Source organism: Kitasatospora sp. NPDC091335 (assembly GCF_044757205.1).
Lineage (GTDB): Bacteria > Actinomycetota > Actinomycetes > Streptomycetales > Streptomycetaceae > Kitasatospora.
This window is the reverse complement of the sequence record NZ_JBIVUM010000004.1, coordinates 1-56,401: the sequence shown is the minus strand read 5'-3', so window position 1 is coordinate 56,401 and position 56,401 is coordinate 1. Positions and strand designations below refer to the sequence as shown.

The 56,401-nt window shown below is 72.5% G+C and carries 49 protein-coding genes, 1 tRNA gene and 1 pseudogene; 22 read left to right on the top strand and 29 right to left on the bottom strand.

Annotated features, from left to right (window positions below; translation table 11 throughout):
- Positions 1-215: 215 nt before the first annotated feature.
- The gene (locus tag ACIQOW_RS11725; RefSeq protein ID WP_401083041.1) at positions 216-1,811 is read left to right on the top strand and encodes a chitinase; all 1,596 of its coding nucleotides are present in this window, start codon (positions 216-218) and stop codon (positions 1,809-1,811) included.
- Positions 1,812-2,021: 210 nt separating this feature from the next.
- On the opposite strand, the gene ACIQOW_RS11720 is transcribed toward ACIQOW_RS11725, so the two are convergent.
- Complete coding sequence (locus ACIQOW_RS11720) at positions 2,022-2,738, bottom strand: prepilin peptidase (RefSeq protein WP_401083039.1); 717 nt, start codon at positions 2,736-2,738, stop codon at positions 2,022-2,024.
- 249 nt (positions 2,739-2,987) lie between these two features.
- Between ACIQOW_RS11720 and ACIQOW_RS11715 the strand changes: the two genes are divergently transcribed.
- Positions 2,988-4,202 (top strand): pyridoxal phosphate-dependent aminotransferase, encoded by a 1,215-nt coding sequence (locus tag ACIQOW_RS11715; RefSeq protein WP_401083036.1) that lies wholly within the window; start codon positions 2,988-2,990, stop codon positions 4,200-4,202.
- 177 nt (positions 4,203-4,379) lie between these two features.
- Here the strand turns inward: ACIQOW_RS11715 and ACIQOW_RS11710 are convergent, their stop codons facing one another.
- Positions 4,380-6,221, bottom strand: coding sequence for a phosphoenolpyruvate carboxykinase (GTP) (locus ACIQOW_RS11710; RefSeq protein WP_401083033.1), 1,842 nt, complete (start codon positions 6,219-6,221; stop codon positions 4,380-4,382).
- A 284-nt stretch (positions 6,222-6,505) separates the two neighbouring features.
- Here ACIQOW_RS11710 and ACIQOW_RS11705 point away from each other — a divergent pair, with 284 nt between their 5' ends.
- Positions 6,506-7,180 (top strand): hemolysin III family protein, encoded by a 675-nt coding sequence (locus ACIQOW_RS11705; RefSeq protein ID WP_401083031.1) that lies wholly within the window; start codon positions 6,506-6,508, stop codon positions 7,178-7,180.
- Here the strand turns inward: ACIQOW_RS11705 and ACIQOW_RS11700 are convergent.
- Positions 7,151-7,807 (bottom strand): hypothetical protein, encoded by a 657-nt coding sequence (locus tag ACIQOW_RS11700; protein WP_401083028.1) that lies wholly within the window; start codon positions 7,805-7,807, stop codon positions 7,151-7,153. The genes ACIQOW_RS11705 and ACIQOW_RS11700 overlap by 30 nt on opposite strands.
- Before the next feature lie 297 nt (positions 7,808-8,104).
- Here ACIQOW_RS11700 and ACIQOW_RS11695 point away from each other — a divergent pair, with 297 nt between their 5' ends.
- Positions 8,105-9,700: an MFS transporter gene (locus tag ACIQOW_RS11695; protein ID WP_401083026.1), complete on the top strand. Its 1,596-nt coding sequence runs from the start codon at positions 8,105-8,107 to the stop codon at positions 9,698-9,700.
- A gap of 7 nt (positions 9,701-9,707) precedes the next feature.
- The gene (locus ACIQOW_RS11690) at positions 9,708-10,364 is read left to right on the top strand and encodes a TetR family transcriptional regulator (RefSeq protein ID WP_401083023.1); all 657 of its coding nucleotides are present in this window, start codon (positions 9,708-9,710) and stop codon (positions 10,362-10,364) included.
- 140 nt (positions 10,365-10,504) lie between these two features.
- Here ACIQOW_RS11690 and ACIQOW_RS11685 read toward each other — a convergent pair whose 3' ends face one another.
- On the bottom strand, positions 10,505-11,437 hold the full coding sequence (locus ACIQOW_RS11685; RefSeq protein WP_401083020.1) for a hypothetical protein: 933 nt from the start codon (positions 11,435-11,437) through the stop codon (positions 10,505-10,507).
- Positions 11,438-11,445: 8 nt separating this feature from the next.
- Positions 11,446-12,114: a papain-like cysteine protease family protein gene (locus ACIQOW_RS11680; RefSeq protein ID WP_401083017.1), complete on the bottom strand. Its 669-nt coding sequence runs from the start codon at positions 12,112-12,114 to the stop codon at positions 11,446-11,448.
- A 295-nt stretch (positions 12,115-12,409) separates the two neighbouring features.
- On the opposite strand from ACIQOW_RS11680, the gene ACIQOW_RS11675 reads away from it, so the two are divergent.
- On the top strand, positions 12,410-13,342 hold the full coding sequence (locus tag ACIQOW_RS11675; RefSeq protein ID WP_401083723.1) for a hypothetical protein: 933 nt from the start codon (positions 12,410-12,412) through the stop codon (positions 13,340-13,342).
- Between the two features lie 58 nt (positions 13,343-13,400).
- Here ACIQOW_RS11675 and ACIQOW_RS11670 read toward each other — a convergent pair whose 3' ends face one another.
- From ACIQOW_RS11670 to ACIQOW_RS11655, 4 genes are all read right to left on the bottom strand, one after another.
- Positions 13,401-14,261: a GNAT family N-acetyltransferase gene (locus ACIQOW_RS11670; RefSeq protein ID WP_401083014.1), complete on the bottom strand. Its 861-nt coding sequence runs from the start codon at positions 14,259-14,261 to the stop codon at positions 13,401-13,403.
- Between the two features lie 116 nt (positions 14,262-14,377).
- Positions 14,378-16,417, bottom strand: a complete 2,040-nt coding sequence (locus tag ACIQOW_RS11665) for a thioredoxin domain-containing protein (protein WP_401083011.1) — start codon at positions 16,415-16,417, stop codon at positions 14,378-14,380.
- Between the two features lie 133 nt (positions 16,418-16,550).
- Entirely contained in the window at positions 16,551-17,846 is a 1,296-nt protein-coding gene (locus ACIQOW_RS11660) for an MFS transporter (protein ID WP_401083008.1), read from the bottom strand.
- A gap of 126 nt (positions 17,847-17,972) precedes the next feature.
- Positions 17,973-18,677, bottom strand: coding sequence for an SDR family oxidoreductase (locus tag ACIQOW_RS11655; protein ID WP_401083005.1), 705 nt, complete (start codon positions 18,675-18,677; stop codon positions 17,973-17,975).
- 79 nt (positions 18,678-18,756) lie between these two features.
- Between ACIQOW_RS11655 and ACIQOW_RS11650 the strand changes: the two genes are divergently transcribed.
- A complete protein-coding gene (locus tag ACIQOW_RS11650; RefSeq protein WP_401083002.1) occupies positions 18,757-19,116 on the top strand; it encodes a winged helix-turn-helix transcriptional regulator in 360 nt (119 codons plus the stop codon).
- 100 nt (positions 19,117-19,216) lie between these two features.
- Here ACIQOW_RS11650 and ACIQOW_RS11645 read toward each other — a convergent pair whose 3' ends face one another.
- The 6 genes from ACIQOW_RS11645 to ACIQOW_RS11620 form a co-directional block, all read right to left on the bottom strand.
- Complete coding sequence (locus tag ACIQOW_RS11645) at positions 19,217-20,119, bottom strand: PhzF family phenazine biosynthesis protein (RefSeq protein WP_401083000.1); 903 nt, start codon at positions 20,117-20,119, stop codon at positions 19,217-19,219.
- 7 nt (positions 20,120-20,126) lie between these two features.
- Complete coding sequence (locus ACIQOW_RS11640; protein WP_401082997.1) at positions 20,127-21,005, bottom strand: phytanoyl-CoA dioxygenase family protein; 879 nt, start codon at positions 21,003-21,005, stop codon at positions 20,127-20,129.
- A 332-nt stretch (positions 21,006-21,337) separates the two neighbouring features.
- Positions 21,338-22,087 (bottom strand): iron-containing redox enzyme family protein, encoded by a 750-nt coding sequence (locus ACIQOW_RS11635; RefSeq protein ID WP_401082995.1) that lies wholly within the window; start codon positions 22,085-22,087, stop codon positions 21,338-21,340.
- A gap of 66 nt (positions 22,088-22,153) precedes the next feature.
- Complete coding sequence (locus tag ACIQOW_RS11630) at positions 22,154-23,470, bottom strand: acetyl-CoA carboxylase biotin carboxylase subunit family protein (RefSeq protein WP_401082992.1); 1,317 nt, start codon at positions 23,468-23,470, stop codon at positions 22,154-22,156.
- A gap of 32 nt (positions 23,471-23,502) precedes the next feature.
- On the bottom strand, positions 23,503-24,609 hold the full coding sequence (locus ACIQOW_RS11625; protein WP_401082989.1) for a DUF1611 domain-containing protein: 1,107 nt from the start codon (positions 24,607-24,609) through the stop codon (positions 23,503-23,505).
- A gap of 45 nt (positions 24,610-24,654) precedes the next feature.
- Positions 24,655-25,896 (bottom strand): acetyl-CoA carboxylase biotin carboxylase subunit family protein, encoded by a 1,242-nt coding sequence (locus tag ACIQOW_RS11620; protein WP_401082986.1) that lies wholly within the window; start codon positions 25,894-25,896, stop codon positions 24,655-24,657.
- 549 nt (positions 25,897-26,445) lie between these two features.
- Here ACIQOW_RS11620 and ACIQOW_RS11615 point away from each other — a divergent pair.
- The 4 genes from ACIQOW_RS11615 (at position 26,446) to ACIQOW_RS11600 (ending at position 30,742) form a co-directional block, all read left to right on the top strand.
- Positions 26,446-26,949, top strand: a complete 504-nt coding sequence (locus tag ACIQOW_RS11615; protein WP_401082983.1) for a flavin reductase family protein — start codon at positions 26,446-26,448, stop codon at positions 26,947-26,949.
- 32 nt (positions 26,950-26,981) lie between these two features.
- Complete coding sequence (gene aroA, locus ACIQOW_RS11610; protein WP_401082980.1) at positions 26,982-28,574, top strand: 3-phosphoshikimate 1-carboxyvinyltransferase; 1,593 nt, start codon at positions 26,982-26,984, stop codon at positions 28,572-28,574.
- A 144-nt stretch (positions 28,575-28,718) separates the two neighbouring features.
- Positions 28,719-29,786: a histidinol-phosphate transaminase gene (gene hisC, locus ACIQOW_RS11605; RefSeq protein ID WP_401082977.1), complete on the top strand. Its 1,068-nt coding sequence runs from the start codon at positions 28,719-28,721 to the stop codon at positions 29,784-29,786.
- 149 nt (positions 29,787-29,935) lie between these two features.
- Positions 29,936-30,742 carry an alpha/beta fold hydrolase gene (locus tag ACIQOW_RS11600; RefSeq protein ID WP_401082974.1) on the top strand — a complete coding sequence of 269 codons (807 nt, stop codon included), beginning with the start codon at positions 29,936-29,938 and terminating at the stop codon, positions 30,740-30,742.
- Between the two features lie 196 nt (positions 30,743-30,938).
- Here ACIQOW_RS11600 and ACIQOW_RS11595 read toward each other — a convergent pair whose 3' ends face one another.
- From ACIQOW_RS11595 to mca, 4 genes are all read right to left on the bottom strand, one after another.
- A complete protein-coding gene (locus ACIQOW_RS11595) occupies positions 30,939-31,424 on the bottom strand; it encodes a response regulator transcription factor (protein WP_401082971.1) in 486 nt (161 codons plus the stop codon).
- A gap of 1,412 nt (positions 31,425-32,836) precedes the next feature.
- Entirely contained in the window at positions 32,837-33,934 is a 1,098-nt protein-coding gene (locus ACIQOW_RS11590) for an LLM class flavin-dependent oxidoreductase (protein ID WP_401082968.1), read from the bottom strand.
- A gap of 485 nt (positions 33,935-34,419) precedes the next feature.
- Positions 34,420-34,611 carry a hypothetical protein gene (locus ACIQOW_RS11585; RefSeq protein WP_188297641.1) on the bottom strand — a complete coding sequence of 64 codons (192 nt, stop codon included), beginning with the start codon at positions 34,609-34,611 and terminating at the stop codon, positions 34,420-34,422.
- Between the two features lie 49 nt (positions 34,612-34,660).
- Entirely contained in the window at positions 34,661-35,566 is a 906-nt protein-coding gene (mca, locus tag ACIQOW_RS11580; RefSeq protein WP_188297640.1) for a mycothiol conjugate amidase Mca, read from the bottom strand.
- A 244-nt stretch (positions 35,567-35,810) separates the two neighbouring features.
- On the opposite strand from mca, the gene ACIQOW_RS11575 reads away from it, so the two are divergent.
- Complete coding sequence (locus ACIQOW_RS11575) at positions 35,811-36,224, top strand: DUF4307 domain-containing protein (RefSeq protein ID WP_401082963.1); 414 nt, start codon at positions 35,811-35,813, stop codon at positions 36,222-36,224.
- Positions 36,225-36,590: 366 nt separating this feature from the next.
- Positions 36,591-37,091: a transcription elongation factor GreA gene (gene greA, locus ACIQOW_RS11570; protein WP_401082961.1), complete on the top strand. Its 501-nt coding sequence runs from the start codon at positions 36,591-36,593 to the stop codon at positions 37,089-37,091.
- Between the two features lie 78 nt (positions 37,092-37,169).
- Here the strand turns inward: greA and ACIQOW_RS11565 are convergent, their stop codons facing one another.
- The 3 genes from ACIQOW_RS11565 to ilvA all read right to left on the bottom strand — a co-directional run bounded on the left by ACIQOW_RS11565 (position 37,170) and on the right by ilvA (position 40,454).
- Positions 37,170-38,027, bottom strand: coding sequence for an ABC transporter permease (locus tag ACIQOW_RS11565; RefSeq protein WP_401082958.1), 858 nt, complete (start codon positions 38,025-38,027; stop codon positions 37,170-37,172).
- Between the two features lies 1 nt (position 38,028).
- The gene (locus ACIQOW_RS11560) at positions 38,029-39,090 is read right to left on the bottom strand and encodes an ATP-binding cassette domain-containing protein (protein ID WP_401082955.1); all 1,062 of its coding nucleotides are present in this window, start codon (positions 39,088-39,090) and stop codon (positions 38,029-38,031) included.
- 152 nt (positions 39,091-39,242) lie between these two features.
- The gene (gene ilvA / locus ACIQOW_RS11555; RefSeq protein ID WP_188297635.1) at positions 39,243-40,454 is read right to left on the bottom strand and encodes a threonine ammonia-lyase; all 1,212 of its coding nucleotides are present in this window, start codon (positions 40,452-40,454) and stop codon (positions 39,243-39,245) included.
- Positions 40,455-40,576: 122 nt separating this feature from the next.
- Here ilvA and ACIQOW_RS11550 point away from each other — a divergent pair, with 122 nt between their 5' ends.
- Positions 40,577-41,059, top strand: a complete 483-nt coding sequence (locus tag ACIQOW_RS11550) for a MarR family winged helix-turn-helix transcriptional regulator (protein WP_401082951.1) — start codon at positions 40,577-40,579, stop codon at positions 41,057-41,059.
- 24 nt (positions 41,060-41,083) lie between these two features.
- On the opposite strand, the gene ACIQOW_RS11545 is transcribed toward ACIQOW_RS11550, so the two are convergent.
- On the bottom strand, positions 41,084-42,238 hold the full coding sequence (locus ACIQOW_RS11545; protein ID WP_188297633.1) for a cystathionine gamma-synthase: 1,155 nt from the start codon (positions 42,236-42,238) through the stop codon (positions 41,084-41,086).
- Between the two features lie 232 nt (positions 42,239-42,470).
- On the opposite strand from ACIQOW_RS11545, the gene ACIQOW_RS11540 reads away from it, so the two are divergent.
- From ACIQOW_RS11540 to ACIQOW_RS11525, 4 genes are all read left to right on the top strand, one after another.
- Positions 42,471-44,099: a M48 family metalloprotease gene (locus ACIQOW_RS11540; protein ID WP_401082947.1), complete on the top strand. Its 1,629-nt coding sequence runs from the start codon at positions 42,471-42,473 to the stop codon at positions 44,097-44,099.
- Between the two features lie 62 nt (positions 44,100-44,161).
- Entirely contained in the window at positions 44,162-45,286 is a 1,125-nt protein-coding gene (locus tag ACIQOW_RS11535) for a hypothetical protein (protein ID WP_401082944.1), read from the top strand.
- A gap of 98 nt (positions 45,287-45,384) precedes the next feature.
- Positions 45,385-46,050, top strand: a complete 666-nt coding sequence (gene msrA, locus ACIQOW_RS11530; protein WP_401082942.1) for a peptide-methionine (S)-S-oxide reductase MsrA — start codon at positions 45,385-45,387, stop codon at positions 46,048-46,050.
- A gap of 148 nt (positions 46,051-46,198) precedes the next feature.
- Positions 46,199-46,561, top strand: coding sequence for a cupin domain-containing protein (locus ACIQOW_RS11525; RefSeq protein ID WP_401082939.1), 363 nt, complete (start codon positions 46,199-46,201; stop codon positions 46,559-46,561).
- Positions 46,562-46,639: 78 nt separating this feature from the next.
- Here the strand turns inward: ACIQOW_RS11525 and ACIQOW_RS11520 are convergent, their stop codons facing one another.
- The 3 genes from ACIQOW_RS11520 to ACIQOW_RS11510 all read right to left on the bottom strand — a co-directional run bounded on the left by ACIQOW_RS11520 (position 46,640) and on the right by ACIQOW_RS11510 (position 50,410).
- Positions 46,640-47,929 carry an Ig-like domain-containing protein gene (locus ACIQOW_RS11520; RefSeq protein WP_401082936.1) on the bottom strand — a complete coding sequence of 430 codons (1,290 nt, stop codon included), beginning with the start codon at positions 47,927-47,929 and terminating at the stop codon, positions 46,640-46,642.
- Positions 47,930-48,129: 200 nt separating this feature from the next.
- Positions 48,130-48,468: a hypothetical protein gene (locus ACIQOW_RS11515; RefSeq protein ID WP_188297628.1), complete on the bottom strand. Its 339-nt coding sequence runs from the start codon at positions 48,466-48,468 to the stop codon at positions 48,130-48,132.
- A gap of 541 nt (positions 48,469-49,009) precedes the next feature.
- Positions 49,010-50,410, bottom strand: a complete 1,401-nt coding sequence (locus ACIQOW_RS11510; protein ID WP_188297627.1) for a cystathionine beta-synthase — start codon at positions 50,408-50,410, stop codon at positions 49,010-49,012.
- A gap of 214 nt (positions 50,411-50,624) precedes the next feature.
- Here ACIQOW_RS11510 and ACIQOW_RS11505 point away from each other — a divergent pair, with 214 nt between their 5' ends.
- The 3 genes from ACIQOW_RS11505 to ACIQOW_RS11495 all read left to right on the top strand — a co-directional run bounded on the left by ACIQOW_RS11505 (position 50,625) and on the right by ACIQOW_RS11495 (position 54,227).
- The gene (locus ACIQOW_RS11505) at positions 50,625-51,695 is read left to right on the top strand and encodes an SGNH/GDSL hydrolase family protein (protein ID WP_401082931.1); all 1,071 of its coding nucleotides are present in this window, start codon (positions 50,625-50,627) and stop codon (positions 51,693-51,695) included.
- A gap of 64 nt (positions 51,696-51,759) precedes the next feature.
- Positions 51,760-52,980, top strand: coding sequence for an acetyl-CoA C-acetyltransferase (locus ACIQOW_RS11500; protein ID WP_401082928.1), 1,221 nt, complete (start codon positions 51,760-51,762; stop codon positions 52,978-52,980).
- 290 nt (positions 52,981-53,270) lie between these two features.
- On the top strand, positions 53,271-54,227 hold the full coding sequence (locus tag ACIQOW_RS11495) for a hypothetical protein (protein ID WP_401082925.1): 957 nt from the start codon (positions 53,271-53,273) through the stop codon (positions 54,225-54,227).
- Positions 54,228-54,402: 175 nt separating this feature from the next.
- Here ACIQOW_RS11495 and ACIQOW_RS11490 read toward each other — a convergent pair whose 3' ends face one another.
- The 3 genes from ACIQOW_RS11490 to ACIQOW_RS11480 form a co-directional block, all read right to left on the bottom strand.
- Complete coding sequence (locus ACIQOW_RS11490; RefSeq protein ID WP_401082922.1) at positions 54,403-54,771, bottom strand: hypothetical protein; 369 nt, start codon at positions 54,769-54,771, stop codon at positions 54,403-54,405.
- 87 nt (positions 54,772-54,858) lie between these two features.
- A complete protein-coding gene (locus ACIQOW_RS11485) occupies positions 54,859-55,731 on the bottom strand; it encodes a Bax inhibitor-1/YccA family protein (RefSeq protein ID WP_401082920.1) in 873 nt (290 codons plus the stop codon).
- Between the two features lie 140 nt (positions 55,732-55,871).
- A tRNA-Leu gene (locus ACIQOW_RS11480) sits at positions 55,872-55,953 on the bottom strand.
- Between the two features lie 254 nt (positions 55,954-56,207).
- On the opposite strand from ACIQOW_RS11480, the pseudogene ACIQOW_RS11475 reads away from it, so the two are divergent.
- A pseudogene (locus ACIQOW_RS11475) lies at positions 56,208-56,401 on the top strand (ABC transporter ATP-binding protein); the annotation flags it as partial.

Below are 56,401 nucleotides of genomic sequence, written 5' to 3'. Positions count from 1 at the left end.
GCGCGGACACGGAACGGTCTCCGAATCCTTAACGGAACCGTAAGCCGTTCGTCCGATGCTTGACGACCAGCAATGGTCTAGTCCAGCTTTTGATCCGGGACGGAACGATCCTCCACTCCTCCGCCCCACAGGCTCACTTCGGACCTCCCCTCCCCCACACGCGGCCGCCGCGCCCCCCACCGCGGCGGCCGCTCCTCCCCCAGGAGCGTCACCCCATGGCCCGTACGCTGAACCAGCCTTCGCACAAGCGTCGGCGCAGCCCCCTCCCGGTCGTCGCGGCCGGTGCCACCGCCCTCGCCCTGGCCGGCAGCGGCCTCGCCCTCTTCGCCGGCGGCGCCAGCGCCGCGGTCGGCAACCTGGTCACCAACGGCGGCTTCGACGGCGGGCTCGGGGGCTGGGTCTGCGCCGGCGCCGCGACCACGGTCTCCTCCCCGGTCCACTCCGGCACCGGCGCGCTCCAGGCCACCCCGGGCGCCGGCGACACCGCCGAGTGCACCCAGACCATCAGCGTGCTGCCCAACACCAGCTACACGCTGAGCGCGTGGGTCCAGGGCCCGTACACCTACCTCGGCGCCCGCGGCACCGGCGGCACCGACCCGTCCGTCTGGTCGAACCAGAACAGCTGGAACCAGCTGTCCACCACCTTCACCACCGGGGCGAACGCCACCAGCGTCACCGTCTACCTGCACGGCTGGTACGGCCAGAGCGCCTACCTGGCCGACGACGTCGCGCTGATCGGCCCCGGCGGCACCGGCACCCCCTCGCCGACCGCCACTCCCACCCAGACCCCCACGGCCACCGCCTCCCCGACGGCCACCGCGACGCCCACCCAGACCGCGACCCCGACGCCCACCCAGACCGCGACGGCGACCCCCACCGCCACGCCGACCAGCACCAACCCGCCGGTCACCGGTCTGCCCGCCCACGTGGTCACCGGCTACTGGCAGAACTTCGACAACAACTCGACCGTGCAGCGGCTGAGCGACGTCCAGAGCGCGTACGACATCATCGCGGTGTCCTTCGCCGACTCCGTGCCGACCAAGACCGGCGCGATCAGCTTCACCCTGGACCCGGGCCTGTCCAAGGCGCTCGGCGGCTACACCGACGCCCAGTTCCGCGCCGACGTCAAGGCCAAGCAGGCGGCCGGCAAGAAGGTCATCCTCTCCATCGGCGGCCAGAACGGCGCGATCACCGTCGGGGACGCCACGGCCGGCGCCAACTTCGTCAACAGCGCCTACGCGATCATCAAGGACTACGGCTTCGACGGCATCGACGTCGACCTGGAGAACGGCGTCCAGGCCGGTCCGCTCGGCGACGCGCTGCACGCCCTGCAGGCCAAGGTCGGCCCCGGCTTCGTCCTGACCATGGCGCCCGAGACCATCGGGATGTACAGCACCTCCGGCGCCTACTTCCAGCTGGCGCTGAAGACCAAGGACATCCTCACCGTCGTCAACACCCAGTTCTACAACTCGGGCGGCATGAACGGCTGCGACGGCAAGGTCTACACCCAGGGCACCATCGACTTCATCACCTCCCAGGTCTGCACCCAGATCCAGGGCGGCCTGCGGCCGGACCAGGTGGGCATCGGCGTCCCGGCCTCCACCAGGGCGGCGGGCGGCGGCTACGTCTCGCCGACCGTGGTGAACAACGCGCTGGACTGCCTGGCCACCGGCAACAACTGCGGCAGCTTCGTGCCGCCGGCCAAGTGGCCCACCATCCGCGGCGCGATGACCTGGTCGACCAACTGGGACGTCAACAACGGCAACGCGTTCTCCAACGCGGTCGGCCCGTTCGTCCACAAGATGCCGTAACGGCACGAGGCCGAGGCCTCCAAGAGCTCAACTCCCCCGGCGCGCCGCTCCTTGAGGGTGGGGCCTGCGCGTCGGCGGCGGGGCCCGTCGTACCGAACCGGTACGACGGGCTCTTCCGTTCCCGCTGTCCCCTCTATTAGGGACGGCTCTTCGGGGCGGTCCCGCGGGACGGTCCCGCGGGGAACGGCTCCACTCGTGCCGGGCTCGCGCTCACCGCGCCAGGACCGCGGTGAGCGCGCCGAGCAGCAGGAACGGGCCGACCGGGAGGTCGAGCCCGCGCACCGGCCGGCGGCGGGCCAGCGCGGCGGCGGCCCGCAGGGTGGCCCAGAGCCCGGCGAGCACCATCGCGGCGAACAGCCCGCCGAGCGCCACCGACCAGCCGTACCAGCCGAGCAGCCCGCCCAGCGCGAGGCCGAGCGGGGAGTCGCCGGGGCCCAACGCGCCCAGCCAGACGGCCAGTTCGAGCACACCTCCGACCGTGAGCGCGACCAGCAGGCAGCGCAGCGGCACCCCTGGGCCCGCGGTCGGCGCCGCCGCCAGCAGCATCGCGGCCACCCCGCCGAGCAGCGGCAGGGTCAGCCGGTACGGCAGCCGGCGCACCCGCGCGTCGACGAAGCCGAGGGCCACGCCGAGCGCCGCCGCCCAGCCCAGCGCCACGGTCACCACCACCGGCCGGTCCGCCGCGTACCCCACCGCGACGGCGACCGCCGCCGCGACCGCCTCCACCGTCCAGGGGCCGGCGCCCAGCCGCTCCCGGCAGCCGGGGCAGCGCCCGGTCGGCGGCAGCAGGCGCGCCGGGCGCCCGCAGGACGGGCAGTCCTCGCACCAGGGTTCGCCCTCCGGCACCGCGAACCGGGCGACCAGTCCGCGCAACAGCGGAGCCACCAGGAGACCGACCAGCACCGCCGCGACCACGACCGGACCCACCCGCGCACCCCCTCCTCGATCGACGCACCGGCCACATCCTCCCGCGCCGGGCGGTGTGCCGTCCGTCTCCTTCCGCGTCACCGCGCGACGGCGCTCCTCGCGTACAGGAGCATTCCGGACATCCGACCGCCGGTTCGGAAGGCCGCCCGCCACCCCCGCCTGCCGATCCAAGGGGGCCGTTCGAGCCCCCGGAAGCACCCCTCCGGAGACCCGCCGCACGGCCCCTCCGTACCCCTAAAGTAGGCGGACATGCAGGTCATCCAGTCCAGCAAGCTCGCCAACGTCTGCTACGACATCCGCGGCCCGGTGCTCGACGAGGCGATGCGGCTGGAGGAACAGGGCCACCGCATCCTCAAGCTCAACACCGGCAACCCCGCCACCTTCGGATTCGAGGCGCCCCCGGAGATCCTCCAGGACATCCTGCGCAACCTCGCCAACGCGCACGGCTACGGCGACTCCAAGGGCCTGCTCTCCGCCCGCCGCGCGGTGGTCATGCACTACGAGGACCGCGGGCTGCACGGCCTCTCCGTCGACGACGTCTTCCTCGGCAACGGCGTCTCCGAACTGATCCAGCTGGCCATGACCGCGCTGCTGGACGACGGCGACGAAGTACTCGTCCCCGCACCTGACTACCCGCTGTGGACCGCCTCGGTCTCCCTGGCCGGCGGCACCGCGGTGCACTACCGCTGCGACGAGCAGTCCGAGTGGTACCCGGACCTCGCCGACATGGAGGCCAGGGTCACCGACCGGACCAGGGCCGTCGTGGTGATCAACCCCAACAACCCGACCGGCGCGGTCTACCCGCGCGAGGTGCTGGAGGGCATCGTCGAGATCGCCCGCCGGCACCGGCTGGTGGTCTACGCGGACGAGATCTACGACAAGATCCTCTACGACGACGCCGAGCACGTCCCGCTGGCCACCCTGGCCCCGGACCTGTTCTGCGTCACCTTCAACGGGCTGTCCAAGGCGTACCGGGTGGCCGGCTTCCGCTCCGGCTGGATGGTGCTCTCCGGCGAGCGGCAGCGGGCCCGCAGTTACATCGAGGGCCTGACCGTGCTCGCCTCGATGCGGCTGTGCGCCAACATGCCGGCGCAGCACGCGGTGGCCGCCGCGCTCGGCGGGCGGCAGTCGATCCGCGACCTGGTGCTGCCCGGAGGCCGGCTGCACGCCTCGCGCGACGCCGCGTACGAGTTGCTGAACCGCATCCCCGGGGTCAGCTGCGTCAAGCCCAAGGGCGCGCTGTACGCCTTCCCCCGGCTGGACCCCAAGGTCCACAAGATCAAGGACGACGCCCGGATGGTGCTCGACCTGCTGCGCTCCGAGCGCATCCTGCTGGTCCAGGGCACCGGCTTCAACTGGCCGGAGCCCGACCACTTCCGGCTGGTCACGCTGCCCCGGGCGGAGGAGATCACCGACGCGGTGACCAGGATCGGCGACTTCCTCGACGGCTACGTCCAGCCGTAGGGCGGGCCGCCGGGGGCGGAAAGCACCACGGCCCGGAAGACACTACGGCCGGAGTCCCGGCCCGGGCGATCTCCTTGGTCGGGGAAAGATCGCCCGGCGGAACTCCGGCCGTCCTGTCGCTCGGCGGGCGCGCGGTTCGTGCCGCGCGCCCGCCTCTCTCGCGGCTGAGGCTCAGGCTCAGCCGAGGCGCGCGACGAGGTTCCGGTACTCGTCCCACAGCTCCTTCGGGGTGTGGTCGCCGAAGGTCTCCAGGTGGGCCGGCACGAGGGCGGCCTCCTGGCGCCAGATGTCGGCGTCCACGGTGAAGAGCAGGTCGAGGTCCTCCTTGGACAGGTCCAGGTCGCCGAGGTCGAAGCCCTCGACGGTCGGCAGCACGCCGATCGGGGTCTCGACGCCCTCGCCGGTGCCGTCCAGGCGCTCGACGATCCACTTGAGCACGCGGCTGTTCTCGCCGTAGCCGGGCCAGACGAACTTGCCTTCGGCGTTCTTGCGGAACCAGTTGACGTAGTAGATCTTCGGCAGCTTGGTGGCGTCGGCCCGGGCGCCGACCTTCAGCCAGTGGGCGAAGTAGTCGCCCATGTTGTAGCCGCAGAACGGCAGCATCGCGAACGGGTCGCGGCGCAGCTCACCGACGGTGCCCTCGGCGGCGGCGGTCTTCTCGGAGGCGATGTTGGCGCCGAGGAAGACGCCGTGCTGCCAGTCGAAGGACTCGGTGACCAGCGGGACGGCGGTGGCGCGGCGGCCGCCGAACAGGATCGCCGAGATCGGCACGCCCGCCGGGTCCTCCCACTCCGGGGCGATGGTCGGGCACTGCGCGGCCGGGACGGCGAAGCGGGCGTTCGGGTGGGCGGCCGGGGTGCCGGACTCGGGGGTCCAGTCGTTGCCGCGCCAGTCGGTCAGGTGCGCCGGGGGCTCCTCGGTGAGGCCCTCCCACCACACGTCACCGTCGTCGGTGAGGGCGACGTTGGTGAAGACGGTGTTGCCCCAGAGGGTGTCGATGGCGTTGGCGTTGGTGTCCACGCCGGTGCCGGGGGCGACGCCGAAGAAGCCGGCCTCGGGGTTGATGGCGTACAGGCGGCCGTCGGCGCCGAAGCGCATCCAGGCGATGTCGTCGCCGATCGTCTCGACCTTCCAGCCCGGGACGGTCGGCTGGAGCATGGCCAGGTTGGTCTTGCCGCAGGCCGAGGGGAAGGCGGCCGCGACGTACTTGGCCTCCGGCTCGCCCGTGGCACCGGCCGGCGGGGTGAGCTTCAGGATGAGCATGTGCTCGGCCAGCCAGCCCTCGTCGCGGGCCATGGTCGAGGCGATGCGCAGCGCGTAGCACTTCTTGCCGAGCAGGGCGTTGCCGCCGTAGCCCGAGCCGTAGGACCAGATCTCCCTGGTCTCCGGGAAGTGCGAGATGTACTTGGTGCTGTTGCACGGCCACGCCACGTCCGCCTCGCCCTCGGCGAGCGGGGCGCCGACGGTGTGCGCGGCCTTGACGAAGTCGCCGTCCTCGCCGAGCTGGTCCAGCACGGCCTGGCCCATGCGGGTCATCACGCGCATGGAGACGGCGACGTAGGCGGAGTCGGTGATCTCGACGCCGTACGCGGCCAGCGGGGAGCCGACCGGGCCCATCGAGAAGGGCACGACGTACATCGTGCGGCCCTTCATCGCGCCGCGGAAGAGGCCCTGCTCGCCCTTGAAGACCTCGCGCATCTCGGCGGGGGCCTTCCAGTTGTTGGTCGGGCCGGCGTCCTTCTCCTGCTCGGAGCAGATGTAGGTGCGGTCCTCCACGCGTGCCACGTCCGTGGGGTCCGAGGCGGCGTAGTAGGAGTTGGGGCGCTTCTCCTCGTCGAGCTTCTTGAAGGTGCCCTGAGCCACCAGCAGGTCCGCGAGGCGCTGGTACTCCTCGGCGGAACCGTCGCACCACTCGATGCGGTCCGGCTGGGTGAGCTCGGCGATCTCGCTCACCCAAGCGAGCAGCTGCTTGTGGCGGGTGGGCGCGGATGCGCTGAGAGCAGAGATCTCGTACGACACGATCGCTCCGTTTCACGCCATCTCGGCGAGGAGACGGCGTCGCGGGGGTCTGAGGGTGCTTGCAGCGTAGCTCCGGAATTGGGGCCGGAACGCGGCGAAGCGTCGAAATTGACGCACCCTTTACTACTGCAAGTATGATTACTCATGAGTAACAAACCGCGGTCTCCCCCGACGGAGTGCGCGGCGCCACACTTCAAATACTCCAAAACGTCCAAGAGTGACGATCGCCACTTCCTACGCGTGAGTAACCTACGGATCCGTAGGTAGCGGGTAGCATGCAGCGCATGACTGCTGCTGCACTCGGGGAGAGTGCACTCATGGAGAGCAAGCCGAAGTGGCGCGGCTGGCTGCACGCCGGGATGTTCCCCGCCACGGTGGCCGCCGGGATCGTGCTGATCTGCCTGGCGGACTCCACGCCCGCCAAGATCGCCTGCGCGATCTACTCGGTCAGCGCGTGGCTGCTGTTCGGGGTCAGCGCGGTGTACCACCGCTTCGACTGGGGGCCCCGTGGGGACGCCGTGCTGCGCCGGCTGGACCACGCGAACATCTTCCTGATCATCGCGGGCACCTACACGCCGTTCACGATGCTGCTGCTCGAGGGCGCCGACCAGCAGCTGCTGCTCTGGGCGGTCTGGGGCGGCGCGCTGGCCGGCATCGCGTTCCGGGTGTTCTGGGTCGGCGCGCCGCGCTGGCTGTACACGCCGGTGTACCTCGCGCTGGGCTGGGCCGCCGCCTTCTTCCTGCCCGACTTCCTGCGCACCGGCGGAGTCGCCGTCCTGGTGCTGATGATCGTCGGCGGGGTGCTCTACAGCATCGGCGGCGTGGTGTACGGGCTCAAGCGGCCCAACCCCTCACCGCGCTGGTTCGGGTTCCACGAGGTGTTCCACGCCTTCACCCTGGGGGCGTTCATCGTCCAGTACGTCGGCGTCTCACTGGTGGCGTACAGCACGGCCGGCTGATCCCGGCGCACCCCGACGGGCGGTCGAACGGTCCACGGACCGGGCGACCGCCCGTTCCGCCGTCCAGGGCCGCTCGTACGGGGCCCGGATCTGCGGGCGGCGCGAATACGGCGGGTGATCGGCGGCGCCCGGCTCCGGCTGCGGCTCCTGGCCGTGGAGCGGCCCGGGCCCGTGCTGGTGCCCGGCGTACGCGTCGTGGTGTCCGCCGCGCAGGTGGTACTCACCGTGCGCGTGGTGCTGCTCGCCGCGCGACTCCCGGTACGGCTCCCACGACGCCCCGGCCGGCGCCCGGAACCCCGGGGACTCCGGCGTCCACGCCGCACCGGCCGCGCGGGCGCGCGCCTGCCGGGCGTCCAGCGCCTCGCGGGCCCGGCGGCAGCGCTCGCAGTGCGCGGCGTCCGGGATGCCCCGGCGCGGGCGGTGCCGGACCGGGGCGGGCCCGCCGCGCAGCGCACGCCAGCGGCGGGCGACGTAGAGCATGAGCAGCAGGGTCTCGATCCCGGCGACCCCCAGTACCAGCGGGGCGCCGTTGATCAGATAGGCCGCGACCACGGCGAGCGCGGAGCCCACCACCGTCACCGAACCCCACATCTGGGTGCTCGTCTGCCTGTCGTCCGCGTCGGCCACTTCGGTCCCCTTTCCCGGTGCCGGGCTCGTGGTCGGCTCCCGCCGCCCCACCCCTTCTCCGCTCTCGGCACGCGTCGGCCAGCACTGACCGATTGCCACATCGTATCTACCGACAGTCATGGCCGACTGCCCAGGGGCGGCGAACGACAGATCAACGTTGCGTCAATTCCTTGTGCGGAAGAAGCACTTCCAGGACACATCACGGAGCGTAACCACGGGGTCGTGTTGACGGTCGACACTTTTTGAGAGTTACTCTCATTTGAGAGAGACTTTCAATTAAGGGACCCGGAGGACACCGTGCCCGCAGCCCCGCCCGTGCCCGCGGCCACCGCCGCACCCGTCACCGCCGATCCGCGCCGGTGGCTCGCCCTGGTCGCCGTCACCCTGAGCGTCCTGGTGATCAGCTTCGACATGACCGTGCTCAACGTCGCCCTGCCCACGCTCGCCGAACAGCTGGGCGCCACCACCGGGCAGCAGCAGTGGATCGTCGACGCCTACACCGTGGTCTTCGCCGCCGCGATGCTCCCGGCCGGCCTGCTCGGGGACCGGTTCGGCCGCCGCCGCACGCTCACCACCGGCCTCGCCCTGTTCGGCCTCGCCTCCGCCGCCGGCATGCTCACCGGCTCGCCCGCCACCCTGATCGCCGCCCGCGCCGGGATGGGCCTGGCCGCCGCACTCGTGATGCCGATGTCGATGGCGGTGATCCCCGGCCTCTTCCCAGCCGCCGAGCGGCGCCGGGCCACCGCGATCCTGGCCGCCGCCATATCCCTCGGCGCCCCGCTCGGGCCGCTGGTCGGCGGCTTCCTGCTCCGGCACTTCTGGTGGGGCTCGGTCTTCGCGATCAACGTCCCGCTCACCGCGCTCGGCATCGCCGCCTGCGTCCTGCTGCTGCCGGAGACCCGCAACCCGGCCGCGCCCCGGATCGACCTGCTCGCCACCGTCCTCGCCGCCGGCGGCCTGGCCGGACTCACCTACGGCATCATCGAGGGCGCCGAACGCGGCTGGACCGACCCGCTGGTGCTCGGCACGCTGGCCGGCTCGCTGCTCGCCCTCACCGCGCTGGTGCTGCGCAGCCGCCGGCAGCGCGACCCGATGCTCGACCTCGGCCTGCTCGCCGACCGCACCTTCCGCTGGTCCGCCGTCGCGGCCACGCTGATCTCGCTCGTCCTGTTCGGCGCCTTCTTCGTCCTGCCGCTCTACTTCCAGAGCGTGCTCGGCACGGACGCCCTGGGCAGCGGGCTGCGGCTGATGCCGATGATGCTCGGACTGATGGTCGCCGCCAAGGCCACCGACCGCCTGGTCGGCCGGCTCGGCGTCCGAGCGGTGATCACCCTCGGCCTGGCCCTGCTCGCCGCCGCGCTGCTGTTCGGCAGCCGGACCGGCCCCGGCGACGGCTACGCGCGGGCCGCGATCTGGCTCAGCGTGCTCGGCGTGGGCATGGGCCTGTCGCTGATCACCGCGCAGTCCTCCGCGCTGGTCACCCTGCCGCCGGCCAGGGCCGGCGTGGGCTCGGGGCTGCTCCAGACGCTGCGGCAGGTCGGCGGCGCGATCGGGATCGCCGCCTTCGGCAGCCTGCTGTCCGGGGCGTACCGCGGCGCGCTGGACACCGGCGGGCTGCCGGCCGAGGCCGCGCACCGGGCCGGGGAGTCGGTGGTCGCCGCCGACGCCGTCGCCCGGGGGGCGGGCGCGGGCGGGCAGGCGCTCAGTGCCTCCGCGCACACGGCGTACGTGCACGGGATGGGGGTGGTGCTGCTGGTCTCCGGGCTGGTCGCGGTGCTCTCGGCGGTGCTGGTCGCGGCCCGGATGCCGGCGGACACCCCGGCGGACGCCCCTTCGGGTACCCGGGCGGACGCCCCTTCGGGCACCCGCGCCGGCGCGGGAGATCACGGATAATCGGGGCATGACTCCCCAGCAGCCGACCGCGGCCCCTCCGGACGCCCCGACCAACCCGGTCCAGGCGATACTGGAGGCGCCGCTGTCGCTGCGCGAACGCAAGAAGCTGAAGACCCGCCAGACCATCCGCCGCGAGGCGTACCGGATGTTCGCCGGGCAGGGCTACGAGAACACCACGGTGGAGCAGATCGCCGCCGCCGCCGAGGTCTCCCCGTCCACCTTCTTCCGGTACTTCGCCACCAAGGAGGACCTGGTCCACTCCGACGAGTACGACCCGGCGATGATCTCCGCCCTGCTGGCCCGCCCCGCCGACGAGCCCTTCCTCACCTCCTGCCGGGAGGCCATCGTCGGGCTGATCCGCGCGCTGCTCCAGCACGAGCGCCAGGAACTGCTCACCCGGATGCGGCTGATCACCGAGGTCCCCGCGCTGCGCGCCGGACTGCACAGCGGCGGCAACAGCCCGCAGGAGCTCTACCTCTCGGTGCTGACCCGGCGGGCGGGCGTCGAGGAGCCCAGCTACGAGATGCGGGTGACCGCGGCCGCCATCGGCGCCGCCAGCACCGAGGCGGTGCTGCACTGGGCCGCGGGCGACGGACAGGAGGACATCGCGACGCTGGTCGACCGCACCTTCGCGCTGCTGGAGAGCGGGTTCGCCGGGGTGTGAGACCCCCTCGCCGGCTGCGCGGGCAGCTCGGTGACGGGTGCGAGCCGCTCGGTGACGGGTGCGGGGCGTGTGCGCGGTGCCCGACGAACGACGCGTGCGGACCGCGGGGCCCGGCCCGACCGACCGGGCCCCGCCTGCCGTCAGCCGCGGCGGACGCCCGTCGTCCTCCGCCGCAGCACGGCACCCGCGCCCACCAGCGCGGTGGCACCCAGGGCGGCCGCCGCCGTCACGGCCGGCAGCGCCGAACCGCCGCCCGCGGCTTCCGCCACGGCCGCCGGTTGCGGTCCGCCCCCGGGTTGCGGGGCCGCCTCGGCCTGCGGGGCGGCGTCCGCCTGGTAGCCGCCGCCCCTGCCCTCCCGGTCGTACGCCGAGCCGGGCAGCTTGTCCCCGTACCGCTGGTGCACCAGCTGCTGGTACGCGGCCAGCGTGACCCCGCCCGCGCCCACCGAGCGCCCGGCCTCGTCGTCCAGCGGCAGCACCCGGCCGTCGCGCAGCACGTACCAGGCGTTGACCTGCGGCTCGCGGAAGACGGTGCCTCCTCCGCTGCCCGCCGCCTTCGCCGCGTAGTCGCTCTCGTCACCGCCCGAGGCGATGTTGACCACCTTCCAGGCCCCGTCCTGCCGGACGGTCCAGACCGAGGCGGTCTGCCCGTCCGCCGCGACCACCTTGCTGGCGGTGAACTCGGCCTTCGCCACCGGCGCGCCCGGGCTGCCGGCCACGAAGCCCCGGTCCAGGACGTACACCGGCACGGTGTCGCCGGCCAGCCGTGGTGCGGCCGCGCTCGCCGCCCGGGCCTCCTCGGCGGCGCCGATGGTCAGCTGCTGTGTCGGCGGGACGCCCTTGCGGGCGAAGAAGTGGCCGACCTGGTCGAGGACGGCCGGGTCCTGGACCGCGCCGCGGGCCTGCGCCAGTTCGGCGGCCGGCACCGGGGACGGGACGGCGGCGGCCTGGGCGGCCGGTTCCGCGGCGTGCGCGGCCGGGGCGAGCGCCAGCGCGAGGCCGGCGGTGAGCAGGGCGGCGGCGACGGTGCCGGTGGCGGTGGTGGTCCGGCGGCGGCTCTTGGTCTCGGTCATGGTCGCCCTCACGCGCCGATCCGGTACAGGGAGTGGGTCCACGAGAACGTGCTGTTGTTCACGTAGTACCGGTAATCCGCCCAGTTGTAGCGGTAGTTGGAGGGCCATGGGTCGCCCCAGTAGACCCAGTTGTTCGCGGTGTCGTAGCCGTACAGGACGTGCATGTGTCCGCCGCCCGAGCTCCACTGGATGCGCGTCTCGACCGGGCGGTCGGCGTTCACCTCGGACTGCACGGTGCCGTAGTTCAGGTACCCGTTGACGTAGGAACCCGGGGTGATGCCGACCCGGCTCAGCCCGTTCTGCACATCGCCCAGCGTGGCCTGGCTGTTGGGGCAGCCGGAGTCGGCGGAGCGGCCGAACGAGACGTTGCAGAACTGGTTCTGGCTGTAGTTGTAGCCGTACCAGGTGGCGATGGTGTTCCCGCTCGCCGCCCAGCACCAGTTGGTCTGCTGTTGCTGCTGCATGGTGATGTTGAGCTTCTTGTACGTGCCGGCCAGGTCGGCCGTGCTGCCGGGCGCGGCGGCCCGGCGGACCTGGTGCACGGCCCGGTCCTGGGCCTGACCCTGGGCGGGAGCGGCGATCGCGGGCGCCGCCACCGCGGCGGTGAGCGCCGGGCCCAGCACGCCGAGGGCGAGCAGTGAGACCGCGCGGCGCAGCCGTATCCGTGGAACTGGCATGGGGGGATGCCTCCTTGCACGAGTGGAGCGAGGTGCTGTGTGGGGGCGCGGTCCGGATCGCGCCCCGAGCATCGCGCCTCGTCAGGGGCGGGTCAACGGCCCTCGGTGGGGCCGGGACCGAGGTGTGAACGGGCGGACCCGGATGTGAACGGTGCCCGGGAAACCTCCGCGTGGCAGGCCGGAACCGGTGACAAACCGCCACACCGATGTGAATATTCACGGTCAAACACCGGTGCGTCCGGGCGGTCCGTCCGAGCGGTCCGGGCGCCGGACCGCCCGCCCCCAGGAGGCCGCCATCCACCGGAGCGACCCAGCCGACCTCGCCGCCGCCCTGCGCACCGGCCCGTTCCACCTCGCCCTGCGCACCGCGATCTCCGCCCGGGGCCTCGCCCTGCACCGCATCCGCCGCCACCTCGCCCTGCGCGGCGTCACCGTCGGCCTCACCAGCCTCAGTTACTGGCAGCAGGGCCGCCGCCGCCCCGAACGCGCCGAGTCACTGCGCGCCGTCGCCGCCCTCGAAGAGGTCCTCGACCTCCCCGAGCACTCCCTCACCCGGCTGCTCGGCCCCCGCCGCGCCGCCGAGCCCGCCCCGGCCGGCCCGCCCGTGCTCCCGTACCGCGACCTCATCTCCCCGGCCGTCGCCGTCGACGGCCTGCTCGCCACCCTGGCCGGCCCGCGCGACACCGGGCTGCACACCATCACCCACATCGAACGCGTCCGGATCGGCCCCGACCGCCGGCTCACCCGCCGCGACTCCCAGCACGCACTGCGCGCCCACCGCGACGGCATCGACCGCTACCTCGCCCTCTACCAGGGCGACCCGGGCAGCGACATCACCCGCGTCGGCGTCCGCGCCGAGGAGAACTGCCGCCCCGGCCGCATCCGCCGCGACCAGGCCCACCACCTGCTCGCCGCCGAACTCCTCCTCGACCGCCGGCTACGCGCAGGCGACACCCACCTGCTCGGCTACGGCTTCGACGACGCCCCCTCCCCCGGCCCCAGCTGCGAGTACGTCCGCGGCCTCAACTCCGGCGCCGGCCAGTACGTCCTCCAGATCGCCTTCCACCCCGCCGCCCTCCCCGTCCGGTGCCACCGTTTCGCGCTCCACTCCCCCGGCGAGCTCCCGTACGAGACCGAGGAACTCACCCTCGACGGCCACCACTGCGTCCACCTGGTCGCCACGGCACTGCGGCCGTGCCTCCTGGGCATCCGGTGGGACTGGGAGTGACGGCCGGCCGGGCCCGCGGCGGCCGTCGGCCGGTGCGGGCCCGGCCGCCGCGGCGCCTCTAGGCCGGCCCGAAGTCCACGGTCAGGGCGTCCTCCACCGGCAGGTAGCCGATCTGCCGGTAGATGGAGTTGCTGGTCGGATTGGCGAGGTCCGTGTAGAGCAGGACCTCGGTGGCGCCGCGGGCGAGGAGGTGGGCCGAGGTGGCGGCAGTGACGGCGGTGCCGTAGCCGCGGCCGCGGCTCTCGGCGGGGGTGTAGACCGGGCCGACGCGGGACATGCCGACGAGGATCGGGCTGCTGCCGGCCAGGGCGACCGGGCGGCCTTCGTCCTCCCACAGGTGCAGGCAGCCGGCCGCGGTCCGCTCGTCCACCGCCCGTGGCACGTCGGGGAGTTCGACCCCGGCCTCGACCAGGAACTCCTCGTACCAGCGGATCGCCAGCTCGCGGTCGGCCGGTTCGGCCAGCCGGTGGCGGCCCGCGGGCGGGCGCGGCGGGTCGGCCAACTCGCCTAGCCGGTAGAGCCGTTCGTCGAAACGGACGGACTGCCCGGCGCCGGTGGCCGCCGTCCAGGCCCCGGCGAAGGCGCGAACCGCCTCGGCGCCCCCGCCGACCCCGGTGACCGTGGTGAACTCCGGCCCGGCTGCGGCCAGTTCGACCGCCAGCTCGGCGGCCGCGGCCGGTGGCATGAAGGAGAGCCGGGGGGCGAACGGCGGCGTCTGGAGGAAGGCGCCGCCGACCGGACCGTCCTCCTCGGCCCGCCACCAGCCGAAGACCGGCCGGTCACCGAACACGGTCAGTCCGGACTCGGCCAGCCGGTGCGCGATGGTGAGCAGAACGGTGTTCTCGGCGGGGCGGGCGGCCAGGAAGGCGCCCGCCTCCTCGCGGAACTCGTCGAGGGAGGTGGTGAAAGTCCAGGTCATGACCCATGATGACGCCGGCCCGGGTTCGCTCGCAAACGATATTTCGACCGATCTCGAAGTACCGCGAACGTCCGCCGGTCCGTCGAGCCGCCGCCGGGCCGCCGGCCGGGCCGCCGCTACTCGACCGCCGCGCCCAGCTTCTCCGCCAGCACCGCCGGATCGGTGGTCGGGGCGTCGCAGGCGAAGTGCCGGCAGACGTACGCCGCGGGCGCCCCGCCGACCAGCGGCCGGTCGGCCAGCAGTGGCACCTCGGCCTCCCCCGGCGCGCCGACCGCGACGACCGTCCCCGGCGCCGTCCCGAGCAGCGCGGCCCGCCGCAGCGCCGCGGTGGCCGGGTCGCCGTCCGGGCCGACCACCGCGACCTCGCGCGGCCCGTCGACCAGCGCCTCCGCGACGGCGAGGCCCCAGCCGATGAACCGCGGGGCCCGTCCGGCGAGCGCGCCGACCACGCCGAGGGCGCGCTCGGCGGCCGTGCGGTGCCGGTCGGAGCCGGTGTACGCGGCGTACGTGAGCAGGGCCCCGGCGGCCGCCGTCCAGCCGGACGGAGTGGCGTTGTCCGTCGGGTCCTGCGGGCGGCGGATCAGCTCCTCGGCGTCGTCGGCGGTGTCGTAGAGCGCACCGGAGGCCTCGTCGGTGAAGTGCTTGAGCACGGTGTCGAGCAGACCGCCCGCGAGCTGGAGCCAGGAGGCGTCGCCGGTGACGGCGTACAGCGCGAGGAAGCCCTCGGCGGTGTCCGCGTAGTCCTCCAGCACACCGGCGTTGGCGCCGGCCCGGCCGTCCCTGGAGGTGCGCAGCAGCCGGCCGTCCGGGGTGAGGTGGACGGCGAGCAGCAGGTCGGCGGCGCGTTCGGCGGCCTCGACCAGGTCGGAGCGCTCCAGCAGCGCGCCGGTCTCCGCGAGCGCGGCGACGGCCAGGCCGTTCCAGGCGGCGACCACCTTGTCGTCCCTGGCCGGGCCGGGCCGGGCCGTCCGGGCCTCGGCCAGCCGCGCCCGGATCGCCTCGTACTCGGCGAAGTCCTCGGGTTCGGCGAGGAGTTGGAGTACCGAGGTGCCGTGCTCGAAGGTGCCCTCGGCGGTGACGGTGAACAGCCGGGCGGCGGTGGCCGCGTCGGCGGGGCCGAGCAGGTCGACGAGCTGGCCGGGCTCCCACACGTAGTAGGCGCCCTCGGCGGACTTCCCGGTCTCCTCGTCCAGGCTGTCGGCGTCCAGCGCGGAGGCGAACGCGCCCTCGGGCGTGCGGAGTTCGCGCAGCAGGAAGTCTGCCGTGGAGAGCGCGACCCGGCGGGCCAGCGGATCGCCGGTCGCCCGCCACAGGTGCAGGTAGGCGCGCAGCAGCAGGGCGTTGTCGTAGAGCATCTTCTCGAAGTGCGGCACCACCCAGCCGGCGTCCACCGCGTACCGGGCGAAGCCGCCGGCGAGCTGGTCGTGGATGCCGCCGCGCGCCATCGCCCCGCCGGTGCGGACGGCCATCTCCAGCGCCGCCTCCGAGCCGGTCCTGGCGTGGTGGCGCAGCAGGAACTCCAGCACCATGGCCGGCGGGAACTTGGGCGCGCCGCCGAAGCCGCCGCGGTTCTGGTCGAAGTCGCGGCTGAGGGTCACCAGCGCCTGGTGCAGGTCGGCCTCGCCGGGCGGGTGGTGGGCGCCGGCCGAGTAGACGGCGGCCCGCTCGGCCAGGTCGGCGCGGATCCTCCCGGCGACCTCGCCGACCTCCTGCCGCCGGTCCCGCCAGGCCGCGTCGACGCCCTCCAGCACCTGCCGGAAGGACGGCATCCCGTGCCGGGGCTGCGGCGGGAAGTAGGTGCCGAAGTAGAACGGCTCCTTCCCCGGGGTGAGGAACACCGTCATCGGCCACCCGCCCTGCCCGGTCGCGGCCTGCACCGCCTCCATGTACACGGCGTCGACGTCCGGCCGCTCCTCCCGGTCCACCTTGACCGCGACGAACCGCTCGTTGAGGTACCCGGCGAGCCCGGCGTCCTCGAAGCTCTCATGCGCCATCACGTGACACCAGTGGCAGGCGGCGTAGCCGACGCTCAGCAGCACCGGCACGCCGCGCCGCTCCGCCTCGGCGAACGCCTCCGGCCCCCAGGGCCACCAGTCGACCGGGTTGTCGGCGTGTTGCAGCAGATACGGCGAGGTCGCGTCGGCGAGACGATTCACCCTGCCACCCTCTCACGCCGCCGCCCGTCCGTGCCGGACCCGCAGCCGGGTGGCCGGCCCCGAAGCGACCGGCCGGGACACGGGGACCTGCTCGTGCCGCCCGGGACATCACCGGCGGGCGGAGGCGGGCGGTCTAACCCGGGCTGTGTGTGCGCGTGCGGTCGGACCACCTCACGACGAGCGGTACGACCTGCCCGGCGACGAGGAAGAGCGCTCCCATGGCGAGCCAGCCCGGCGCGCCCCAGCCGATGCAGACCAGGCCGAGCACCGGCGGGCCGATCGCGTTGGACAGGCCCTGGCCGATGGCGAACAGGCCCGAGTACTGGCCCTGCGCGTGCTCGGGGGCGAGGCCGAAGGACAGCTCGAACGAGGCGGCGGTGTACCACAGTTCGCCCACGGTGAGGGCGACCACGCCGAGCACGACGACGACCACGGCGACCCAGCCGGGCGCGCCGCCCGCCGCCGCGATGAGGGCGGTGGAGAAGAGGAACGCGACCCCCGCGCGGCGCGCCGTGCGGCCGGCCGACGCGTTGTCGTCGACGCCGCGGCTGACCCGCACCTGGAGGCAGACCACGAGGGCGGTGTTGACAGCCACGCTCGCGCCGACGAACCACCGGGGCGCGTCGGTGCGCCCGATGATCCACAGCGGCAGGGCGAAGATCAGCACCTGGTTCTGGATGGACATGATGCCGTCCAGGACGGTGAGCACCACGTACGGCTTGTCCTTCAGGGCCGGCCAGCGGCTGCCTCCCGCCGGGACCTCCACCGGTGGCACGGACGGGACGCGGAAGGAGACGGCCGCGGAGACCAGGAACATGACGGCGGTGCCGAGGATGAGGCACACGTACGCGGTCCTGGTGTCCAGCTGGACGGCGACGCCGGCCGCGAGGGCTCCGCAGCCGACGGCGATGTTGTTGAGGGCACGGAGGTAGGAGCGGTAGCGGGTGGGGTTCGGGGCGCCCAGGGCGCGGGTCAGCGGGCCGCGGGCGGCCGTGCCGGCCGAGACGGCGAGCTCGGCCACGCACAGGCACGCGATCAGCGCCGGGAAGGAGCGCACGAACACCAGTCCCGCCACGGCGACGGCCTGCACCAGGAGCGTGAGCCGGAAGACCTCGCGCGGTCCGTACCGGTCGGCCAGGTGGCCCACGGGGATGCCGGCGGCGAGTCCGATCAGGGCGGCGGCGCCCAGGGCGAATCCGACCTGGGCGACCGGGAGGCCCACGGAGCGGGTGAAGAACAGCGCGGCCCCGGCGATGAAGAGGCCCTTGCCGATCTGGTTGACGAAGGTCGTGCCGGCGAAGGCCCGTTTGGGGCCCGTCTCGGGTATGAGGCCGCGGGCCACCAGCCAGGCCGACAACCCTCGCCCGGCGTCCTTCCCGGCCGGCGGCTCGATCCGTTCGCCGGGCTGGCGCTGACTGGTGGTGTCCAACTGACTGTCCCTCCGACTCCGTGATGGCTGTGCCCGGGCGCCCTCATGTGCCGGGTCCGCCGGGTCCGCCGGGTCCGCCGGGTCCGCCGGGCCCGATGGGCCCGGAGGACGAGGACGGTCCGCGCGTCAGGCGGTCTTGTGGCGGGCGCCGCCCTCGATGTGGATCGTCTCGCCGGAGACGAAGCCCGCCCGGAGGAGCCACATCACCGTGTCGACGACGTCGTCGGTCTCGCCGTGCCGCCCGACGAGGGTCCCGGCCGCGCTCTTGTCCAGCAGGGCGGCCTTCTTGTCGCCGAGGCGGTCCCACGAGCCCGAGTCCACGACGCCGGGCGAGACGGCGTTGACCCGGACCGGCGCCAGATCCGCCGCCAGGTGGCGCGCGGCGTACTCGAGCGCACCGTTCGTGACTCCCTTGACCAGCGAGCCAGGCCCGGGGCGCCAGCCGACCACGCCGGAGAACAGCACCAACGACCCGGTCGGCCGGAGCACCGGCGCGAAGTGCTTGGCGACCAGCATCGGGCCGACCACCTTCGCCGTGAACGCGGCCACCAGCTTGTCGCGGTCCAGCTCGGTCGCGCGGACGTCGTGCGGCGCCGAACCGGTCGTCACGATGTGGTCGACGCCGTCCTTCAGCCGGTCCGCCGCGGCCGCGATCGTCGACTCGTCCTGTAGATCGATCCGCACCGCCGTGGCGCCGATCTCGCTCGCCAGCGCCTCGGCCGCGGCCAGGTCGCGGGCACCGACGACGACGTCGTACCCGTCCTTCTTCGCCCGCCTCGCGACGGCCGCGCCGAGCGCCCGTGCACCGCCGATGACCAGGATCCGCTCCATGGTTCGCACTCCCTCTCGTAGGATCGGGTGCAACGGTATGGATTTGATACCGGTATCTTCAACGAAACCGGAGGCAGTGATGGGCAAGGCGTACAACGTGATGGCGGCGACCTGCCCGAGCCGCATGGTGCTGCACCGCATCGGCGCCCGGTGGACCGTGTTCGTCGTCAACGCCCTGGAGGGCGGACCGCGCCGCTTCGGCGAGTTGAAGGGGCACATCCGGGACATCACCCCGAAGGTCCTGACCGAGACGCTGCGCTCCCTGGAGGCCGACGGTCTGGTCAGCCGGCACGAGTACGACGAGAATCCGCCCCGCGTCGAGTACGCGCTCACCCCGCTGGGCCGCTCCCTGCTCGTCCCGCTCCGTGCCGTACGGCGCTGGGCCGAGGAACACGTCCCGGACATCGAGGCGGCCCGGGCCCGCCGGCCGGGTCTCTGACCCAGGGGTCGACGGCCCGGGCGCGAGAGTCGGCCGGGCGGGTAGTCACCGTACGGACACGCCGAACTGACGAGACGTCAGTCAGTGGCCCCGGCTGCCCTCAGGAGTCCTGGACTCCCGGTCCCTCGGTCAGGACCCGTGCGGCGCCACCGACTTCGACGCTCAGGTCCGGTCCCGACGTGGCGGTGACGGTGGCCGGGCTGCCGAGGGAATCGCCCATGTCGACGGCGATCCGGTGGGTGCCCCGGCCGGCCAGGTGCGCGGCGAGACAGGCCGTGCTGTTGGCGTTGGCGAGGTCCTCGGGAACGCCGATCGAGGGGGCGAACATCCGGGCCGCCAGCCCGCCGTCGGGCGAGGGTTCCGAGTGGACGTACGCGCCGAGCAGGCCGAGCCGGTCGCAGACCGCCCTGAGGCGGTCGAGGTCGGGGCGCAGCCCGGCGACCACGGCCCGGGTGGGGACCGGTACCAGGATGCGTTCGCGGCCCACGCCGGCGATCCGGAGGTTGGGCCCGGTCTCGTGCGGTGCGAGGCCGAGGGCCGGCAGCACGAGGGCGCGTTCCTCCTCGGTGGGTTCGCGCAGATCGACGGGGCCCGGGTCGAAGGCGGCGGTGATCAGCTCGCCGGACCGCTCGGCCCGCCCGGCGAAGACCCGGCCCCCGGCCCGGAGGGTGGCGCGGTAGGGCCCGGCGCCGCCGTGCCGTGCGGCGAGGAGGGCGAGGGCGGCGATCGTGCCGTGCCCGCAGGCGGGCAGTTCCTCCTCCGCGGTGAAGAAGCGCAGCTCGGTCGTGTCGCCGGCCCGACGTACGTACACGGCGTGCGAGACGCCGTGGGCCACCGCGGTCCGGCGCCGCTCGTCGTCGCCCGGCCGCGCGCCGTCCGTGCCCCCCACGTCGGCCGCCCCGTCCGCGTCGTCCGCGTCGTCCTCCAGGACGACGGCCGTGGGGCTGCCGCCCGCGCCGCCCCGCAGGCAGGCGCGGACGACCGTCACGTTCGGCGTGCTCACGGGGCTGTCACTTCGCCTCGTCCAGTGTGGCGTACCCGGTGGCCGCCGCGGCCGCGCCCTGGTTGGCGCCCTCCTGGAGCTGGAAGAGCGAGCCGAAGGGGCGCTCCGCGAGCGGGAGGCGCCACGTCCCGGCCTCCACCCGCGCCGTGTCCGACACCTTGCCGCGCAGCAGCTTCACGCCCGCCTCGTTGTGGCCGGCGTGCGCGCCGAAGTGGATCGGGTAGGCGTCGGCCGCCCGGTAGGCCGGGAGGAAGGCACGGCGGTACCGGTCGGAGCGGTTCGGGGAGGAGTAGTGCAGGAGCAGGGGGTGGATGAAGACCACGCTGCCCGCGGGTGCCTCGATGGCCACGGCCTGCGCCGGGTCGGGGGCGTCGGCGCCCACGACCTTGCCGCGGAAGAAGCCGTCGACGTAGTGGTCGGCGAGGCGGTGGTGGGAGCCGGGGACGGCCTGGAGTGCGGAGTTCTCGGTGGTGGTGTCGTCGAGGTAGACGAGGGCTGTCACCAGGTCGGTGTTGGTGTGCGGGTAGTAGGCGAAGTCCTGGTGCCAGTCCACGACGCTGCCCACCTGCGGGGCCTTGAGGTGGAGCTTGCTGTAGTGGAACAGGATGTCGGGGCCGATGAGCGCCTCGACGCGGTCGAGCAGCAGGGGGTGGGCGGCGGCCCGCTCGAACGCGGAGTGCTGCTTGGTGGGCGACCAGATCCGGCGCGCCATGCCGTTGTCGCCGGGCTCCACTTCGGCGACGGCGCCGATGTCGGAGACGTTCAGGATCTCCGTGATGGCGCTGTTGAGCTCGGCGACCTCACTCGGATCGAAGAGGCGTTCGGCGACCACGAAGCCGTTCTCGCGGTACTCCTTGACGAACGCGGCTGTGTCGGGTACGGACATGGCGGAGTTCCTCTCTCCTGCGTGGCGGCGGTGCGATGAGGGTGCGGCTGTCGCGGGTCCGCCGGGCGACGACCGCCCGGCGGACCCGCGACAGCTGGAGGGCGCCGTCGACCGGTAACCCCGCACGGGCCGGGGCGGGCGGCCGCGAGTGCCCCGGCCCGGGCACCGGAGGACCGCCCGCCGTGCCTCCGGTCCGGTGCGTCCGGTGCGTCCGGTGCGTCCGGTGCGGGGCCGCGTACGGTCCCCGTGGTTCCCCCGACCGGTTCACCCCGCAGGCGCCCGAGGTCCCCGCACGCCGGCCCGGTCGTCGGCGCGGGCCCTGGACGTACGGGTCAGACGGTGGCCCGCGCGTGCTTGGCGACGGTGTCCTCGTAGATCTCCCGGAAGAACAGCGCGAGGATCTCCTGGACGTCGTCGATGTACTTGAACACCTTCTGGAAGTCCTCCTCGCTGAAGATCAGCTGGTGGAGGATGTCCCACATCTCCTGGGAGTGGTCCTCGGTGGTGTCGACGTGGAGGTGGGCGGCCTGCCCCTTGACGTTCTCCTTGCCGAGCCGGTCCTGGAGGTTCTCGACGATGGCCGGCTGGAGCTTCACCTGGGTGTACTCCACCAGGTAGTTGGAGACGACCGGCGCGAGGACCGACTCGTGCTCCAGGGCGTAGTAGAAGAAGCCCTCCAGAAGACGGGTGGAGAGGTAGGGCTCGGTGGCGAGGATCTCCTCCTCGGTGACACCGGCGGCCTCGGCGTCGCTGACGTACAGCTTGTCGTGCAGCATCTCGTCGGCCTGGTACTGCGCGTAGTCGCGGGCGGCCCTCGGCGCGATCTGGGCGATCTTGTAGATGGCCTTGGACTGGCTGACCCGGGAGAGGCGGATCCGCCACACGTGCTCGATGAGGGTGCGGCGGTAGTACGCCTGGTGGAGCTCGGGCTCGGTCAGGTGGGACGCGAAGGGGACGGTGGCCTTCCACTCCGCCATCTTCTTGTCCATGTAGCGGTCGAGCTCGGCCTTCTTCAGACGGCTCTGCTCCTCGTTGTAGAACGGCTTCGGGTAGGTGATCCCGGAGTTCTGCACGCGGTTCATCGCGTTCTCCTTCACAAGAGGGTTCGCGTGGGACGTTCACGGAAGGGTCGGAGTGTGGTGCCGTGGTCAGCGGTAGCGGACGTGGAAGTGCTCCGTCGCGTGCCGGTCGAGGAAGGCGGTCTCGGCCTCCAGGTCGTCCGCCGCCACGTCCCACAGGGCGTCCATCAGGCAGATTCCCCGGTCGGACGCCTCGAGTTCGGTTCCCTCCGCCACGTGGACGCGCAGGATCCGGGGCGGACGGGTGGGCGGCTCGAAGCGGATCGCGTCGACGGTCCGCCCCTTCTCGCCGTACTTGCTGAGGAACACGGTCGCCCGGGTGGGCGCGCCGGTGCGCAGGGCCTCCAGCTGGGAGGCGCGGGTGAGCCGGTCGTGGAAGGCGTCCTGCTCGGCGTCGGGCAGCAGCAGGGACTCGGTCCACAGGTCCAGGAGGGAGTGGCCGGTGACGGTCCGGACGCTGGCGTTGATGAGGCTGCCGCCCATCCGGGGGTTGATCTCGATGATCTCCCAGCGCTTCCTCGACTCCCAGTACTTGACCTCGATGTGGAAGACGCCGGCGATCATCCCGTGCTCCGCCAGCGCGGCGAGGCAGCGGGTGACGTGGTCGGCCCCCTCCAGGACGAGTTCACGGTCGAGGCTCACCGGCGGGCTGACCGACATCCCCTCCAGGGTGGTCCGCTCCAGGCGTTCCACGCGGGCCTTCTCGTGGACGCACAGGTGGTGGACCCGGCCGTCGAGGACGAAGGTCTCGAAGCTGAACTCCGGGCCCTCGACGTACTCCTCGACGAGGAAGTCGTACCGGTCCATGAAGATCGCCTTCATCCGCCGGTCGGCGCGCATCTGCTCCTGGAGCGCGGGCAGGTCGGCCAGGTCGTCGACGTCGTCCAGGAGGAAGGTCGCGAAGGACGAGGCGCCGCGCACCGGCTTGACGAACCACCGTGTGGAGGGGTCGAGTTCGGGCTTCGCGCCGGGGGCGAGCCGGTGGAGCCTGACCTCGCTCAGCCCCGCGGCGAAGAGGTGCCGGCGCAGTTCGTACTTGTCGAGGCAGAGGCGCAGCACGGCCGCGGCGGAGTCGTGCGCGCCGAGCCGCTCGTTGAGCTCCGCCATCAGCAGCCGGTAGCCCTCGAAGCTGGCGATGGCGGCCTCGACCCGGTAGCCCCGGTCGGCGAGTTCACGGACGGCCTTGTCGAGGTCGCCGGAGCACAGTTCGGGTTCCTCGGTGACCACGCTGTCCGCCAGGTGGCGGCGGCTCGCCTCCAGGACCTCCGGCGCCTCCGGCCTGGAGCTGAGGGCGACCAGGGCCAGATCAAGCCCGGCGGTGGCCGCGGCGATCTCCTCGGTGTACGACTTGCCCTGGTGCATGAGGAGCAGGATCGCTCTCTTCATCGGTGCATCTCCTCGGAGTTCCGGGGCCGCTCTCAGCGCCGGCGGCCGGACAGCCGGTCCGCGGTCTCGCGCTGGTGGGCGCGCAGGATCTCCACGAGCCGGGCGGCGCCGCCCTCGCGGACCGGGTCGACGACGGGCAGTCCGGTGTCGGCCTCCAGCTTCTCGGCCTCGCGGCGGTAGTCCTCCTCGGAGAAGCCGAAGCTGTTGACGCTGACGGCGGCGACCTTGGCGGGCCGTTCGAAGACGGAGAGCTCCTCGTTCATACGGATGAGCTCGGGGATGGGGATGATGGGCGTGTCCCAGACCTTGGTGCGCTCGGCGCCGAGGCGGTGACAGAAGACCAGGGCGTGCGGCAGGGCGCCGTGCAGGATCGCGAGGGCGACACCGCTGAACCCGATGTGGTTGAGCGAACCCTGGCCCTCGACGACGACCCACTCGTTGCCGGCCGCGGCCTCCATGACGACCTGCTCGACGGCGCCGGCCATGAAGTCGCCGGGCACGCCGTCGACCGCGAAGCCGTGGCCGGAGATCAGCATGCCGCTCTGGCCGGTGGCGGCGAAGCCGGTGCTGATGCCGATGCGGTTGGCCTCGTGCCAGATCTGCAGGGCGGCGGTCTTCTTGCCGATGTTGGAGTCGCTGCCGCAGGTGTGGACGACCCAGGTGTCCAGGTCCAGGACCCGGGCCCTGTTGAGCCGCACCGGCGGGGTGTCCTTGGTCTCCCAGACGGTGACGCCCTTCTCCCGGAGGGCACCGGCGATGTCCGGGTCGCCGGCGAGGCGGTAGTGGATCGAGTTGATCAGGTGCAGGCCGTTCCGGACGGCGGCGAGGATGTGCGGCTTCCAGTTCGGGGGCAGGTCCGCGGAGTGCAGGCCCTTGCCGATGATCATGACCTCGGGGCCCAGGTGCAGAGCGTCCTCGACCCGGCTGACGATCGGGATCGCGCCGCCGTAGCCGAGGACGTCCTGCACGGTCCGGCCGGCCTGGAGGCTGTCGATCACGGCGACGCAGCGGTCCCCGTTGTAGCGGACCAGTGAGGCGGCGATCTTGCTCGTGAAGAGTCCGAAGCATTCTTCGGCGAACAGTACGAACTTCTTCTCAACCAGCTCCGCATGGCTCAACTGGCCCACGTCTTCCTCCATGGACTCGACGGTTCTACGGCCGGGGCACGCGATGGTTCGGGCGGTCTACGGGACGGGCTCGGCCGTCAGGCGGTACTGCGCACTCGCCTGGCGCACGGCCTCCTCGATCTGCTCCTGGGTGCCGCCCCGGAACAGGAAACGGCCGCCCTGGAGCGTGGCGTACGAGCCGGGCCTGGAGATCAGGACCTCACCCGGCCTTGGCACCAACTCGCGGTACACATACGGGATGTGACCCAGGAGCGAGGTGGCGGCGGTGACCTTCTGGGGCAGCGGCTTGGGCCCCTGGATGATCAGCCAGCCGCCGCTCAGCTCCGGGTCGGGGACCGGCAGGTCCACCGGACGGCCGAGCAGCACGTCGACCCACAGCCGCCACAGGTTCACGCCGTGGACGTCGTCGATGACATAGGACACGTCGGCACCCGGCACCCGCGCCCCGACCTCCAGGAACACCAACTCGTCGCCGGTGTCGAAGAGTTCCAGATGGAAGGCGGAGCTGCGCAGACCGAGCGCGACCAGGCAGCGCACGGCGAAGTCCTCGCAGCGGCCGCGCACCGCGGGGTCGGTCTGGAAGACCGAGCCGAGCGGCGCGCCCAGCACCTCGAAGTCCAGGCAGGTGGAGATGTAGCGCGAGGTGCACAGGAACAGCGGCTTGCCCTCGGCGTCCAGGACACCGTCGACGTGCAGGATCTCGCCCTGCACGAACTCCTCGATCTCCAGGTCGTCCAGGCTCCGTTCGGCGCACAGGGCCCGCAGTTCCTCGGCCGAGGCGATCTCGCGCACGCCCTGGCTGGACGCCCCTCGCACCGGCTTGACGATCACGGGGTAGCCGAACTCCTCGGCGGCCGCGAGGATCTGCTCCTCGGTGCGGCAGGACGCCCAGCGCGGCACGCGGAGGCCGGCCCGCGACACCCGCTCCTTCATGACGGTCTTGTCGCGGAACCGGGCGGTCTCCTCGATGCCGGAGCCCGGGATGCCGTACCGCTCGCGCAGGGTCGCCGCGAGGTCGAGCAGCATCTCGGAGAAGCCGATGACGTGGTCGAACGGGCCCTCGTCGCGGACGACCGCGTCGACGAGCCTCAGCACACCGTCCACGTCGCCGAAGTCCGGTACGACGTGCACCCGTTCGGCGTCGGCGGGCACTCCGCTGCGACCGCCCTCGTCGCAGAGGTACGTGACGCGGTCGGTCTCCGGGTCGAAGACCAGGTCGGGAGCGGCGAGGCGGTTCTCCCAGCGTCGCTCGTCCTCGTACAAGGGCCAGCGGGTCAAGAACAGGATTGCGCTGGACATGGATCGCCTCACGGTTCACAGGAAGCATGGATGCGCCCGGCCACAGGCCGGTTTGACAGCGGCGAACGGCGGGCCTTTCGGGCCCGAAGGACGAACCCGGACCTGAATCCCGGGAACAGCCCTCGACGTGTTGATCGCGCTGCCACAGCCTCGCACGGGACCGGCCTGGTCAGAATAGGACCTAGGTCCCGCCCCCCGGGGCCCGGTGATACCGCTGAGCACCGGCGACGGCGTCTTCCCTCGGCGACGAAGGACCCCGACCGCCCGGCACCGGAAACGCCATGGGCAGATGGACCTATTGCCGCACCCGCCGCACGGGACGCAGAATTCCCATCGTGCCCTCCACCTTCGGCGGAGGGCCGCCCTGCGCGCCGGGAGGGTTCCACGAACTTCCGCCCCGGCACCGAAGCGCCCGATCGAAGCGCCCGACGGTGGAACGACACGCTCCCGCGCCGCGGACAACGCCGATGCCGCACCCAGCGGGGACACGGCCCCGCAGCCGGGCTTCACATCCGGACTCAAATTCGCGGGACAGGTGGTGATGCTGTCGTGACGGAGCGAACGGAGACCGTACGGCGGGCGAGCTCCGAGGAATTCCGGTCGGCGATGGCCCGGTTCGCGGCCGGGGTCGTGGTGGTGACGACCCTGGACGACGGCGGACTGCCGCGCGGCTTCACGGCGAGTTCGTTCTGCTCGGTGTCGCTGGACCCGCCGCTGGTCCTGGTCTGTCTGGCGAACTCGGCCGACTCCTTCGCGGCGTTCGACTCGTGCGGGCACTTCGCGGTGAGCGTGCTTGGCCCCGAACACCGGCCGCTGGCAGAGCAGTTCGCGACCAAGGGTGCCGACAAGTTCGCCTCGGGCGGTCTGTCCCTGACGCCCGGCGGACTGCCGGCCGTCGCGGGCGCGCTCGTCGAGCTGGACTGCGAGATGTACGCCAGACACCCGGCCGGGGACCACACGATCCTGATCGGCCGGGTGTCGGGCGCGCGCCTGGAAGAAGGCACGGGAACGCCCATGATCTATTACGAGAAGTCCTTCCGGGTCCTGGCCTGAGAAGGCGGGGCTGCCCGGCGGCCGGAAACGCCATGGGTAGATGGACCTATTGCCGCCCCCGCTCCACGGGACACAGAATTCCCATCGCGCCCTCCACGCCGGCGGAGGGCTGCCACGCGCGCCAGGAGGGTTCTCCGAACTCCCGCCCCGACATCGAAGCGCCGAGCGGTGGGATGACCTGTTCTCGCTCCGCGGACAATGCCGGCCCCGGACGTCAAAGCGACATCGCCTGCAAGAAACCAGACGGCGAACGATGCGAAACGGGAGACATGAGGATGCTGCTGAAGGTTGATCCGATCGATTCCTTCTCCGGAACTTTTCGCGTCCCTTCTTCGAAACCGGAGACGCAACGGGCAATTCTGACCGGCACACTGGCCGAGGGAACGTCACGCGTCTACAACGACCTCCGTTGCGACGAGACGGAGACGATGAAGAACGCGTGCCGTGCCTTCGGCGCCGAGATCACCGAGCACGACGGGTTCCTGGAGATCCAGGGCATCGGAGGGGCTCTCCCGGACATCCGGCGGGTCATCCAGTCCCGCGGCTCGGGTCTGGTGTTCCGCGTCGTGACGGCGCTGGCCTCCGCGCTGCCGTCGCCGGTCGTGGTGACGGCCGACGCGACCCTGCGCAGGCGCGTGATGGAGCCCCTGCTGGAGGCGCTGCGCGAACTGGGCGCGGACATCGAGTCGATCGTCGACGAGAACAAGGCCCCGGTCGTCAACTGGGGAGGCGGCCTGAAGGGCGGCACCTGCCGGCTGCCGGGCGACATCAGCTCGCAGTTCATCACCGCCATCCTGTTCGCCGCGCCGCTGGCCGAAGGCCCGGTGGAGATCGAGGTGACGGGCGAGGTCTACTCCCAGTCGTACATCCGGCAGACGCTGGCGAGCCTGACCGACGCCGGCATCAAGGTGTCCGCGTCGGAGGACATGCGTCACTACCAGGTGGAGCCCTCCTCCTACCAGGCCCAGGACGTCACCACGCACGAGGACTACACCTCCGCCTCGTACCTGCTGGCCGCCGCCGCGCTCTTCCCCGGCCGGACCGTCCTGACCAACGTGTACGGCGACAGCATGCAGGGCGAGTTCGCGATCGTCCCGATCCTGGAGCAGCTCGGGGTGAGCGTCACCTTCGACCGGGACACCCTGTCGCTGACCGTCGACAACCCGCCGGGCAGCCTGTGCGGCGACTTCGCGGTGGATGTGCGGGACTGCCCCAACATCGTGCCCACGCTCGCCGCCCTCGGGGCGTACGTGCAGGGCAGCCTGCGGGTGACCGGCGGGCGCCTCACCCGGTTCCACAAGGCGTCGCGCATCGAGGCCATGGCCGCCGAACTGACCCGCGCGGGCGTGGACATCGAGGTCCTGTACGACGACGGGGTCTGCGACGGCTTCGAGGTCCGCGGCGCGCGGACGTACCCCGGCGGAGTGACGCTGTCCAGCTGGGGCGACCACCGCATCTTCATGTCGCTGTTCGTGGCCGGCCTGCGGATGCAGTCCGCCAACCGGTTCTCGGGCTACGAGGACGTCCGGCTGTCCTTCCCCAGCTTCATGGAGGAGTTCGCCAGGGCGGGGGTCCTGACCACGGCCGTCGAGGAGGAGGACGCGCCCGCCGGGGCCGCCGGCTGATCCCAGGGGTGTCGGCGCGCGGGCCGGATCTCCCGCCCGCGCGCCTCGTCGCGGCGCACGGCTCCCCGGGTCCGGGGCGCCCGGACTCCCGGATGAACGACGCCCCCGCACCACCGTCCGCTCCCCCGTTCAGGAAGTTCCCCCATGCCCTCTGCACCTGTCCCCCGGCTGCGCGCCGATGTCTCCGGGCTGCCGCGCTACGTCCCGGGCCGGGCCGCGCCCAGCGACCTGGTGGACAAGTTGTCGTCGAACGAGAACCCCTACCCCCCGCTGCCGTCGGTCGTCGCCGCGGTGCGCGAGGAGCTGGGACGCGTCAACCGCTACCCCGACGCGAAGAGCGGTGAACTGGTCGCGGAGCTGTCCGCGGCCCTCGCGGTGCCCCCGGAGCACCTCGTGCCCGGCACCGGATCGCTCGGCGTCACCAAGGACCTGTTGTGCGCCGCGGCCGGTGACGGGGACGAAGTGCTGTTCGCCTGGCGCTCGTTCGAGGCGTACCCGATGCTCGTCTGGGCCACCGGGGCCACCCCCGTGCAGATTCCGCTGCGTGACGAGCGGCACGATCTGGAGGCCATGGCCGACGCGGTGACGGAACGCACCCGCATGGTCGTCGTGTGCAACCCCAACAACCCGACCGGCACGGCCGTGCACCGCGGCGAACTCGAGCGCTTCCTCGACCGGGTGCCCGGCGACGTGCTGGTGGTGCTCGACGAGGCGTACCGCGAGTTCGTCGACGACGCCGACGTACCCGACGGCATCGAGCTCTACCGCGACCGTCCCAACGTCGCCGTCCTGCGCACCTTCTCCAAGGCGTACGGGCTGGCACGGCTGCGCGTCGGCTACGCGGTCGCGCATCCGCCGGTCGCGGCCGCGCTGCGCGCCTGCACCGTGCCGTTCGGCGTCAGCGGCCTCGCCCAGGCCGCCGCGCGTGCCTCGCTGGCGGCGGAACCCGAACTGCTGGAGCGGGTCCGGACCCTGGTGGCCGAGCGCACCCGGGTCACCCGCGCCCTGCGGGCCGCGGGCTGGAGCGTTCCCGACAGCCAGGCCAACTTCGTCTGGCTGCGCCTCGGTTCGCACTCGCCGGCGTTCGCCGACGCGTGCGAGGCGGCGGGAGTCATGGTGCGCCCCTTCGGCGACGAGGGGGTGCGGATCACCATCGGCACTCCCGAGCAGAACGACCGGCTGCTGAAGATCGCGGGCGACTGGCGGATCTGAGAGGGACCCGCCGCGGATCCCGCGCAGCGGCCCCCGTTCGGCAGAACCTCGATAGCGCTCCTGCCGCGTGCTTCTTCGGGCTACCGTGAGGAGGACCCATGACACCACGCGCCGCCCCCGTGCCCCGTGTGCCCGTTCGAAGGACGTCGATGACCGAACCCGGCCGGCCGGCCCCGACCTTCGCCCGCGCCCAGGACGGCACCGCCTTGGCCTACCAGCACCGCGGGGAGGGGCCGCCGCTGGTACTGCTCCCCGGGCAGGCCAACGACCACCACTGGTGGGACGGCGTGCGCGAGGACTTCCACACCGTGCGCTCCACCGTCACCCTGGACCCGCGCGGCACGGGCGCCAGCGACAAGCCCGAAGGGCCGTACTCCGTCCGGCAGTTCGCGGACGACGTCGTCGCGGTCCTGGACGCGCTCGGCATCACGCGCGCCGACGTGTACGGCACCTCGATGGGCGGCCGGGTCGCGCAGTGGCTCGCGATCCGCCACCCGGAGCGGGTCCGCCGGCTGGTCCTGGGTTGCACCTCCCCGGGCGGTCCGCACGCCGTGGAGCGCGACGCGTCGGTACGGCGGTCCCTCGCGCGGCCGGATCCGGAGGCCGTCCGCCGCGAGCTGACCGACCTGATGTACTCCCCCGCCTGGCAGGCCGCGCATCCCGGCCCCTACCGCACCCTCGGCGACCCCCACATGCCCTCCCACGCGCGCCGCGCCCACCTCGTCGCCAGCAACGGGCACGACGCGTGGAGCGAACTGCCGGGCATCGGGGCCCCCACCCTGGTCCTCCACGGCGGCCAGGACCGGCTCACCCCGCCGGACAACCTCCGGCTGCTCGCCTCGCGCATCCCCGGTGCCCGGACGCACCTCTTCCCGGGCGCCCGGCACGCCTACTTCGAGGAGTGCCGGGACGAGGCGGGCCGGCTGGTGCGGAGGTTCCTCGTCGAGGAGGGATGACGGTGAGCGGCAGCGCCCTGCCGTCGACCGGCCGGTACGGCGAGACCCGGGCCGTGGTCCCGGCGTCGGCGTCGGCGGTGCGACGGCCCCGGGTCAGCGGACCGGCTCGCGACACCGACCCGACGCGACCGCGGAGGAACGAGCGCACCGAGCGGCAGCGGAGATCCCCCGGGGAGGAGGTCCGGCTGCGAGCCGCTCAGGAAGCGAGGCCGACGCACTGGGCGTAGAGCGCGGCCTGGGTGCGGTGAGCGGCGCCGATCTTCAGGTAGATGCTGCTGAGGTGGTTCTTCACGGTCTTCTCGGAGATGTCAAGTCTTCGGGCGATGACCCGATTGCTCAACCCCCGTGCCAGCAACCGGAGTACGCCCCGCTCGCGCGCGGTGAGGGCCGGGCCGGTCGGCGGCGAGCCCTCCTCGGGGACGGGATCGGACGCCGGAGCGGAGGCCGGGGCGGACGGAGTCGCTTTCCCCGGATCGGGCAGGCCGACGTGTCGGGCGTAGAGCGCGGCCTGCGTGCGGTCGGTGGCGCCGATCTTCAGGTAGATGCTGCTGAGGTGGTTCTTCACGGTCTTCTCGGAGATGTCCAGCCTTCGGGCGATGAGCCGGTTGCTCAGCCCCCCGGCCAGCAGTCCGAGCACATCTAACTCCCGGCAGGTGAGTTTTGTGGCCAGCGCTTCTTCCACGTCCTGTCTCCTCTTTCCTTCTCTCGAAGAGCATGAGAAAAAACGTCCAGGGGCTTCAATCACACGGCACCCCCGGCGCTGAGCGGTGAGCGGTGAGCGGTGAGTGCCGGCAGGTCACCCGGCGGCGGCGGTCACGGCAGGCGGCCCGACATCCGGCCCGGCCCCGACGTGCGGGCCGGCAGGACGTCGGAAGGGGCGGAGGGGGGCGGAGGGGGCCTCGATCCGGGCAAGGGGGCGGAGATTCCGGAGGGTGGCGTCCACGACGGTCTTCCGCCACTCGTCACCGGGGGGCACCGGCCGGGGCGGCGACCTCGCTTCCGGCCTCTCCCGGCCGGGCCGGGCCCTGACATCGGCACCGGCACCGGCACCGGCATTGGCACCGGCACCGGCACCGGCCAAGCCGTAATCCTGCCGGGTGGATAGAATTTCGCTGCCGGATCGACGGCTCCCGGATGGGGAGTACCGCCCTGAATACAGAAGCCCGGCGAATCGATGGGAAGTGCACATAGGCAGGACGTCAATGCAATCTCCCCCTGTGTGAGCGCACCAATTGTTCGCAGACGAAAATGGCAACGCTGTGAAGAATCGGTGGCTCGACCACGAAGCAGCGCTTCACGGTCAGGCGAAGGTGTCCCCCTTGATGCTCGCTCAAGACGCAGACTGAAACTGCTCAAACACATTCCAGGCTACACGCTGGTCCAATCGGTCGGCCAGTGTTCGCTGTCAAAATCCGGCGCCCACCCAAAGCCACCGGCACCCCGTCATGGGGCGAGGGGCGGTGGAACGGCGGATTCCACATCGGGCCGGCCTGGCGGGCCCATTCGCAGCCGACCGGGCTCCGGTGTCGGGCAGCCGTGGGATTGCCCGGAAGCCGGCGATCCGGTTTCGGCCGCCGGCCGGGCCCCGGTGCGGGTGGCGAATGTGCGCCGGCGGACGCATGCGACCTCGGGAAAACCGAGAAAAGCCCAGCTGACGGCATTGTCGAAGGAGAAATCCGTCGCGGCCCGGCCGCTGGCGTCACCGCCGAGGCAAGGCGCCCGCGTCGTCACCGGAGGTGGCCCTCGCGCGGGGCCGTGCTCCCGGCTCGCGTCCCGGAGGCGGCCTCGGCGGCTGCGATGGCGGCGGGTGCGCCGGCGGCAGGGGTCCGCCGGGCGCTCGGGGCGCCGGAAACAGGGCCCGCACCGTGGTCGAGGCGGCGGAACACGGCAGCGGTCGGAGCGGGTGGCCTCCGGAAGCGGTTCGTCCTGGCGAGGCGGGCGAAACGTTCGGAACCGCCGGGACGCACCCACACCCGGCAACCCGCCGGCACCCGGCACCTCAGGGCATCTCGACACCCGGGAAGGCACCGGCGCCGCCCACGCCCGCGCGCAGCGTGACCGACTCACGCTGCGCGGCGCTGGGGGCGCCGGCCCTCACACCACCTGCCCGGCGCGTTCGTGCCGGCGCAACAGCGGCAGCACCCGGGTGTAGAAGATCCGCATCTCCTCCTGCGTCGGCCAGCCCGAGAAGATGAACTCGCTGACCCCGGCCGCCTTGTACTCGTAGAGGTACGCCGCGACCTCCTCGTAGCTGCCCACCACGCAGAGAGCCGGCCCGCCGCGATACGCGACGGCACCGGAGAACAGCATGGGAGAAATCCAGTCGGATTCCGCGGTGTCGGCCAGCTGGAAGGACGTCTTCACCGCCACGGAATCGGAGGAGGCCACCGCGGCTGCGATCCGCTTCCGGTGCTCCTCGTCGGGATTGCCCATCAGCTCGGCGAGATCCGCCAGCGCTTCCTCGCGGCTCTCCCTCGCCAGCACGTGCATGCGGGTTCCCACCCGGCCGCCCTGCGTCAGCACGGACTTCGCCGCCGCGGCCATTCCCTCGGGGGTGTCGCCGTACCTCAGCCAGCAGTCGCCGTGGTCCACAGCGGTCTGCTGCGCCACCTCCGAGGCCCCGCTGATGTAGATCTCGGGACGGCCTCCGCCCTTGTATCCCAGGCCGATCTGCGCGTCCTTGATGCGATAGTGCTCGCCCTCGAAGGACAGCGGGGTCTCATTCCGCCAGAATCGGTGGAGAATGTCCAGGAACTCGTTGGAGCGCGCATAGCGCTCGTCGTGCGCGAGAAAGTCCCCGTAATAGGCCTGCTCGGCCGGGGAGGTGCCGGCGACCAGGTTGAGGGATATCCGCCCGTCCGACATCCACGAGACCGTGTTGACCACCTGGGCGAAGAGCGTCGGCGAAAGCAGTCCGGGACGGTAGGCGAGGAGGAACTTGACGCGCTTGGTCTCGCGGACCAGGGCGCCGAGCATCGGGAGCGGATCAGGCATGTGGAAGCCGATCCCCATGAGGAGCGAGTCCACGCCCAGGCTGTCCGCTTCCTGGGCGAATTCGACGATCTCGTCGAAGTCGAGCTGGCCGACCTGGTATTTCCCCGACGCCTTCCGCTGCCCGCTGAGCGGCGAGTTCCAGTGCACTCTCAGCTCGTTCGAGCCCGACTGCGGTTGGCTTGACAGGCCGCTCACCACCAAGACCCCACCTTCCGATTGCTCGAAATCCGATGCCCGGGCCGCGGTACGCGAAAATCAGTCGGCCAGTGAACGGATTCGGTCCTGGCGGATCCCCGGGTGGTTCCCCAACGTGTTGATCGCGCGGCCTCAGCCTCGCATGGTTCCCGCTTGGTCAAAATAGGACCTAGGTCCCGGCGCCCCGGCGTACGCCGGGGCGCCGGGAGATTATTCGATCTTGTGTGGTGTGACGACCGGCGGGCCGTGTCCAAGTCCTCGATGAGCACCCGAGCTTCGGCACTTCCGGCGTCCGCCGTGTCCGGCCGACGGCCCCCGGGCCGAGGCGGACTCGCATCCGTGGAGCGGCCGGAGCGGCCGCCCCGTACCCCGCCCAGCGCACCACGGTCTGCCACGGCCACGTCATGGCTCGGGATCCTACGAAGCCGGACGGGCCGCCGGGACCGCTTCACCGAAGGCCGGCCCCACGGACGGGGTCGGCCGCCGGCTCACTCCTTCGGGGCCTCCGGCTCCTCGACGAAATCGACCTTCTTGAACTGCCGGTTCATCGACTTGGCCAGGAACCAGGTCGCGACGCCGAGGGCGGCGAAGACGACGAAGCCGAGCAGGCCGGGGGTGACCTTGGCGTCGTCGACGGCGAGGTCAGCGGCGAGATGGACGAGGTTCACGGAGGCACTCATATCTCTATGGTGGCCCGGCTCACGGGGAGCCGGGCCCTCGGGGGGTGGTTCAGTCGCGCGTGTCGGCGGCCTCGGCCACCAGGGTGGGGGTGCGCAGACCGGCGAACAGGTCGTCCTCCGGCAGGTCCACGTCGACCAGGGTACGGGCGAGTTCGTAGTCCTCGGTGGGCCAGACCTCGCGCTGGACCTCCAGGGGAACGCGGAACCACGGGCCGTCCGGGTCGATCTGGGTCGCGTGGGCGATCAGCGCGCGGTCGCGGGTCTCGAACCAGTCGTCGCAGCGGACCCGGGTGGTGATCTCGCGCTCCTTGCGGCCGCTCTTCTCCCAGCCCTCGATCCACTCCCCGTACGGCGACTCGTGGCCGTGCTCGGTGAGGTACGCGTGCAGGGCCCGGATGCGGCCCATCGGGAAGCCGTGGTTGTAGTACAGCTTGAGCGGCTGCCAGGGCTCGCCGGCCTCCGGGTAGGCGTCCGGGTCGCCCGCGGCGTCGAAGGCCAGCATGGTGATCTTGTGGGTCATGATGTGGTCCGGGTGCGGGTAGCCGCCGTTCTCGTCGTAGGTCGTGATGACCTGCGGCCTGAACTCGCGGATCAGCCGGACCAGCGGCTCCGCCGCCTCCTTGACGTCCTGGAGGGCGAAGCAGCCCTCGGGCAGCGGGGGCAGCGGGTCCCCCTCGGGCAGCCCGGAGTCCACGAAGCCCAGCCAGGCCTGCCGGACTCCGAGGATCGCCCGCGCCTCGTCCATCTCCTTGCGGCGCACCTCGTGGATGTTCTCCTCGATGTACGGGTCCCCCTGGAGCTTGGGGTTGAGGACCGACCCGCGCTCGCCCCCCGTGCAGGTGGCCACCAGCACGTCCACGCCCTGCTCGACGTACCTGGCCATGGTGGCCGCGCCCTTGCTGGACTCGTCGTCCGGGTGGGCGTGCACCGCCATCAGTCGCAACTGCTCAGTCAACGCCTTGCGTTCCTTCCACACTCGTCGGGCGTTCCGCGGAGTCCGGGTCTGCCCACCGTACGAACCGCTCACTTCGGGACCGCGTCGCCGCGGGGCCGGGCCGCTGAACGTCGCCGGCGCGGCCGAGCCCTGCCCCCGCCGGACCGGCCGCGGGCGTGCCCCTCCTATAGTGACGGACTGGAGGTCCGTCGCATTCCCCCGCACCACCCCGCGCGGCCCCTCCCCCAGGAGAGGACGGAGTCCGATGAGTGCAGACACCACCGCCGCCCGGCTGCCCGAGGGGCGCTACGGCCGCGGCGGCACCCGTGACTCGGACCGCCGCCTGAAGGTGATCGGCGCGGTCTGCGGCCTGCTCGGCCTGGGCCTGATCGCCTGGCTGGGCGGCTCCTACCTGCTGCGCGAGTCGAAGATCAACGGCTCGGTACCGACCTTCCAGGTACTCTCCGACTCCGAGGTCCAGCTGCACCTCACCGTGCGCAAGGGCGACGGGCAGGCCGGCACCTGTACGGTCCGCTCGCAGGCCGACGACCACGCGGTGGTCGGGGTGGCCGACTTCCCGGTCCCGGCGGCCGGCTCCAGCTACGACGCGGTGGTCACCCTGCGCACCACCGCGCGCGGCACCACCGCCGAACTGCTGGGCTGCACCCCGGCCAAGTAGCGCGCACCCCGCGTCACGCCCCGGCGCCCCGACGCCACGCCCCTCGCGCCCCCCGCGCCACACGCCCGGCCGCGCGCCCCGCACGGCGCACCCGTCACCGGCGGCGCGCATATTCGATCCGGGGAGCGGGCATCCGTAGAGGGTTCCGCGCCCCGTTGCCGTACACCCCGGCGCAACGCCGCCGTCAATGGCGCGCGAACGCCTCTCCCGCATGTCGGCAGGACTTGTTAGGCTCGTGGTTTCGCCCCTTCCGCACCGGATGGTACGGGAGCGGGCGTTGCTTTGTAGTTGAGACCGATATCACCACCGACCCTGCTGACGACTCACACCCTCAGCACAGCCCCCCAGCACCTACGAGGAGCACCCGTGACCCAGACCAGTGAGAACGTGACCTGGCTCACTCAGGCCGGCTACGACCAGCTCAAGGCCGAGCTGGACCACCTGACCGGGCCCTGGCGCATCGAGATCGCCCAGAAGATCGAGGCGGCGCGCGAGGAGGGCGACCTCAAGGAGAACGCCGGCTACCACGCGGCGAAGGAGGAGCAGGGCAAGCAGGAGCTGCGCATCCGCCAGCTGACCCAGCTGCTGGAGCGGGCCAAGGTCGGCGAGGCCCCGGCCGACTCGGGCACGGTGGCCCCGGGCATGGTCGTCACGGTCGCCTTCGACGGCGACGAGGACGACCTCATGGAGTTCCTGCTCGCCTCCCGCGAGGTCGCCGGCGCCGACGACCTGGACGTCTACTCGCCGCAGTCCCCGCTGGGCCGCGCGATCGACGGCAAGCGGATCGGCGACGAGGCCACCTACGAGCTGCCGAACGGCAGGCCGGCCATGGTGAAGATCGTCAAGGTCGTGCCGCACGCCGGCTGATCCGGCGCCACGACACGAGGGCGGCCGCGGAGGTCAGGGACTTCCGCGGCCGCCCTCGGCGTTCCGGGCCGGGCCGGGTCAGGCGCTGGACGACCGGTACTTGCGCACCGCCAGCCACGAGAACACCGCGGTGATCACCACCGACCACAGCACCGACACCAGCGCCGCGTGCTGCATCGACCAGGCGCTGTCCACCGGGCCGACCTGGTTGCCGAACAGCACCCGGCAGGCCTGCACGGTGGCGCTGAAGGGGTTCCAGTACGCGATCCCCTGGAGCCAGCCCGGCATCGAGGTGACCGGCACGAAGGCGTTGGACACGAAGGTCAGCGGGAACAGCCAGATCAGTCCGGCCGAGGTGGCAGCCTCGGGGCTGCGCACCGACAGGCCGATCAGCGCGCCGATCCAGGAGAAGGCGTAGCCGAGCAGGAGCAGCAGGCCGAAGGCGCCGAGCGCCTTGAGCAGGCCGTCGTGGATCCGCCAGCCGACCAGCAGCGCGACCAGCGCCAGCACGACCAGGGTGAACGCGGTCTGGCACAGGTCCGCGAGGGTGCGGCCGACCAGCACCGCGGAACGGGCCATCGGCAGCGAGCGGAACCGGTCCACCAGCCCCTTGCTCATGTCCTCCGCGATGCCCGCCGAGGCACCGGCGACGGCGAAGGTGACGGTCTGGGCGAAGATGCCGGCCATCAGGAACTGGATGTACGTGTCCGAGCTGGAGTTCGTGCCGGGGATCTTGATCGCCCCGCCCATCACGTACGAGAACAGCAGCACGAACATGACCGGCTGCATCAGCCCGAAGACGACGATCTCGGGTATGCGGGTCGTCCGGCGCAGGTTCCGTTTGGCGACCACCCAGGAGTCGTGCAGGGCGGCGGAGACCCCCCGGCGCTGCCTGGGCATCGCCGGGCCGATGGCGTGTTCGGTGGCGGTGCCCATCTCAGCTCTCCTTCCCGGCCGTCACGGCCTGCTTGTCCGGCCCGCGGCCGCCCTTGCCGCCGTCCTTGCCCCTGCCCCGGCCGTCCGCGCCGGCGTCGTCGCCGTCCTCCTCCTCGGGCCGCTCCTCGGCGACGTGGCCGGTGAGGGTGAGGAAGACGTCGTCCAGGGTCGGGCGGCGCAGCCCGATGTCGTCGATCTCGATCCCGCGGGAGTCCAGTTCGCGGATCGCGTCGGCGAGCACCCGGGCGCCGCCGCTGATCGGCACGGTGATCCGGCGGGTGTTCTTCTCCACCGTCGGCTCGCCCAGCGCGTAGCCGGACAGCGCCGCGAGCGCGTCGGTGACCAGTCCTGGCTCGTGCACCACGACCTCGATCCGCTCGCCGCCGATCTGCGCCTTGAGCTGGTCGGCGGTGCCGCGGGCGATCACCCGGCCGTGGTCGACCACCGCGATGTCGTGGGCGAGGCGGTCGGCCTCCTCCAGGTACTGGGTGGTGAGCAGCAGCGTGGTGCCCTGCTCGACCAAGGTCTCGATGACCTCCCAGAGCGCGAGCCGGTTGCGCGGGTCGAGGCCGGTGGTCGGCTCGTCCAGGAACATCACCGGCGGCCGGACGACCAGGGCCGCGGCCAGGTCCAGGCGCCGGCGCATGCCGCCCGAATAGGTCTTGGCCGTACGGTCCTTGGCCTCGGCGAGGTTGAACCACTCCAGCAGCTCCAGCGCCCGGGCCTTCGCCTCGCGGTGGGTCATCTGGTAGAGCTCGCCGACCATGGTGAGGTTCTCGAAGCCGGTCAGGTACTCGTCGACCGCCGCGTACTGGCCGGAGAGGCCGATCAGGCTGCGGACCTGGTTGGGGTGCCTCAGCACGTCGACCCCGGCGACCACCGCGCGGCCGGAGTCGGGGCGGAGCAGAGTGGTGAGGACCCGCACGGTGGTGGTCTTCCCGGCGCCGTTCGGGCCGAGCAGCCCGAGCACCGTGCCCTCGGGGACGTCGAGGCTGACGCCGTCCAGGGCTCGTACGTCGCCGAAGGTCTTCACCAGGTTCTCGGCTTGGATGGCTGGCGCCATGGCCTGCCTCATCTCCTAGGACGTATGGGGCGATCTGTCCCACTCTGCCCTGTTTTCGGGCACGCGGGCGAGTCGGTACTCGACCCCTGGGACTCGAACGCGATGTATCGCGAGTCTCCCAGTACGCGATATATCGCGTCAAGGGATGGAACTCAGCCGGAGACCACGTACCCCGCGTCCCGCAGTTCACCGACCACCAGCGCGCAGTGCTCGGGCCCCTTGGTCTCCAGGTGCAGGTCCACCTCGACCTCGGTCAGCCCCAGCCGCGGGTCGGTCCGCACGTGCGCCACGTCCAGCACGTTGGCGTCCACCCTGGTCAGCACGCCCAGCAGGTCCGCCAGCGCGCCCGGCTTGTCCGCCAGCCGCACCCGCAGCGACAGGTAGCGCCCGGCCGCCGCCAGCCCGTGCCGCAGCACCCGCTGCATCAGCTGCGGGTCGATGTTGCCGCCGGACAGCACCGCCACCACCGGGCCCTCGAAGGAGTCCGGCCGCTCCAGCAGCGCCGCGATCGGGGCCGCCCCGGCCGGCTCGACCACCAGCTTCAGACGCTCCAGCCCGAGCAGCAGCGCCCGCGACAGCGCCTCCTCGGAGACCGTGCGGATGCCGTCCGCGAGCGTGTTGACCACCTCGAACGGGATGTCCCCGGGCCGCCCGACCATGATCCCGTCCGCCATGGTGGCGAACCGCTCCAGCGACACCGGCCGCCCGGCCGCCAGCGAGGGCGGGTACGCGGCCGCGCCCGCCGCCTGCACCCCGACCACCCGCACGTCCGGCCGCAGCGGCTTCACCGCCGCCGCGATCCCGGCCAGCAGCCCGCCGCCGCCCACCCCGACCAGGATGGTCCGCACCTCGGGGCACTGCTCCAGGATCTCCAGCCCGACGGTCGCCTGACCGGTGACCACGTCCCAGTGGTCGAAGGGGTGGATGAACACCGCGCCGGTCGCGTCCGCGTACCGCTGCGCGGCCAACAGGGCCTCGTCCACGGTGGCACCGTGCAACCGCACGTCGGCGCCGTACTCGCGGGTGGCCGCGACCTTCGGCAGCGGCGCCGCGACCGGCATGAACACCGTGGAGCGCACGCCCAGCAGCGCGGCCGCCAGCGCCACCCCCTGGGCGTGGTTCCCGGCGCTCGCCGCCACCACCCCGCCGGCCCGCTGCACCGGCGAGAGTCCCGCGATCCGCACGTACGCCCCGCGCAGCTTGAAGGACCCGGTGCGCTGCAGGTTCTCGCACTTCAGGTGGACCGGCGCGCCGATCAGCGCGGAGAGGTGCCGGCTGCCCTCCATGGGGGTCACCCGGGCGACCCCGGCGAGCATCTTCTGGGCGCCGCGGACGTCGTCGAGGGTGATCGGCCAGTTGTGCATGGCGCCAGACTACGGGGGGCTCCGACGGCAATCCGGGATGCCGGGCCTGTTCCCGGGCCCGCCCGGCCCGCGTACGCTGCTGCTCCTGAGCCTCCCTCACCGCACGACGATCGTGAGCCGCGATGACGACGACCTCGCCCCAGGCCACCGACCGCACCGACCCCGTGTACACCCAACTCCAGTACCAGCTGGCGCTGTTCGCGCGCCGGATGGAACAGGTCCGGACCTCCGGCGGCGACGTCGGGGCGCTCGACCGGGCCGCCTACCTGCTGCTCGACCGGCTGGACCGGCACGGCCCGGCCAACGTCAAGGCGCTGGCCGAGGCCCTCGGGGTGGACTCCTCCACGGTGACCCGCCAGGTCGCCCCGCTGGTCGCCGCCGGGCTGGTCGGCCGGGTGCAGGACCCGGCCGACCGCCGCGCCGTACGGCTCGCGCTGACCTCGCACGGCGCCGGCCGGCTCACCGAAGTCCGGGACGGCCGGGCCGAGTTGACCCGCCGCCTGGTGGCCGGCTGGCCACCGGAGGAACAGCGCGCGTTCTGCGCCCTGCTGGCCCGCTTCAACCTCGCGATGGAGTCGTACTCGGCGGACCGGCAGGGGCAGTGAGGGGCCGCCGGGGCCCCGGCCCGATCAGCCCAGCGCCTGCGTGAGGTCGGCCAGCAGGTCGTCGATCGACTCGATGCCGACCGAGACGCGCACCAGGTCGGACGGCACCTCCAGCAGCGAGCCGGCCACCGAGGCGTGGGTCATCCGGCCCGGGTGCTCGATCAGCGACTCGACGCCGCCGAGCGACTCGCCGAGGGTGAACAGCTGCGCGCGGTTGCAGACCTCGACGGCCGCCTCCTCGCCGGCGGCGACCCGGAACGAGACCATGCCGCCGAAGCCCTTCATCTGCTTGGCGGCGATGTCGTGGCCGGGGTGCTCGGGCAGGCCCGGGTAGAGCACCTGGCTGACCTTCGGGTGGCTCGCCAGCAGCTCGGCGACCTTCTCCGCGTTGGCGCTGTGCCGGTCCATCCGGACACCCAGCGTCTTGATGCCGCGCAGCACCAGCCAGGCGTCGAACGGGCCGGAGACGGCGCCCATCGCGTTCTGGTGGTAGGCCACCTCCTCGCCGAGGGCCGCGTCGGCCAGCACCAGCGCACCGCCGACCACGTCCGAGTGGCCGCCCATGTACTTGGTGGTGGAGTGCACGACCGCGTCCGCGCCGAGCGAGATCGGCTGCTGGAGGTACGGGCTGGCGAAGGTGTTGTCGACCACCAGCAGCGCGCCGGCGCCGTGGGCGATCTCGGCGAGGGCGGCCAGGTCGGTGATGCCCAGCAGCGGGTTGGACGGGGTCTCCACCCACACCGCGCGGGTGTTGGGGCGCAGCGCCTCGCGGACGGTGGCCAGGTTCTGGGTGTCGGCGACGGAGAACTCGACGCCCCAGCGGGTGAGCACCTTGGCGAACAGCCGGAAGGTGCCGCCGTAGGCGTCGTTGGGGATGACGATGTGGTCACCCGGCTTGAGGATCGTGCGCAGCAGGGTGTCCTCGGCGGCCAGGCCCGAGGCGAAGGCGAGGCCGCGGGCCCCGCCCTCCAGCGCCGCGAGGCACTCCTCCAGCGCGGTGCGGGTCGGGTTGGCGCTGCGGCTGTACTCGTAGCCGCCGCGCAGTCCGCCCACCCCGTCCTGCTTGTAGGTGGACACCTGGTAGATCGGCGTGACGACGGCCCCGGTCTGGGGGTCTGCTTCCTGACCCGCGTGGATGGCGAGGGTCTCGAAGCCCTGAGGAAGCTGGTGCTGGGTCATGGGTCCGAGCCTAGTGGGCGAATGCCGCCAAGCCCTCCCGAACCGGGAACCGGGACGAACCCGCAGGTGGGAGCGGGGTGCGGCGGGCCGTAACCACGGTGCGCCGAGCCCCCGGCGACCGCTACGATCTGCACCCGTCGTACACATGTTCACCATGCAACAACCGCGCGCCGTCCTGCCGTCGCGCCCCCGGGAAGGTCACCGCATGGACGCGCCCCAGCGTTCGACTGTCATGAACACATCTGCCCGAGCCGCCACCGCCGTGGCCCTGCTCATCGGCTTCTACCTGCTCGCCCTCGGCATCGTCGTGGGCCTGCTCGTCCTCGACATCACGTTGTACCAGGCCTCGGGCGAGCTCCGCCCGACCCTGATCAAGGTCTGGGCACTGACCGCCGCGGTCGCCTACCCGGTGGTCCGGGTGGTGTTCCTGACCCGCCGTCGCAAGGACGACGGCGAGGTGGCCGGCGTGCTCCTCACCCGCGAGCGGCAGCCCGCCCTGTGGGCCGTGGTCGACCGGATCTCCGAGCGGACCGGCGTCCGCGGACCGGCCGAGATCCGGCTCGTGCCCGAGGTCAACGCGGGCGTCCTGGAGGAGACCAGACTGCTCGGCCTGGTCCCCGGCAAGCGGCACCTCGTCATCGGCGCCCCGCTGCTGATCGGCCTCACCGAGGGCGAGCTGGAGTCCGTGCTGGCGCACGAGTTCGGCCACTACAGCAACCGGGACGTCAAGCTGGCCGCCGTCACGGTGGCCGGCCGCCGCGCGATCCTGCACACCATCGGCGGCCTCCACGAGCGCGCCGACGAGCACAAGGCCGAGGAGGCCGCCAAGCTGGCCGCCAAGGCCGAGAAGCGGCTGGCCAAGGGCCGCAAGCCGTCCGGCGCGGTGGCCACCGGCGGGGTCGACCGGGTCCTCGCCAAGCTCTTCACCCTCTACGCCAAGCTCTACTTCCGGGTCTCCGAGGCGGTCGGCCGCCGCCAGGAGTACGCGGCCGACCAAGTCGCCGCCCAGCTCGCGGGCCGGGACGTCACCGCCGCGGCGCTGCGCCGGATGCCGGTCCTGGACTCCGCCCAGGACCACTACCTCGGCAGCTACGCCACCATCGGCTGGGACGCGGGGCTGCTCCCGCCGGCCGGCCAGGTCTACGGCGGCCTGGCCCACCTGCTGGCCGATCCGAAGCGCCGGGAGGAGCTCGCCGAGTACGCGCTCGAACTGCCCTCGGAGCAGCCCGACCCGTACGACTCGCACCCGCCGATCGACCGCCGGGTCGCCGCGATCGAGGCGCTTCCCGACGACGGACGCGGCCCGGGTGCCACCGGCCCGGCCCTCGCCCTGCTGCACGAGGCCGAGCGGGTGCTGACCGAGCTGGAGGCCGTCTCGCTGGTCCCGGAGGCGGCCCGCAAGCAGCGGGTCGGCTGGCCCGAGCTGGTCCGCGCGGCGATGCTCGTCCACGCCCGCGAGGCGGCCGTCCCGGCCCGCGGGGCCCTGACCGCCCTGGGCCTGCCGCCCACCGTCCACGGGCTGCTCGACGCCGTCGACGCCGGCCGGGCCTGGGAGTTCACCGGCCGGTTGCCGAGGAGCGAGGAGGCCGCCGCCGCGACCGGCCGGGCCGCCCGCGAGTTCGCCCGCCCGGTGCTGCGGAAGGAGCTGGCGCACGCCACCGTCGTCACGCTGGCCGAGGCCGGCCTGGCCGGCTGGGAGCTGTCCTGGTCCGGACCGGCCGAACTGCACCTGCCGGACGGCTTCGCCAGGCGCTTCGACACCGCCCTCGACGCCGCCTGCACCGACACGCCGGACACCGAGCCGCTGCGGGCACTGCTCGCCGGGGCCGGCCTCCCGTCGTCCACCGCCCCGGCCGTCTGAGCCCACCGCACCGCACCGCACCGCACCGCACCGCACCGCACCGCACCCAGGAAGGATCTCCCTTGACCGGCATCATCGTGTTCGCCGTCGTCGGCCTCGTGCTGCTGTTCCCGGTCGTCATGACCCGGCTGGCCAAGCGCAAGCAGGCCCAGCTGGACCGGGCCAGGACCACCATCGCGAACCACGAGGCACGGCAGGCCGAGGAGGAGCGGGGGAGGGACACCGCCACCGCGTCCGGCCACGGGCTGGTGCCCGCCGAGGACCTGGTCCTGGACGGCGAGCCGGGCCCCGAGGAGGAGGCGGCGCTCGCCGCCGCGAAGGCGGGCGACTGGCGGCCGGCCGCCGCCCACCTCACCGGGGACGTCCGCGCCGACGTCCGCTGGCGGCGCCAGCGCGCGCTGGCCGAGCTGGCGGCCGAGGACGACGCCTGGCTGCTGGCCTGGCGGGCGGAGCACCCGCAGGACCCGGCCGCCGCCCTGCTGCACGCGGACGCCCTGGTCGTCCTGGCCTGGAACATCCGCAGCTCGGCCCGGGCCCAGCACGTCACCCGCGAGCAGTTCGCGGCCTTCCACCGGGTCCTGGGGGAGGCCGGGGAGGCAGCCGTCGAGGCGGCCGCGCTCGCCCCCGCCGGCGACCCCAACCCGTGGGTCGCCCAGGTCCCCGTCGCCATGGGCCTCGGCTGGTCCAACGACCGGTTCCGGGCGCACTGGGCCGAGCTGACCGAGCGCGACCCGCACCACTGGGCGGCGCACAACCGGGCCCTCCAGTACTGGTGCGCCAAGTGGCACGGCAGCCACGAGCTGATGCACGGGTTCATCGACGGGGCGATCGCCGCCGCGCCGGCCGGCAGCCTGCTCGCGCCGATGAAGCTGGAGGCGTACTTCGAGCAGTTCGGCCAGGACGGGGAGCGGCTCAGCGCCTGGAAGCGGCCCGAGGTCGGCGCCGCCCTGGACGCCGCGCTCGCCGACCTCGCCGCCGCCGACCCGGAGCACCCCCGGATCCGCACCGCCCGCGGCTGGCTCGCGTACACCCTGACCCTGGCCGGTCGGCCGGCCGAGGCGCTGGAGCAGTACCAGGCCCTGGGCCGGTACGTCCCGCAGCCGTTCAGCTACCTCGGCGACCCCCGGCAGTCCTTCGTCGACCTGCGGGTCAAGGCGGCCAAGGGGGCCGGCCGGAAGAAGCGCTGACCGACCCCGCGCCCGGCCCCGGCGGCCGCTCCCGGAATCCGGGGGCGGCCGTCCGCGTTGGACCTTGCGCCACCTTTCCCGACCCGCTGGAGCAGGCCGTGCTGTTCAACCGCCACAAGACCTCGCTCGTCCCCGCCGACCAGGCGCTGCCCGGCCGGCCGACCCCGGCCTTCACCCTGTCCGAGCCGCACACCGTGCTGGGCCACCCGCTGACCGGCCCGTACCCGGAGGGCCTGGAGGTCGCCGACTTCGGGCTGGGCTGCTTCTGGGGCGCCGAGCGCGCCTTCTGGCGGCTGCCCGGCGTGTGGACGACGCTGGTCGGCTACCAGGGCGGCCACACCCCCAACCCGACGTACGAGGAGGTGTGCAGCGGGCTGACCGGGCACACCGAGGCGGTCCGGGTGGTGTTCGACCCCGCGGTGATCTCCTACGAGCGCCTGCTGAAGACCTTCTGGGAGGCGCACGACCCGACCCAGGGCAACCGCCAGGGCAACGACGTGGGCACCCAGTACCGCTCCGCCGTCTACACCCACTCCCCCGCCCAGGCCGAGGCCGCCGCGGCCACCAGGGACGCCTTCCAGCCGGCCCTGACCACGCTCGGTCACGGCCCGATCACCACCGAGATCGCCCCGGCCGGGCCGTTCTTCCCGGCCGAGCCGTACCACCAGCAGTACCTGTCCGAGGCCAAGAACCCCAACGGCTATTGCGGCCTCGGCGGCACAGGAGCCTCCTGCCCGATCGGCGTCGCCCGCACCCAGGGCTGACCTCCCGCACCCCCGGGCCGCTCTCCGGCACCCGGCGGCGGCCACTCAAAGTGACCGTTCCCCGATCCGGGCGCAGACTGGAAGGGCCAGCAGGCCGGCCCGGCCACCCGCTGGTGACCGGGCCGTCCTCGTGGGAGAGGAGTGCGCCATGTCCGGTCTCTACCAGCGGAACTTCGACGATCCCGAGGAAGTCCGCCCCTTCGAGGCGGGCACCGGGGAACTGCGGCTGGTCAACCTGGACGGCGGCCCGGTGGGCCGGGCCGTGTTCCAGCCGGGTTGGCAGTGGTCCAAGCACGTGAAGCCGATCGCCGGGACCGACAGCTGCCAGGCCGCCCACACCGGGTACGTGGTCTCGGGCCGGATGAAGATCGTCATGGACGACGGCCAGGCGGCCGAAGTGGGCCCCGGCGACTTCATGGTCTGCCCGCCCGGGCACGACGCCTGGATCCTCGGCGACGAGCCCTGCGTGATCGTCGACTGGCAGGGCTTCGCGGACTACGCGAAGCGCTGAGCCGTCGGCCGGAGCGCGGCCGACGGCCGGGAACGCGGTGGACGGCTCCTTCGTGGCGCCGTCCACCGCGCCGCCGGGTCAGACGGCGCTGCCGGCCTTCCAGGCGGCCCAGCCCATGTTCCAGCCGTTCAGGCCGTTGTCCGGGGCCACCGTCTTGTCACCGGAGTTCAGGACCTCGACCACGTCGCCGACCATCGAGGACTTGTAGAACTTGTAGCCGTCCGAGCCGGTGTCCTGCGCGCCCTTGGTGTCCTGGAGGCCGATGCAGCCGTGGCTGGTGTTCTGGCCGCCGAAGATCGACGGCGAGGACCAGTAGTTGCCGTGGATGAAGGTGCCCGAGGTGCTGAGGCGCATGGCGTGCGGCACGTCCGCGATGTCGTACTCGCTGCCCAGGTTGACGGTCTGGGAGTTCATCCGGGTCTGGGTGTACTGCTCGGAGATCACCATCTTGCCGCCCCAGGTGGTGTGTTCGGGCGAGCCGCCGGAGATCTTGTAGACCGCGCTGACCTGGCCGTCGGTGGTGACGGTGAGCTTCTTGGTGGCGAGGTCGGCGACGCTGGTCTGGGCGCGGCCGACGGTGAAGCTCACGTCCTTGGACTGGGTGCCGAACACGCCCTTGGCGCCCTCGACGTCCTTGAGCCGCAGCTTGAGGGTGACCTTGGTGCCCTTGGCCCAGTACTCCTGCGGCCTGAAGTCGAGGCGGGTGCTGGAGAACCAGTGGCCGACGATCTCGACACCCGGCTCGGCCGTCACCGTGATCGCCTGCTGGACGGCCTTGCGGTCGGTGACCGGCTTGCTGAAGTTGATCGAGACCGGCATGCCGACGCCGACCGTCGAACCGTCCTCGGGGGTGAAGTAGCCGACGAAGGTGTTGGCCGGGGTCGCCGTGGTGAAGACGGCGTTGGAGTCCGCCTCCAGCTTGTCCTTGTCGAAGGCGGTGGCGGCGACGGCGTACTTGGTACCGCTGGCGGGGGCGGCGGCCGAGGTCCAGCCGGTGCCGTCGGCGGAGAGCTGGCCGGCCAGCTCCTTGCCGGTGGTGTCGGTGACCTTGACACTGCTCAGGGTGCCCTCGGTGACGGTGACCTTGACCGGCTCGCTGAAGCTCGCGGAGGCGGCCCCGTCGGCCGGGGTGACCGTGATGACGGCGGCCGAGGTCTTCGGGGCGGCGCTGCTGCTCGCACCTCCGGAGGCCGGGGTGCCGTTCACGGCGCCGGAGCCACTGCCGCTGCCACTGCTGCTGCTGCCGCCGCCGCTGTTGTCGTTGCAGGCCGCCAGCAGCAGGACGGGCGCACCGATCAGTCCCGCGAGGACCCCGCGCCGGCTCCAGTTGCTTCCGGCCGCCCGCCCCTGTCCGTCCCGTGCCGTCACGTCGCGTCTCCCTGCTGATCATCCCGGGCATTTACGGATACAGAAACGCAATCCGCCCGTTCACGGTTCCATCACCGAAGGGTAAGCGATCGTATGAGATGACCCAACTTCCGGACGGAGAGGGACGAAACGCCCGATCCGCGAGGCGGACCGGGCGTTCACGAGCGGTGACGGCGGAGGCCGTCACCCGGTGTTCCGTCCTACTCGGCGGACTCGTCCACCTGGTACTCGTCCCACTCCTCGGTCTCGGGGTCGAACTCGGTCTGCGCCGACTCCCAGGTCGCCGAGGCGAGCTCCACCCCGGGCACCTCGCCGAGCAGCGCGACGGGGTCGATGAAGTGGGCGAGCGAGCCCGACGGGTCCACCTCGATGGCCTCGACGGACTGGGCGCGCTCCTCGTCGTCGAGGTACTCGTCCGCGCCGACCGCCTCCAGGGCGGCGGCCTTGAGCGCGCCCTCGTCGGTGATCTCCGCGATGAGCTCGATCTTGACCCGGACGTAGCGCGGGGCGTCCTGGTCGGTCGTTTCAGTGCTGGTCATGCGTGCGAGGGTACGGGACGGCCACGCCCGGCGCGGCGCACGGGCGGCTGCCCGGAGCACGCTCCGGGCGCCCGGCAAGCCCATGGCGGACCGAAGGCCCGGGGCGGACGGAAGGGGCCGGTCCCTCGGAGAAGGACCGGCCCCACCGCTCCCCCGCGGGGGCTCCCCCACCCGGGAGCCGCGGGGACACGCGCCGTGGCCGGCGCGGTGCTGCCGTGGGAGCCGCCGCACCCTGTCAGCCGGCCGGAGCCGGGCAGGGGCGGGACGACGGCGCCTCCCACGGCGGGAGGACACGGCGGCCGGGTCAGGGCCACCCGATGTGTCCGGAGCCGACCGCGGTCGCCGGGGAGCCGCTCCCGGACGGTTGCCGTCGCCTCACTCGGCGTCCTGCCGTTGACCACCACGATGCCCGAGCCGTGTTAACCACGTGCTGCGGACAGGTGACGCCGGTGTACCACTTCCCCGTGGACGAATCCTCCGCATCCGCCCGCGACGAGGTGGCGGCGAGGTGGCGGCGACGCGGCGCGGCCGTGACGCCGCGTCAGTGCTGGCCGCGACCGGTCAGGAAGCCCAGCAGGTCCTGGCGGGTGACGATGCCCTGCGGCTTGCCCTCGACCAGCACGACGGCCGCGTCGGCCTTCTCCAGCACGGTCATCAGGTTGGTGACGGTCTCGCCCGAGCCGACCACCGGCAGCGGCTTGGACATCACCTTGTCCAGCGTGTCCGTCAGCTCGATCTCCTTGGCGAAGATGCCCTCCAGCAGCAGCTTCTCCACCACCGAGCCGATCACCTCGCCGGCCATGATGTCCGGGTGGCCGGCGCCCGGCGAGACCACCGGCATCTGCGAGACGCCGTACTCGCGCAGCACCCGGACCGCCTCGGCGACCGTCTCGTTGGGGTGCATGTGGACGAACTGCGGGACGCCGCCCTGCTCGATGGACTCCTTGCGGGCCAGCACCTCGCCGATGTGCGCCTCGTCGGTGGAGGAGGGCAGGAAGCCGTAGTCGGCCATCCAGTCGTCGTTGAAGATCTTCGACAGGTAGCCGCGGCCGCCGTCCGGCAGCAGCACCACCACGACGTCGTCGGGCCCGAGCCCGCGGGCCACCTCCAGCGCGGCCACCACGGCCATGCCGCAGGAGCCGCCGACCAGCAGGCCCTCCTCCTTGGCCAGGCGGCGGGTCATCTGGAACGAGTCCTTGTCGGAGACGGCGACGATGCCGTCCGCGACGCCGCGGTCGTAGGCGGTCGGCCAGAAGTCCTCACCGACGCCCTCGACCAGGTACGGCCGCCCGGTGCCGCCCGAGTAGACGGAGCCCTCCGGGTCGGCGCCGATCACCTTGACCTTGCCGCCCGAGACCTCCTTCAGGTAGTTGCCGGTGCCCGAGATGGTGCCGCCGGTGCCGACGCCGGCCACGAAGTGGGTGATCCTCCCCTCGGTCTGCTCCCACAGCTCCGGGCCGGTGGAGTGGTAGTGCGAGGCCGGGTTGTCGGGGTTGGAGTACTGGTCCGGCTTCCAGGCGTTCGGGGTCTCCCTGACCAGGCGGTCGGAGACGTTGTAGTAGGAGTCCGGGTGCTCAGGGGCGACGGCGGTCGGACAGACGACCACCTCGGCGCCGTACGCGCGCAGGGTGTTGATCTTGTCCGTGGAGACCTTGTCGGGACAGACGAAGATGCACTTGTAGCCCTTCTGCTGGGCCACGATCGCCAGGCCGACACCGGTGTTGCCGGAGGTCGGCTCGACGATGGTGCCGCCCGGCTTGAGGGCACCCGAGGCCTCCGCGGCCTCGATCATGCGCATCGCGATGCGGTCCTTGACCGAGCCGCCGGGGTTGAAGTACTCGACCTTCGCCAGCACTGTCGCGCTGATGCCCTCGGTGACCTTGTTCAGCTTGACCAGCGGCGTGTTGCCGACCAGGTCGATGATCGAGTTGTGGTACCGCACGGGGGTCCTCCCGGTCTGTGGGCATGCGAGTGCTTTCGGTACTGCAAAGCCTAGGCCGTGGCACCCGCCCCGCGGTTCCCCTCTTTCACACCTCCCCCAATGGCCCACCCCCACCGCTGCCCCCGGTACTCCGGCGCCCGGCGCGGGTAAGACCGCTGTGCAGGCATCGCCACGGCCCGGAGGGGCCGGCAGGAGCACGGCAAGGGGGCACCGGATGCCAGGGGCACAGGACTCGCGGGCCCGGGTGGCCCGCAGGATCGCCACCGCGGCGGCCTACGGAGGCGGCGGGCTCGGCCTGCTCGGGGTGGGCCTGGTCGGCGTGCTGCTGACCGAGAGCAGACTCGCCGTCCAGGCCATCGGCGTCCTGGAGACCCACCCGCCCAGGGCCGACGGCGTCTACGGCGAGGCCTTCGCCGACCGCGCCGCCGCCGCGCGGGCCCCGCTCGTGCTGGCCGTCCTCGGCGACTCCACCGGCGCCGGCCTCGGGGTGGCCCGGGCCGGCGAGACCCCGGGCGCGCTGCTGGCCGCCGGACTGGCCTCGGTGGCCGAGCGCCCCGTCCGGCTGGTCAACGTGGCCCGTTCCGGCGGCCGCTCCGCCGACCTCTCCGGCCAGCTGGAGCAGGCGCTGCCGCACCACCCGGACGTCGCCGTGGTCATGGTCGGCGCCAACGACGTGACCCGGCACAGCCCGGCCCAACTGGCCGTCCGCCGGCTCGGCGAGGCCGTCGCCGCCCTGCGCGCCAACGGCTGCGAGGTGGTCGTGGGCACCTGTCCCGACCTCGGGACGATCAAGCCGGTGCGCCCGCCGCTGCGCTGGGTGGCCCGCCGGCTGAGCCGGCAGCTGGCCGCCGCGCAGACCATCGCGGTGGTGGAGGCGGGCGGCCGGACGGTCTCGCTGGGCTCGCTGCTGGGGCCGGAGTTCGCCGCGCGCCCGGAGATGTTCGCCGCCGACCGCTACCACCCCTCCGCCCAGGGCTACGCGACCGCCGCGATGGCCGTGCTGCCCTCGGTCTGCGCCGCGCTCGGCCTCTGGCCCGAGGAGGAGCGTCCGGCCACGGCCGTCCCCGGCGGGACGGTGCTGCCGGTCGCGGTGGCCGCCGCCGCGGCGGCCGGGCGGGAGGGCACCGAGGTGGCGGCCGTGCCGGCGGAGGGTCCGGGCCGCCGCTGGGCCCAGTTGCGGCACCGGCTGCGGATCGGTCTGCCCCGCTCCGAAGGCGGGAAGGAAACCGGTACGGCCCCCGGGAGCACGTCGGCCAGCTCACACGCCGGAGCGGGTGACGCCTGATCTACCAGGCGGTAACTTTCCTCCCGGACGTCAGGTCCGCCGTTCACTCAGCGAGGAGCCCGTCATGCCCGAAGCCGTCATCGTCAGCGCCGCCCGTTCGCCGATCGGCCGGGCGTTCAAGGGCTCCCTCAAGGACGTCCGCCCGGACGACCTGACCGCCCACGTCATCCAGGCCGCCCTGGCCAAGGTGCCGCAGCTCGACCCGCGCGAGATCGACGACCTGATGCTGGGCTGCGGCCTGCCCGGCGGCGAGCAGGGCCACAACCTGGCCCGCATCGTGGCCGTCCAGATGGGCATGGACTACCTGCCCGGCGCCACCGTCACCCGCTACTGCTCCTCCTCGCTCCAGACCACGCGGATGGCACTGCACGCGATCAGGGCGGGCGAGGGCGACGTCTTCGTCTCGGCCGGCGTGGAGACCGTCTCGCGCAGTGTGAACGGCACCTCGGACGGCCTGCCCGGCACCATGAACCCGGTCTTCGACGAGGCCCAGGCCCGCACCAGGAAGCGCGCCGAGGAAGGCGGCGGCGCGTGGCACGACCCGCGCGAGGACGGCCTGGTGCCGGACGCCTACGTCGCGATGGGCCAGACCGCCGAGAACCTGGCCGCGCTCAAGGGCATCACCCGCGCCGAGCAGGACGAGTTCGGCGTCCGCTCGCAGAACCTCGCCGAGGCCGCCATCGAGGCGGGCTTCTGGCAGCGCGAGATCACCCCGGTGACGCTCCCGGACGGCACCGTGGTCAGCGCGGACGACGGCCCGCGCGCCGGCGTCACCCTGGAGGGCGTGTCCGGCCTGAAGCCGGTGTTCCGCCCCGACGGCACGGTGACCGCGGGTAACTGCTGCCCGCTGAACGACGGCGCGGCCGCGCTGGTCGTCATGTCCGACACCAAGGCCCGCGAGCTGGGCATCACCCCGCTCGCCCGGGTGGTCTCCACCGGTGTCAGCGCGCTCTCCCCCGAGATCATGGGCTACGGCCCGGTCGAAGCCTCCAGGCAGGCGCTCAAGCGCGCCGGCCTGACCATCGACGACATCGACCTGGTCGAGATCAACGAGGCCTTCGCGGCCCAGGTGATCCCCTCCTACCGCGACCTCGGCGTCGACCTGGACAAGCTGAACGTCAACGGCGGTGCCATCGCGGTCGGCCACCCCTTCGGCATGACCGGCGCCCGGATCACCACCACGCTGATCAACTCCCTCCAGTGGCACGACAAGCAGTTCGGCCTGGAGACCATGTGCGTCGGCGGCGGCCAGGGCATGGCGATGGTCGTCGAGCGCCTCAGCTGACCCCCGGGTCACCCTCCGAAGGGTCTGGACCACCCGTTTGGAGTGACGCAGCGTAATTGAGGCCCGGATCACACCGCGAGGTCGATCCGGGCCTCTTTTCTTTCGTTTTCGGCCCGGAAATCGACACTGCGGAGCGGATCAACTCCACTGCGTAGAACGGTGTTACCTAACAATTTGGGGACAAGAGCGAAAGTCCCGGAGGAATTGGACATTCGCCACTGCGGTAACAGCCCCGCATGCGGCAATGTGGACACGTAACCCCGTTCCGCTCCTCGCTAGGAGTACGTTCCGTGAGCGCCGTCTACACCATCCTGCTGCTGATCCTGATCGCCGTGTCGACCGCCGTGCTGCTCCACCTCAGGGGACTCTCCCGCCGGCTGGACGCGCGGGCCGCCGCCCGCGCCGTGCCCGCACCGGTGGACGAGGCCGCGATACGCCGGGCCGTCACCGAGGCGCTCGCCGCCGACCGCGAGCGGGAGATCACCGAGGCCCGGACGTTCTGGGCCGAGCAGGAGGCCCGCGCGGCCGAGGACGCGCCACTGTTCGACTCCCCGTTCACCGGAGCGTTCTCCGGATCGTTCTCCGGCACCGACGAGTGGCCGCTCTTCTTCCCCCGCCCCACCGGCCCGCAGGACGCCGTCGACAACGCCGGGACGATGGACCCGGAGTTCGGCGAGGCGCTGCGCTCCGCGCTGGAGGACCTGATCAACGAGGACGGCACCGCCCCGGCCGAGCCCGGCCCCGAGGGCGGCGCGCCGCTGCGCCCCGGCCACCCGGCCGGTGAGGCCACCGCCAAGGACGCCAAGGCCCGCCGTGAGGCCGACCTGCTGGCCACCGGACTGGAGGCCGGGCTGCTGGACACCGACCCGGTCGTCGAGGAGGCCCCGGCCCCCGCTCCCGACCCGCGCCGCCACCCCTCGCACCCCGACTTCGTCCCCAGCCAGGCGCCGTCCCGGGAGTGGACCGACGACCGGCTGGCCGCGCTCGCCGAGGAGGCCGTCGCCCTGATCGACGTCCGCCCGGGCCCGCTGGGCACCCTGGACGTGTACGCCTTCGCCGACGGCACCACGCTCTGCGTGGCCCCGGGCGACCGGGAGGCCGCGTACCGGCTGATCGACGCGGTCCGTGCCGGTGAGCACGTCCGGCTGCTCGGCGGCTCGCGCTTCTCCGGCTCGTACTCGCTGACCTTCTCCACCGACGAGGAGGCCGTCTACGTGCTCGCCGACCGGGTGGTCGCGAGCATCTGACACCAGCTCACCAGCTCACCAGCACGCAGGCGCCGAAGGCCGGCCGGGTCAAGGGGTTACCGACCCGGCCGGCCTTCGGCCTGTCCGCCTCCGTACGGGCCTGTGCGCCTCCGTACGGGCCCGTAGGTACACCTGCCGACGACGGGCTCGTACGGCCTCTCGACGGTGGGCTCGCTCAGCCGCAGAGCGCCGCCGTCTCCCGCACCGCCGCCACCGCCCGGGCCAGCACCTCGGCCACCGCCACCGGCCCGTCCGGCAGCGCCACCTCGGCGCCCCCGGGCAGCGCCGCGAGCGCGGCCGCCAGGTCGTGCCCGGCGACGGCCAGTTGGTCCCCCACCGCGAAGGCCCCGGCGTCCGGGAGTTCCCGCCACGGCCCGCCCTCCGCCGCCAGCGCCGTCCCGGCCAGCCGCCGGGCCAGCTCCAGCGCGGCCGCCGCCCGCGAGGCGTGCCCGGGCACGGCGCCCAGCAGCCTGCTCTGCGGCAGCGAGCGGAAACGATCCGCCAGGGACTCGACGGCTTCGACCAGGGGCTCTACGTCATGCATGGGTAGGAGCGTAAGCGAGAAAGCCGCCGGGCCCCGGAGCGAGTCGCTCCGGGGCCCGGCGGCAGTGGTTCACGACGGGAGGGACCGTCAGTCGTCGCCGCGCAGGATCGCGATCAGCCGCAGCATCTCCATGTAGATCCAGACCAGCGACACGGTGAGCCCGAAGGCGGCCCGCCACGACTCGCGCTGCGGGGCGCCCTGGGCGATGGCCTCCTCGATCGCCGCGAAGTCCAGCGACAGGAAGAAGGCGCCCAGGCCGATGCCGATCAGGCCGACCACGATGCCCAGCGGGCCGGAGCGCAGCCCCATGTCGGCGCCGAAGGCCATCGCGACCACGTTGACCAGCATCAGCAGCACGAAGCCCATGGCGATCGCGATGCCGATCCGCTGGTACCGCGCGGTGACCCGGATCCGGCCGCTCTTGTAGGCGAACAGCATCGCCGCGAAGACCGCCGCGGTGCCCAGCACCGCCTGGATCACGATGCCGTTCAGCATGGTGTTGAAGGCGTGCGAGACGGCGCCCATCATGAAGCCCTGGAAGGCCGCGTAGGCCAGGATCAGCGGCGGGCTCACGCTGCGCTTGAAGGAGACCACCATGCCGACGACCATGGCCACCAGGCTGGCGCCGATCGCGAAGCCGAAGTTCTCGAACGGCAGCGCGAACCAGGCCACCGCACCGGCGGCGACCAGGGTCAGCAGCGTCATCGCCGTGCGGGCGACCACGTCGTCGAGCGTCATCCGCCCGGTGGCCGCGGGACCGGCCGACGGGCCGTTGTACATCTCGTAGAGCTGGTCGTCGGTCAGCGGGGCCTGACCCTGCGGCTGCTGGGCGTAGGCCGTGCCCGCGTAGGGGTTGGCGCCGTTCGGACTCCCGGCCTGCGCGGTGTTGCCGAACCCTGCGTAGCCGGTGTCGCGGGTGAAGGACCCCTCCCGCGAGAAGACCGGGTTGCTGCTTCTCATTGCTCATTCCCTCCGTGGCGGCACTGCACCGCCCGTGTACAAGGGTAATGGCTTGGCAAAAATTTCGGGATACGCCGCGAGGAGGATCCCCTGAACGACCACCGGCGGGGACGCCGTCGGCGCCCCCGCCGGGATATCGGTGCCCGGAGCCGGACTCGAACCGGCACGGCCTCGCGGCCAAGCAGTTTTAAGCTGCCCGTGTCTGCGTTCCACCATCCGGGCGTCCTGCGAACCCCCCAGAGCCTAGTCGCCCGGCTCGTCCTTTTGCATGTTCCCGGCCGCGGAAGTTGTCATGTTTCCTTGCCATCTGACGAACCGTTTGGAATTCGGCCACGAAGGACAGCCTTCCGGCCATCCCCCCTGCCTCAGGGTTCGCGTCATACCGCAGGAGGAGGGGCCGACCCTCCCGTACGCCCAGCGGCGGTAGGCCCAACCGTCCGGCGGATCGACGCAGGACCATGATCACCTCGCGGAACATGGAGGTACAAATCCGCGAGCACAAGGAGCCCCCCGTGACCCCGTCGACCGCAACCGCCGTCCACACCGGCCTGGCGGCCGCCCGCGCCACCGGTCTCAACAAGGTCTACGGGGAGGGGGAGACCCGCGTCGTCGCCCTCGACAACGTCAGCGTCACCTTCCCCCAGGGCGAGTTCACCGCGATCATGGGCCC

Excerpts from the sequence above, each read along its gene's own strand:
- ACIQOW_RS11725 (WP_401083041.1), top strand. The coding sequence starts at position 216 with ATGGCCCGTACGCTGAACCAGCCTTCGCACAAGCGTCGGCGCAGCCCC.
- ACIQOW_RS11715 (WP_401083036.1), top strand. The coding sequence starts at position 2,988 with ATGCAGGTCATCCAGTCCAGCAAGCTCGCCAACGTCTGCTACGACATC.
- ACIQOW_RS11705 (WP_401083031.1), top strand. The coding sequence starts at position 6,506 with ATGACTGCTGCTGCACTCGGGGAGAGTGCACTCATGGAGAGCAAGCCG.
- ACIQOW_RS11690 (WP_401083023.1), top strand. The coding sequence starts at position 9,708 with ATGACTCCCCAGCAGCCGACCGCGGCCCCTCCGGACGCCCCGACCAAC.
- ACIQOW_RS11685 (WP_401083020.1), bottom strand. The coding sequence starts at position 11,437 with ATGACCGAGACCAAGAGCCGCCGCCGGACCACCACCGCCACCGGCACC.
- ACIQOW_RS11680 (WP_401083017.1), bottom strand. The coding sequence starts at position 12,114 with ATGCCAGTTCCACGGATACGGCTGCGCCGCGCGGTCTCACTGCTCGCC.
- ACIQOW_RS11670 (WP_401083014.1), bottom strand. The coding sequence starts at position 14,261 with ATGACCTGGACTTTCACCACCTCCCTCGACGAGTTCCGCGAGGAGGCG.
- ACIQOW_RS11655 (WP_401083005.1), bottom strand. The coding sequence starts at position 18,677 with ATGGAGCGGATCCTGGTCATCGGCGGTGCACGGGCGCTCGGCGCGGCC.
- ACIQOW_RS11650 (WP_401083002.1), top strand. The coding sequence starts at position 18,757 with ATGGGCAAGGCGTACAACGTGATGGCGGCGACCTGCCCGAGCCGCATG.
- ACIQOW_RS11640 (WP_401082997.1), bottom strand. The coding sequence starts at position 21,005 with ATGTCCGTACCCGACACAGCCGCGTTCGTCAAGGAGTACCGCGAGAAC.
- ACIQOW_RS11635 (WP_401082995.1), bottom strand. The coding sequence starts at position 22,087 with ATGAACCGCGTGCAGAACTCCGGGATCACCTACCCGAAGCCGTTCTAC.
- ACIQOW_RS11630 (WP_401082992.1), bottom strand. The coding sequence starts at position 23,470 with ATGAAGAGAGCGATCCTGCTCCTCATGCACCAGGGCAAGTCGTACACC.
- ACIQOW_RS11625 (WP_401082989.1), bottom strand. The coding sequence starts at position 24,609 with ATGGAGGAAGACGTGGGCCAGTTGAGCCATGCGGAGCTGGTTGAGAAG.
- ACIQOW_RS11620 (WP_401082986.1), bottom strand. The coding sequence starts at position 25,896 with ATGTCCAGCGCAATCCTGTTCTTGACCCGCTGGCCCTTGTACGAGGAC.
- aroA (WP_401082980.1), top strand. The coding sequence starts at position 26,982 with ATGGGTAGATGGACCTATTGCCGCCCCCGCTCCACGGGACACAGAATT.
- hisC (WP_401082977.1), top strand. The coding sequence starts at position 28,719 with ATGCCCTCTGCACCTGTCCCCCGGCTGCGCGCCGATGTCTCCGGGCTG.
- ACIQOW_RS11600 (WP_401082974.1), top strand. The coding sequence starts at position 29,936 with ATGACCGAACCCGGCCGGCCGGCCCCGACCTTCGCCCGCGCCCAGGAC.
- ACIQOW_RS11585 (WP_188297641.1), bottom strand. The coding sequence starts at position 34,611 with ATGAGTGCCTCCGTGAACCTCGTCCATCTCGCCGCTGACCTCGCCGTC.
- ACIQOW_RS11575 (WP_401082963.1), top strand. The coding sequence starts at position 35,811 with ATGAGTGCAGACACCACCGCCGCCCGGCTGCCCGAGGGGCGCTACGGC.
- ACIQOW_RS11565 (WP_401082958.1), bottom strand. The coding sequence starts at position 38,027 with ATGGGCACCGCCACCGAACACGCCATCGGCCCGGCGATGCCCAGGCAG.
- ACIQOW_RS11560 (WP_401082955.1), bottom strand. The coding sequence starts at position 39,090 with ATGGCGCCAGCCATCCAAGCCGAGAACCTGGTGAAGACCTTCGGCGAC.
- ilvA (WP_188297635.1), bottom strand. The coding sequence starts at position 40,454 with ATGCACAACTGGCCGATCACCCTCGACGACGTCCGCGGCGCCCAGAAG.
- ACIQOW_RS11550 (WP_401082951.1), top strand. The coding sequence starts at position 40,577 with ATGACGACGACCTCGCCCCAGGCCACCGACCGCACCGACCCCGTGTAC.
- ACIQOW_RS11545 (WP_188297633.1), bottom strand. The coding sequence starts at position 42,238 with ATGACCCAGCACCAGCTTCCTCAGGGCTTCGAGACCCTCGCCATCCAC.
- ACIQOW_RS11540 (WP_401082947.1), top strand. The coding sequence starts at position 42,471 with ATGAACACATCTGCCCGAGCCGCCACCGCCGTGGCCCTGCTCATCGGC.
- ACIQOW_RS11525 (WP_401082939.1), top strand. The coding sequence starts at position 46,199 with ATGTCCGGTCTCTACCAGCGGAACTTCGACGATCCCGAGGAAGTCCGC.
- ACIQOW_RS11515 (WP_188297628.1), bottom strand. The coding sequence starts at position 48,468 with ATGACCAGCACTGAAACGACCGACCAGGACGCCCCGCGCTACGTCCGG.
- ACIQOW_RS11505 (WP_401082931.1), top strand. The coding sequence starts at position 50,625 with ATGCCAGGGGCACAGGACTCGCGGGCCCGGGTGGCCCGCAGGATCGCC.
- ACIQOW_RS11500 (WP_401082928.1), top strand. The coding sequence starts at position 51,760 with ATGCCCGAAGCCGTCATCGTCAGCGCCGCCCGTTCGCCGATCGGCCGG.
- ACIQOW_RS11490 (WP_401082922.1), bottom strand. The coding sequence starts at position 54,771 with ATGCATGACGTAGAGCCCCTGGTCGAAGCCGTCGAGTCCCTGGCGGAT.
- ACIQOW_RS11485 (WP_401082920.1), bottom strand. The coding sequence starts at position 55,731 with ATGAGAAGCAGCAACCCGGTCTTCTCGCGGGAGGGGTCCTTCACCCGC.